The sequence below is a fragment of the Streptomyces ureilyticus genome, from assembly GCF_011045025.1.
In the GTDB taxonomy this organism is placed as follows: Bacteria; Actinomycetota; Actinomycetes; order Streptomycetales; family Streptomycetaceae; genus Streptomyces; species Streptomyces ureilyticus.
Genome location: NZ_JAAKZX010000053.1, coordinates 1 through 49,745, shown reverse-complemented (window position 1 = coordinate 49,745; position 49,745 = coordinate 1). Strand labels below are relative to the sequence as shown.

The window sequence follows — 49,745 nt, the reverse complement described above, 5'->3', positions numbered from 1 at the left end:
GGACCGGGTGGTGTCGGTGCCAGGGGTGGCGTCGGTGGCGGAGGCGGGCAGAGCGCCCGCGCCGGCCCAGGTGCCGAGTAGGAGGAGTGTGGCCAGGCCGGTACGCATGGCTATGGTGCGTCTCAAGGCAGTAGCCCTTCGTTGTTCCAGCAAGGTGGGGGTGGAACAGCAGAACGGTGAGAGCGCTCTCGGTGCGTGCCGGGGCAGAGCCTAACCGGTGATCATGGGCAGGTCCATACCAATGACGTGGCGGGTGAACGAGCGGGCGTACGGGGCGAGTTGGCGCACTTGCCAGTCGGTCGCGCCGGTCTTCGGTGGGCCGGATTCCGGACCGGTCTTCGGTGGGCCGGACCGGCATCCTGGCTCAGGAGGCGCTCGCCCGGTGATCTCCCGTGAGCGCGGACGCCTCGTCCAGCGGGAAGCGGCAGGCCGCCGTATGGCCCGGTGCCGCGAGCTCCGGCGCCGGGACGGCTTCGGCGCATACGTCCTCCGCGCGCCAGCACCGGGTCCTGAAGCGGCAGCCCGACGGTGGGTCGGCCGGTGACGGGATCTCGCCGCTGAGCAGGATGCGTTGCCTCTTCGCCCTGCCGCCGGCCGCCAGGGACGGGGCCGCGGACAGCAGCGCCGCGGTGTACGGGTGGCGCGGCTGCTCGAAGACTTCCTCCGCCGGGCCGGATTCCACGATCTTCCCCAGGTACATCACGGCAACGCGGTCGGCGACGTGCCGCACCACCGACAGGTCGTGCGAGATGAACACGTACGACAGCCCCAGCTCGTCCCGCAGATCGCCCAGGAGATTGAGCACCTGCGCCTGTACCGACAGGTCCAGCGCGGAGACGGGCTCGTCGCAGACGATGACCTCGGGCTCCAGGGCCAGGGCGCGGGCGATCCCGATCCGCTGCCGTTGCCCTCCGGAGAACTCCTGTGGGTAGCGGCGCGCGTCGGACGCCCGCAGCCCGACCATCTCCAGCAGCTCACCGACCCGCGCCGCGCGCTTCGCGGCGGGCACGAGGTCGCGGTGGGTGCGCCAGGGCTCGCCGATCAGATCCGCCGCGCACAGGCGGGGGTTGAGCGAGCCGAACGGGTCCTGGAAGACCATCTGCACCTTGCGGCGCCAGGCGAGCAGCTTCGCACCCGACAACGTAAACGGGTCCACGCCCTCGAACCGTACGGTGCCCTCGTCGGGACGTTCCAGCATCAGCAGAATCCTGGCCAGCGTGGACTTGCCGCAGCCGGACTCGCCGACGAGGCCGAGGGTTTCGCCGCGCCCGAGGCTGAGGTCCACCCCGTCGACCGCGCGCAGTCTGGTGCTGCCCTTCGCGGTGCGCGGCACGGCGAAGCTCTTGGCCAGGCCGATGGCTTCCAGCAGGGTCCCGGACTCAGTTGTCCCCGACTCAGGTATCCCGGACTCGGGTATCCCAGACTCAGGCATCGGCCAGCTCCTTCCCGAAGTGGCAGGCGGCAGCTCGGTCGGCTCCGGTACCGGCCAGCGTCGGCCGATGGGTGGCGCACACGTCGCGGGCCATCGGGCAGCGCGTACGGAAGGCGCAGCCGGAGGGCACGGCGCGTGGGTCGGGCGGGCCGCCGGGAATGGAGCTCAGCCGGGAGCCCTTGTGCTGCTCGGCCGGCACCGACTCCAACAGGCCCCGGGTGTACGGGTGGTTGGGCTTGGCGAACACCTCGGACACCGGCCCCGTCTCCACCACCGTACCCGCGTACATGACGGCCACCCGGTCCGCGTGCCCGGCGACGAGCCCGAGGTCGTGAGTGATGAGGACCAGCGCCATCTGCTGTTCGCTCCGCAACTCCCGGAGGAGGTCCATGATCTGGGCCTGTACGGTGACGTCCAGCGCCGTCGTGGGCTCGTCGGCGAGCAGCACCTTCGGCCGCAGCGCGACCGCCATCGCGATCAGCAGTCGCTGGCGCATACCTCCGGAGAACTGGTGCGGATACGCGTCCACGCGTGACCGCGCCTCGGGGATGCCCACGCGTTCCATCAGCTCAACAGCCTTGGCCCGCGCGGCGCGCCGCGACATCCGCTCGTGGATACGGAACGGCTCCGCGAGCTGCGCGCCGACCGTGTGTACAGGGTTGAGCGCGCTCAGCGCGTCCTGGAAGACGATGGCGAGACCGGGCCCGGCCAGCCGACGCCGCGCCCGCGGGCCCAGCGTGAGCTGGTCCTCACCCTCCAACCGCGCCTGCCCACCCACGACTTCGGCAGCAGGATCGAGCAGGCCCGCGACAGCGTGCGCGGTCATGCTCTTGCCGCATCCGGACTCGCCCAGCAGGGCCAGTGTTTCGCCGGAGCGCACGTCGAAGCTGACGCCGTGAACGACGGGGAGGGGACCGGCGGGGGTGCGAATGTCGACCGACAGGTCGTCAACGGCCAGGGTGGCTGGGCGCGTTGAGGGCGGCACGGAGGTGGTGGGTTCGGCCCTGGTCACTTCGGGGCTGGGTGCCGGTTCGGCCGTCGTCCCCGGAGTGGCGGTCGCCGTACCGCGGAGCGCGCTCGTACCCCCGGTCGACGGACGACGGCGCCCCGGACGCCGACCGCCGCGCCGCAGCCCTTGCCGCCAGCGCTGCCCCGGGTCGGTCGAGAGCCGGGCCCAGGCGGCGAGGACGGTTGCCGACACCGTCGTGATGACGATGGCCAGGCCGGGGAAGACCGCGATCCACCAGGAGCTCTGCAACTCCTGGCGGCCCTGAGCCACCATCAGACCCCAGCTCACGTCCGGCGGCTGGATGCCGATCCCCAGAAAACTCAGCGAGGACTCGGTCAGCATCACGAAGCAGAAGTCGAGGGCGGCGACGGTGAGCAGCGTGGGCAGCACGGAAGGAGCGACATGGCGCCGGATGGTGGCCCAGCCGCTGGTGCCGAAGGTGCGGGCCGCGTCGATGAACAGCCGGCTGCGCAGTTCGGCGGCCTCGGCGCGTGCGGTCCGCAGGTATACGGGGATCCGGGCGACGGCCAGGACGAGAACGATGTTCGCGGCGCTCGGCGAGAACACGTACAGCACGACCACGGCCAGCAGCAGCGAGGGGAAGCTGAGGATCACATCGGCGATCCGCAGGGACACGTTCTCGCGCCAACCCCCGTGAAAGCCCGCCCACATGCCCCACACCGAGCCGACGACGAGGGAAACCAGGACGGCGGGTACGGCCACGGACAAGGTCGTCCCGGCGGCGGCGATCAGCCGCGCGGCGACAGGGCGGCCGAGAGAGTCGCTGCCGAGTACGTACGCCCAGCCGTCGTCGAGGCTGAAAGGCGGTCGGCCGGGGTCGCGCAGGTTCTGACGCGTCGCCAGGTCGCCGATGAGGAGCGGGCCCAGTACGGCGCACAGTGCGACCAGCAGCAGGACTATGGCCGCCGCGAAGGCGAACCGGTCCTGGAGCAGCAGAGCGGGCCATTTTCCCCGTAACCCTGCCCGGTCGGTCCCGGAACCCGGGCCGCTCTCCACACCCTTGTCCGCACTGTCGTCGGTACCTTTGTCCGCGTCCTGCCGGAGCACGTCGTCCTTCGGGAGCATGTCACCTCCTTGACTCACGCCGCCGCCTGCTGCCGGACCCGCGGGTCGAGGAGCGCGTGACAGATGTCCACCAGGATGTTGAGCGCGAAGATCACCAGAGCGGTGAGCAGTACCGCGGCTTGCAGGACCGCGAAGTCACGCTGAAGCACCGAGTCGATCATGAGCTTGCCGATGCCGGGCCAGCCGAAGATCGTCTCGACGACGACGGCCCCGTTGACCAGTCCGACAGCGAGGTCACCCGCGACGGTGAGCGCCGGTGCCGCCGCGTTGCGCAGGGCGTGCCCGAAGACCACCCTCGACTCACTCGCCCCCTTGCTGCGCGCCACCTTGACGTACGGGGCGGACAGAGCGGAGACCATGGCGCCGCGTACCACCTGCACCAGCACCCCGAACGGGCGGATCAGCAGCGTCACCACGGGCAGCACCCACGCCGCCGCGCCGCTCGTGCCGGAGGTGGGCAGCCAGCCGAGTGTCACCGCGAACACCAGGACGCCCATGATGGCGAACCAGAAGTCGGGAACGCTTGCGGCCGTGGAGGACAGGAAACTCGCGAACCGGTCGGTCGCCGAGTTGGGGCGGTACGCCGCCATGCTGCCGATCAGCACGGCGCCCAGGATGGCGAGCAGCATCGTCCAGCCGGCCAGCTGAAGCGTGGCGGGGAAGGCCCGCAGCACCGCCTCACCCGCCGGTTGAGCGGTGCGCAGCGATTCACCGAAGTCCAGGTGGACGACCTGGCCGAGGTAGTCACCGAACTGGGCGAGCAGCGGGTCGTCGAGACCGTTGCGGGCGGCGAACTCGGCCCGCATCTCGGGTGTCGCGCTGAGCGGCAGGTACAGATTGGCGGGGTCCCCGGTGAGGCGAGCGAGGAAGAACACCCCGAGAACCACGACCAGCAGGGGGATCACGCTGGAGACCGCGCGACGGCGCAGCATGGTGAACATCGGCCCGCTCCTCCCTCAGTCCGTACGGTGCATGTCGGCGAGCCGCATCTCGTCATTCGTGGCCGAGTCGGGCTCGTAACGGACGTTCGGGGAAAGGGCCATGATGCCGGTCATGTTGGCCATGACGGCGTCCCGTACGACCTCGTCGTTCTGGTACGCGAAGGTGTCCGCGAACGCCTTCTGCCGCGCCTCGCCCCCGGCGAGCTGGGCCTGGTCGATCAACGCGTCCAGTTCAGGAGTGCCGTAACTGCTCTGCGCGCCCTTGCTGCCGTAGATCTGCCCCATCGTGAACGCGGCGTCCCCCGCCTGGTTGCCGTGTTGCGCCTGGAGGAGGGTGGGGCCGATGCCCTTGGGGAAGGGCCGCAACAGGTACTCCAGCCAGGCGTTGACGTCGAGCATCTTGATCTCGACCTTCAGCCCGGCCTTGAGCAGGCCGTCCTGTACGACCTCCATCGCCTCTGCCGCCTTGGGGTAGATGGCGTTGCGGCCGATGATCGTGATGGTCCGGTTCGTCGGGACTCCGTCGGCGCGGGCCTCGGCCACGAGTTTCTTCGCGCGCTCCGGGTCGTACGGCCAGGGCCGTACGCGCGGGTTGTGTCCCGTGACGCCCTTCGCGACGAGCTGGCCGCTCGGCCGGCCCGCGAAGACCGCCGTGACCAGGCCCTCGCGGTCGATGGCGTAGTTGATGGCGCGGCGGATCCGGAGGTCGTCGAGCGGTGGCTTGTCGGCGTCCATCCGCAGGAACGAGACCTCGTTGGTGGCGAACTCCACCGCCCGGTCGCCCGCCCCGTCCTCGGGAGCGAGCCCGATCGCGACATCCGCCTCGTCATTGGTGACCATGGCCGCGCGTACGCTGCCCTCCGCCCGCCATACGTACTTCGCCGCGGCGTACTCGGGGGCCTTGCCCCAGTAGCCGGGGTAGCGCTTCAGGCGAAGGAAGCGGCCCTGGCTCCATTCGTCGACCCGGTACGGGCCCGTGCCCACCGGCTCGCGCACCCTGGCACTGGGGTTGGTGGTCGTCGGCACGATCTCGACGAAGGACAGGCGCAGCGGGAGGATCGGGTCCGGCTTCGCCGTCTTGACCTCAAGCGTCGTGTCATTGACGGGAGTTGCGGTGACCTCGCTGTCGGTGAAGATGTAGCCGTCGACATTGCAGTCGATGTCCGAGTCTGTGGCGCGCTTGATCGAGAACGCCGCCGCCTCCGCCGTGAACGGTGTGCCGTCATGGAAGGTGACGCCCTCGCGGAGCGTGAAGGTCCACGAAGTGGGCGACGTACGGGTCCACTTGGTGGCCAGCGCCTGTTCCAGCCGCCCCGTGGACGGCTCGCGCTCGGTGAGCGCCTCCGTGATGTTGGCCCGCGTCACCCGGCCCGTCGCGGTGAGCGAGGCATCGCAGGGCTCGAGGGTCGGCGGCTCCTCGGACAGGACGACGCGCAAGATGTCCGGGCCCTCACCGATGGGGTCGGCACCCGCCACCGAACACCCGGAGACGACGAGCAGCACGCATACGGACATGAACGCACCCGTCACCCGCCCCCGTCGAGGACGGACCGTCGAGCGGGTTCGTAATAAGCCTGGACCGGTCACTGATCCTCCGTGCTGTTCGAGCTGCGTCCACAAGAAGAAACTTCGTTTAGATATGTGGACGCGAGCATTATGAGATCGCCCATGCTGAACGCGTCAAGATGCGTGCAGCAAACGAACCTGGGCCGGGGGCTGTCGGCCCGCCCGGCCGCCCCTGTCGTGAATGGCCGGAGATCGCCCTAGTCGGCCGGGATGCAGCCCCATATGATGCGCGATGGCTCGCGGCCTTCACATTTCCTTCACGAGGTCGCGAGTGTGCCTCCGTATTTGGCATGCGCATGACTGGCATGCCATCGCGGGCGCATGCGTACGCCCTCGCTCCATCCGACGCACCTGGTCAGCGACAGTCTCCGCGCAGGCGGACACCGCACCCCCCAACCCGGCGGCGCCGGCACCTGCCCGCACCGCCCGGACCACCGAAGCACCGGATTGGAAGAAAATGACTGGTGGACTGCTTCTGAGCGGCGCGGTCACCGCGCTGTTCGCCTCGGCGCTCCCCGCGCCGCAGGGCTCCTCCGCGATCGCCGACCCGCCCCCGGACAAGATCGTGATCGAGGTCGCCACGGTCAACGGGTCGGGTTGCCCCCAGGGGACGGCCGCCGTCGCCGTCTCGCAGGACAACACCGCCTTCACGGTGACGTACAGCGACTACCTCGCCCAGGTGGGCGGCGGCGCCAGTCCCACCGCGTTCCGCAAGAACTGCCAGCTCAACCTCATCGTCCACGTACCGCAGGGCTTCACCTATGCGGTCGCGAGCGCCGACTACAGAGGCTTCGCCTCGCTCCAGCCGGGCGCGAGCAGCACCCAGAAGGCCTCGTACTACTTCCAGGGATCGCCGAACACGGAGTCCAGAACCCATCCCTTCAGAGGCCCCTACAACGACAACTGGCAGGCGACCGACACCACCGACTGGGCCCAACTGGTCTGGGCGCCCTGCGGTGTTCAGCGCAACTTCAACATCAACACGGAACTGCGGGTCAACGCGGGAACCTCCGCGCCCGGCAGCACGAGCTTCATGACCATGGACTCCACCGACGGTGACATCAGCACCATCTATCACCTGGCCTGGAAGGAGTGTCCCGGGAGGTAACGCCGGAACACGGCGCCCCTGACCCGTTGTTCGCTGCTGACCGGGGTCCACTCCGGTCAGCAGTGAACGCCCCTTCCGTACGGGCCAGTCGGCCGTGGAGTCCGCAGGGCCCCGTAACAGGTGCGCCACTTCCGGACACGTTGATCGAATGCTGACCGTATGTCGACTCGAACATGGCAGGCTCTACGTGTCCGTGGACTGGCGGACGCGTCCCGCAGCCGACCGAAGGGGCGCACCATGACACTGACCACCCTGAACTCGGACCATGAGCGCCGACCTGTTGACAACGTTGCCTTCAGTGGTGCGACCGACATCACCAAGGCACTCCGATACCTCCTCGCCCGCTGAGTGAACAGCAGCATGACCTACGTCATCGTTTCTCTCGACCGATCCCGCAGCGGACCTCTTCTGCGCGCCCTGCGCGGGGCACGATTACTCCCTCCGCTCGTCCACCCGTGGGGATCGCACCGCGCCTACGAAGAGCTGCTGACCGAACCGCGGTCGCTCGCGATCCTCGACGTACCGGACGAGCGGTGGAGACCCGGCCTGGAACATCGCGTCGGACTGCTGCGCCGACTGGCGCCCGTCATAGCGCTCGTGCCCGAAGGCACCGATGCCGCCGACCTCCTCGACGCGGGAGCCGACAATGTCCTGACCCGGAACATGCCGATCCAGGAACTGGCCGTACGACTGGCGACAGAACGGCGCTCGCTGGCCTCGGCGACGCCCGTACCCCACGCGCAGGTTTCCCCGCCGGCCTCGATGCTTCCCCACCACGGCTCGCAGAGACTGCTCCTGCGTCTGCTGCTCACCGATCGACAGCCGTGGTGCTGCCACGACCTGAGCCGATTGCTCGGCACCGCCGAACAACCCCTGAACCGTGCGGCCCTGCGTGCCCGGCTCGACAGGCTGAGTTCCTGCCTGGAGCCGCTGGGACTGGCCCTGACCAGGTCCGGGGCCTGGAAGCGGCTCTTCTACACGGTGGTGCCTTTGGCGGGGAACCGGGCCATAACTGGGTCATGACGGTTCGTCAGCGCCGCCCGTGCCTAGCCGTGGCGACGGTGCTCCGCCTGGTGGCGGGTGGCGTGGAGGGAGCCGAGGAGGTCCAGGGCCTGGGCACTGGGGCTGCCTGGTTCGGCGTGGTAGATGACGAGTTGTTGGCCTGGAGCATCGCGTACGTCGAACGCCTGGTACGTGAGGGTGAGTTGGCCGACGTCCGGGTGGAGGAAATGCTTGGCGTCCTGGGTCTTGCCGCGCACGGTGTGGGCGTTCCACAGGCGGGTGAAGTCCGCGCTGTGCTCGGTGAGGGTGCGGACGAGTTCGCGTAGCCGGGGGTTGTCCGGGTCGAGTCCTGCTGCCTGGCGCAGATTGGCCACGGTGGCCTGGGCTGTCGCGTTCCAGTCCGGGTAGAAGGTGCGATGCGCGGGATCGAGGAACGCCATCCGGGCCAGGTTGTCCGCCGGCTCGAAGGGGGAGTACAGGGCGTCGGTCAGGGCGTTCGCGGCGATGATGTCCAGCGTCGGGTTGATCACGAACGCCGGAGTGTTCGGGTATCCGTCCATCAGCTGGCGCAGCGCCGGACCGACCCTGTCGGGGGCGTGGACGGACGGCTGGTCGCTCGAGATGGTCCCGGCCAGCCGGAACAGGTGGGCGCGAGCGTCCGTATCGAGGCGCAGTGCGCGGCTGAGGGCGTCCAGCACTTGGGGGGAGGGGTGGCGTTCGCGGCCCTGTTCCAGGCGGGTGTAGTAGTCGGCGTTCACCCCGGCGAGGACGGCGACCTCCTCACGGCGTAGTCCGGTGACGCGCCGGACCCCGTAGCTCGCCATGCCGACGTCCTCCGGCTGCAGGCCCGCCCGCCGCGCGCGAAGGAAGTCTCCCAAGTGGTTGTCAGCCATGGCCTCAGGCTAGGCGGCGGATCGGCGTGCTGCCTGGGTGTGCCGCACCCAGGCAGCACTCGTCCTGGTTGATGGTCGCCGACCTGCCCAGACTCGGTGGCGCAGGACAGAACCGCACCGACGGACGAGAGGAGTTCGCCATGGCCAGGACCGCTGACGACGACAGCGTCGACGTGGTCGGGATGTGGGTGACCGCGGACGGTCACATACGCCAGGAGCTGCGCCCCGACGGCCGCTACGACGAAGCCCGCGGCGACCGGCGCAGCGCGTACACCGGCCGGTACACGGTGACCGGCAGCCACCTGGACTACGTCGACGACACCGGGTTCACGGCGACGGGCGACATCCGCGGCGGCGTGCTCTATCACGAGCACCTCGTGCTTTTCCGGCAGGAGAAGCAGGCTTGACTTCCTCCCCCTCGTGAACGAGGGGGATTCCTACGGCTCGCGCCGTGGGGTTTTCTGCTTCATCGCCGACTGCCCGCCCGGAGTTCTCCGTTGAGGTCTTACACCGGCTCCACAGACAGACACCGCCAGCCCGGCGGCCAGAAGGTTGTTCGCCGCGTTCACGTCCCGGTCATGGGCCGTGCCGCAACTGCCGCACGTCCAGGTACGGACGCCCAGCGGCATCGCCTCAGCGAGGCTGCCGCAGGCGGAGCACAGCTTGGAGGAGGGGAAGAAGCGGTCCACCGCGATGACTTCCCGCCCGTACCAGTCGGCCTTGTACTCCAGCATGCTCCGGAACTGGGCCCACGCGGCATCACTGATGGAGCGGGCCAGGCTCCTGTTCTTGACCATGGTGCGTACGGTCAGGTCCTCGATCACGAGCGCTTGGTTTTCACGCACGAGTCGAGTGGTCAGCTTGTGCAGCACATCGCGCCTGCGGTCGGCGATCCGGGCGTGGATCTTGGCGACCTTCTGGCGGGCCTTGCGCCGGTTGGCGCCCTCGCCCTTGGCCTTGCGGGACAGCTCCCGCTGGGCCTTGGCCAGGCGCTCGCGGTCGCGGCGCTCGTGCCGGGGGTTGGCGATCTTCTCTCCGGTGGAGAGGGTCAGCAGGTGGTCCAGGCCGACATCGATACCCACGGCCGTATCGGTGGCCGCGAGCGGCTTCACGCGCGGGTCCTCGCACAGCAGGGAGACGAACCAGCGTCCGGCGCTGTCCCGGCTGACGGTCACTGTGGTCGGCACCGCCCCCTCGGGCAGGGGGCGCGACCAGACGATGTCCAGCGGGTCGGCCATCTTCGCCAGTGTCAGCCGGCCGTCGCGGAACCGGAAGGCGGAGGAGGTGTACTCCGCGCTCGCGCGGGAGGTCTTCTTCGCCTTGAAGCGGGGGTACTTGGCGCGTTTGGCGAAGAAGTTCGTGAAGGCGTTCTGCAGGTGTCGCAGTGCCTGCTGCAGCGGGACGGAGGAGACCTCGTTGAGGTAGGCCAGTTCCTCGGTCTTCTTCCATGCCGTCAGCAGGGCCGAGGTCTGGTTGTAGTTGACCCGTTCCTGCCTGGCCCAGGCCTCGGTGCGGGCGGCGAGGGCCATGTTGTAGACCTTGCGCACGCATCCGAAGGTGCGCGACAGCTCGGCTGCCTGCGCATCGGTCGGATAGAAGCGGTACTTGAAGGCCCGCTTCACGTGAGTGGGCATGTCTCACAAACTAGCACAACATCTTGTGACTACCTGCTGGTGACTGGTGACTGGTGACTGGTGACTGGTGACGGACGCCGACCCGCCCAGGAGGGCGATACGGTTCTTCCCTGCCCTGCTCCGCAGGAGTCCGTTTCCTCCCCGGCCCGAAGGCGGGGTATCCACGGAGGATTCCAGATGAATGACGGGCGCTCTCGTGATCTACTGCCGATCATGCCGCTGCTGATGCTCGACCTCGACAACACTCTGGTCGACCGTGATGCGGCCTTCCGTCTCGCTGTCCAGGTATTCCTGGCCGATCACGACCTGCCTGATTCCGATCTCACGTGGGTGATGACCCTCGACGCCGGCGGCTATACCGCCCGACAGGACGTCGCGGCGGCCATGGCCGACCGATACGGGACTTTGGTACCCGGCGCCGCCATCCGCGCCCTGCTCGACAACGGCGCCGCGGACCGCGTCGTGCTGACGAAGTCCTCACGCGAGGCCCTGGGGATGGCGCTGGCCGACGGCTGGACCTGTGTCATCGTCACAAACGGCCGTACCAGGCAGCAAGAAGCGAAGATCCGCAACACCGGACTCGACCAACTCGTCCACGGCTGGGCCGTCTCCGAGGAAGTCGGGTACAAAAAACCCGGGCCGGAGATCTTCAGAGCGGCGGCGGCCGGCGTCGAAGGATCCCTCGTCGGCGCTTGGATGATCGGAGATTCACCGCACGCCGACATCGCGGGCGCGAACCTGCTCGGTCTGCGCAGCGTGTGGGTGTCGGGCGGCCGACCGTGGACCCAGGACTCGTACCGGCCCACCCATGTCGCTGAAGACGTCGCCTCCGCGATCAACTGCGTCATCAATGCACCGAGATAATCTCCCCACTTCTATTCAACTTTGACTAGAGTGGTGGGTATGGCTGAGAAGACCATTCCGATCCTGCCGTGCCGGACCATCCAGCCCGTTCTCGACTTCTACACCGCCCTCGGATTCGAGGTGACCTTCCAGCAGACGAGCCCCAATCCGTACGCGGTCGTCGAGCGCGGCGGCATCGAGCTGCAGTTCTTCGGCCTGAAGCGGTACGAGCCGACCGAGTCGTACAGCACGTGCTACGTACTGACCGATGACGTCGACGGGCTGCACGAGTCCTTCCGGACCGGACTCAAGGCGGCGTACGGGAAGATCCCGACCCGCGGGCTGCCGCGCATCGGGGCGCTGAAGGACATGTCGTACGGCATGCGGCAGTTCCTCATGACCGACCCGGGCGGCAACTGCATCCGGATCGGGCAGCCGACAAGTGAGGACCAGCACCACCGGCCCGCGCCCAAGGAGACCTTCGCGCGGGCCCTGCATCACGCGTCACTCCTCGCGGACTCGAAGGAGGATCCGGCTGCCGCCGCGAAGGTCATCGACCGGGTGTTGGGTCTCGAGGACGAGCGCCCCACGCCCGTGCAGCGGTTGCGCCTCCTCGTACTGCGTGTGGATGTCGCCGGGCGCCTGAGTGACGGAGAGACTGCGGCATCCGCACTCGCCGAGGCCGACGCGGTCGTGGCCCAAATAGGCGCGCAGGAGCGGGAGTCGGTCCAGGACGACCTCGATCGCCTCGCCGAGCTGCGGACCTAGGAATCGCCTGCACGGTGTACTCCGCTGCCCAACTGGTCGGCCAGGCACGCCAGGTACAAAGCCATGGTCGTCCGGTGCTCACGCAGCGGACGACCGGTGATCTGCTCGATCTTGTTCATGCGGTAGACAACGGTGTTGCGGTGGATGTGCAGGGCCGCCGAGGCCCGTACGAGGTTGAAGCCGCTCTCGCACCAGGCGGTGATCGTGTCGCGGAGTACCGGCCAGTCCGGCTGGGTGCGCAGGTCCGCGGCGGTGAGGGCCAGCAGGCGGTTGCGGGCGGGCTGGCCCACTGCGGCCAGGACCTGGTGGACGCGGAGGTCGGTGATCAGGTGGACGGGGGAGTCTCCCGCCACTCGGGCACCGAGGCGGAGCGCGTCGCAGGCGTCCTGGTACGAGTCGTGCAAGTCGCCGACCGACGAGGCGGGTTCGCCGATTCCGGCGCGGGCGGCGAGGCCGTCCTGGGCGGCGATGACGTCGGTGACCCGGCGGCAGTCGCCGACCAGCGACGTCAGCGGACGGCGGGCCGGCAGCCGGTGCAGTACGCCGATCCAGCCGGGCGCCGTGGTGGCGACGATGTCCTGGGGGTCGGCGAAGACCTCGCGCACCGTGCGGAGCAGTTCCGAGCGGATCAGCGCCATGTCCCGCGTCGGCGCCCCCTGGCGGCGGGCGCCCGCATCGGGCACGGTCACCTCGAACGCCACCGCCACCCGCCGAAGCCGCAGGTCGAAACCCAGCTCGGCGGCCCGGAACAGCAGGAACTCGCCTTCCACGACATGAGGGTCGTACGAGGCGATGTCGGCGAGCAGTTTCTCGGCCGCCCGCTCGGCGAGCAGCCGGGAGCGCAGCATCACCGACTCCCGCAGCAGAATCTCCGTCTGGCGTTTCACCAGGAGTCCGAAGCGGCGTACCTGGGCGGGCGTACCCGTGATCCCGACCGTGCCCACCGCCTGCCCGTCCGTGACCAGCGGCAGGGTGACTCCGGGGCGTACTCCCCGCAGTTGGAGAGCCTGCGAGGCGTTGTGCGTGGCGGGCTCCTTCGTACGGATCACCTCGACGGACGCCTCGTGAAAGCTGCCGACCCGGCTTCGGTCGCCGCTGCCGATGACCGTGCCCTCCGCGTCGGTGATCAGCACGTTGAAGCCGATGACCGCGGAGGTGTCCCCGGCGATCTCCTGCGCGAGTGACGGGCTCAGCATCAAGGCTCCTCCCGCCGCGGGGCCGCTGCCCGGATTGGACGCACCGTACAGTGCATCGAGCGATTTCGGCCATAAGTTCAGACGAAGTGACCGGTGACGTACCGCGAGCCGGTCCATAGCGTATGGGCCCTGTCACACCCCCCGCCGGGGCACAGCGAGGTGAACGGCGGACCCTTCAGTGCCAAATGGGAAGGCCATGCCGATGACCCGTGTGCGCTCACTCGTCGCCGCTTTGTCCGCGACACTCCTGCTTTCGGCCACCGCAGCCTGCGGCTCGGACAGCGACGACGAACCGGCCAACGTGTCCGCGAAGACCGCCGCGCTCGGCACCCTCACGCCGGGCGTGCTCAAGGTGGCCGTCCAGCCGTACGCCCCCTACACCAGCGTCCAGGGCGACAAGATCGTCGGGCTGGACGGCGACATCCTCAACTACGCGGCGGACAAGCTGGGCTTGAAGGTCGAGCCCGAGGTGACGGACTTCGCCGGCATGCTCGCCGGAGTGCAGTCCCGCCGGGTGGACATCACCATCGGCGGCGTCGCCTGGTCCGAAGAGCGGCAGAAGCAGGGGCTGTTCACCGATCCGCCGTACTACTCGCCCCCGGCGATGGCCGTCAGAAACGGCAAGACGTACAAGACGGTCGACGACCTGAAAGGCCTGGAACTGGGCACCGTCGAGGGCTATGTCTGGGTCAAGTCGATCCAGGCCGTGCCCGACGCCAAGCTGCACGCCTACCCCGACGCCAACGGCGTCTTCGACGACCTCGGCGCGGGCCGCGTCGACGTCGGCTTCCTCGACCCGCTGATCATCATCGCGGCGCAGAAGGAACGGCCGGAGCTGAAGATCGAGACCCAGTACATGACGCCGCCGACCGCCGAGCAGGTGAAGGCGAAGCCCGCGTACGAGTACTTCCAGCCGTACCAGACCGGCTTCTACCTCCCCAAGAAGGCCACCAAGCTGGAACAGGCGATCTCCGAGCAGATCGACGCCATGTACGAGAACGGCGAGATGGAGAAGCTCGTCGAGAAGTACGGCGGCGACCCGGAGCAGTTCCTCACGCCCGACGCCGCTGTCGCCCCCGCGCGCCAAGGTGTGGACCGGCCCGACGACTGGACGCCCCCGTCCATCGCGAAGTGAGGGGCTGACATGTCCGGTCTCTTCCAAGTCCCTTGGTCCGACTACCAGTCCGACCTCGTCGACGCACTCTGGCGCACCATCTCCTACACCGTTGTGAGCTTCGTCGGCGCCGTACTGCTCGGCCTGGCGGTGGCTCTGCTCAGGCTGAGCAAGGTGTGGGCCGCGCGCGCCGTCGCCGCCGTCTACACCGAGGTCTTCAAGAACATCCCGCTCCTGGCCATCATCTTCCTGGCCTACTTCGGACTGGCCTCGGCCGGGCTCAAGCTGGACGTGTTCACGGCCGGCTGCGTCAGCCTCATCGTCTTCTACGCCGCCTACCTGTCCGAGATCTTCCGCTCCGCGATCAGCGGGGTGCACGCCGGACAGACGGAGGCGGGGGAGGCGCTGGGGATCGGCAGGGCAGGCATCTTCGGCCAGGTGATCCTGCCGCAGGCCGTCCGGCAGGCACTGCCCGGCACCAACACCTTCCTCGTCGACCTGCTGAAGTCCACCTCGCTGCTGGTCACCATCTCCGCCGCCGAACTGATGTCAGAGGGGCGGCTGATCACCTCGTCCACCTTCCGCGCGCTGGAGGTGTACCTGGTCATCTCGGCCATCTACTTCGCCCTCTGCTACCCGCTCTCCCAGCTCCTCCTGCTGCTGGAGCGGAAGGTACGCGCGGGCGTCCCCCTGTCCCCGTGGCGGCGGCGCCGGATGCGGGCCGCCCGCGCACTGCTCGCGGCCGACCTCTCGGCCGGCACCGACCGCAAGGCCGACCGGAAGGAGGCGACGGTATGACCGAGCCCGTCACCACAGCGAAGACCGTCGCACCGGCCGCCACCACCGAGGCCGTCGTACGAATCCAGGGCCTCAGCAAGTCCTTCGACGGCCGTCTCGTCCTCGACAACGTGAACCTGGAGGTCGACCGCGGCCGGATCGTCAGCGTCATCGGACAGAGCGGCGGCGGCAAGACGACCCTGATGCGCTGCGTCAACCTCCTCGAAAGGCCGGACGGCGGCACGGTCGAGGTCGCCGGTGAAGTGGTGCACAACGGCGGCAAGATGGTCTGCCGCGACCTGCCCCGGCTGCGTCGTACGGTCGGCATGGTCTTCCAGCGGTTCAACCTGTTCCCTCATCTCACCGCCGTGGAGAACGTCGTCCTGGCGCAGCGCAAGGCGGGCGTCCCCGAACAGGAGGCGCTGGAGCGGGCCGTCACGCTGCTGCGCCGGGTCGGGGTGGCCCACCGCGGCCTCGCCCAGCCCGAGCAGCTCTCCGGCGGTGAGCAGCAGCGCGTCGCCATCGCGCGGGCCCTCGCCCTCAAGCCGGAGGTACTGCTCTTCGACGAACCCACGTCCTCCCTGGACCCCGAGGCCACCCGCGAGGTGCTCAGCGTGATGCGGGAACTCGCCGCGGACGGCATGACGATGCTGCTGGTCACCCATGAACTGCCGTTCGCCCGCGAGGTGTCCGACCACGTCGTCTTCGTCGACGGCGGCCGGATCGTGGAGGAGGGCAGGCCCGAGGACGTCATCGACAACCCGGCCCGCGCCCGGACCCGGGAGTTCCTCGCCTCGTACGGACCCACGTCATGACCGGTGCACCCGGCACGGCGGGCCCGCTCGGCGACAGCCCCGTCGTGGTCGTCGGGGGCGGCGTGGTCGGACTGTGCACGGCGTACTACCTGGCCGCGGCCGGTCTTCCGGTGGAGGTCGTCGAGCGGCGGGGACTGGGCTCCGGGGCCTCCCGGGGCAACGCGGGATGGGTCTGCCTCAGCCACTCCACACCCGTCCCGGCGCCCGGAGTGGTGCGCTACGCCCTGCGTTCGCTGGGACAGCCCGACTCGCCGCTCTATCTGCGGCCCCTGCCGGATCCGGCGTTCGTACGGTGGCTGTGGCGGTTCTGGCGCAGCAGCACACCGGCCGCCTTCCGGCGCGGTTACGCGGCGATCGCCGAGCTGAACCGAGACACCTTCGACCTCTTCGACGGTCTGCGCGAGAACGGCGTCGCCACGACGCTGACCCGGCCCGGCATGGTGCACGCCTTCCTGTCGCCGACCGAGGCCCGCCACCATCTCGCGGTCCAGCGGCAGATGGCGGACGGCCGCTACCCGATGCCCGACGACGTCACCACCGGACCCGAGGCACATCTGCTGGACGACGCGCTGTCGCCCGGGGTGCGCGCCGCGTACCTCGTCGAGGGGGAAGGCGTGGTCGATCCGGAGGCGTTCGCCCAGGGGCTGGGGGAGGCGCTGGCCGACGCGGGGGTCAAGGTCCACGAGAACGCGGAGGCCACCGGGTTCCGGTCGACCGCGGGGCGCATCGCCGCGCTGCGGACCACGCAGGGCGAGATTCCCTGTGCGGCCGTCGTCGTCGCGGCCGGGATGCGCTCGCCGCACCTGCTGCGCTCACTGGGACAGCCGCTGCCGCTCCAGGCGGGCAAGGGCTACAGCTTCTCGGTGGAGCTGGACCGGGCGCCCCGGCACACGCTGTACTTCGGCGAGCGCAGGGCCGTCGCCTCACCGATCGGCGGCACCACGCGGATCGGCGGCACGATGGAGCTGAGCGGCAACAACAACCGGCTCGACTGGCGCCGTATCGTCGCCGTCGCCCTCGCCAGCCGGCACTACCTGGGCCGCTGGTTCGACGACCCGGACGACCTGGTCGGCCTGATCCGCGACCCCTGGGTCGGCGGGCGGCCGTTCCTCCCCGACGGGCTCCCGGTCATCGACCGCGTCCCCGGCCACCACAACGCCTTCGCGGCCACCGGCCACGGCATGCTCGGCGTCACGCTCGGCCCCGCCACCGGGCGCCGGCTCGCCGAGTACATCCGCACCGGCCGACGGCCCGAGGCCCTCGCGCCCTTCCGCTTCGACCGGCTGAGCCGCTGAGAGGCGTGGCGGCCGGCTCCACGGACGGGCGTGGTCGAGGACGTCGCCCTCCCCCATGAAGGCGACGTCCTCGACCGCTCCCCCGGGTGCCGGAACATGGCCTGCGGTCTGCGCACAGGATGCCGCCTGCCGCCTGCCCGGCGCCTGAGTCGAGGGCTACTCAAGTCACCCTGTATCAGGGATGAGTAGCCCGGCTCTTGTTGTACGTGATGACTTACGAACGGGACGCGAAGACCCTGGAACTGCCCTGGCCGTTCACCGGACGCGAAGCCGAACTGGACTTGATCCGCAGGTCACTGTCCGCCGGACGGCGCGGCATCGTGGTGACGGGCCCCGCGGGCTGCGGCAAGACCCGGCTCGTCACCGAGGCCGTCCGCGACACCGGCTGCGCGAAGGTGACGGGGACGCCGGGGACCCGGCAGCTGCCCTTCGCCGCGTTCGCGCACCTGCTGCCGGAGACGGTCTCCCTGCACCGTGCCGTCCAACTCCTCGCGAACGTCCGCCTGTTGATCGTCGACGACGCGCATCTGCTGGACGACGCGTCGGCCGCGCTGGTCCACCAGCTGGCCGTGCACGGGCGTACGCGTCTGATCGTCGTGGCGGCGGACGGCGAACCGGTCCCCGGCGCGATCTCCCGGCTGTGGACCGGAGAGCTGCTGCCGCGCCTCGCCCTCGCGCCGCTTCCGCGTGAGGACCTGGCACAGCTCGTGACAGCGGGCGCCGGCGCCGCGGCGGAGCCGCTCACCGTGAACCGGCTGCACCGGCTGTGCCAAGGAGATCTGCGACTACTGCGCGCCTTGCTCGGCGCGCTGCGCGAGCGCGGACCGCTGACCCGGGGGCCCGACGCGTGGGCCTGGCGGGGCCCGGTACCGGTGACCGCGACCCTTCGCGAACGGACCGCGCAGGCCCTGGAGAGGACCCACCCGGACGAACGGGCGGTCCTCGAACGGCTCGCCTTCAGCGAACCACTGCCACTCGACGTCGCCGAGCTGGACCTACGGGTCCTCGAACTCCTCGAAGCGCAAGGACTGGTGGCCATAGACGGCCACTCCTCGGTCCGCCTCGCACACCCTCTCCACGGCCCGGTACTCCGCTCCGAGGCCGGACAACTGCGCGCCAGGCGACTGGCCCGTACACCGTCCCGGTGCGGCCCGGCCCTCGATTCGGAGGGCGCCACTCTGGCGCGGCGGATCAAGCAGGCAGACGTACGGGACGTGCCGACGCCGATCGGGGACTGGCTGGCCGGGGAGGGCGCGGGCCCGGACAGCGCGGTCCCCGCCGGGTACGCGGTGGTACGCGCCCGGTACGCACGGCTGCGCGGGGAGCTGCGCGAGGCCGTGGCGTGGGCGCGGGAAGGCATGCGGGCGGTTCCGGACGACCTGGGCTGCCGTGCCGAACTGGCCTTGGCGGAGGCGCAGTTGGGCAACACGACGACGGCGGCCGCGCGCGACATACTGGCGGCGCGTCCAACGTCCGGCCGGGCGGACACCTGGCTGAGGGCCGCCCGAGGTGACATCGCCGGAGCACTGGAGTCCCTCACGGGGGACGACGTCTGCGCCCTCGACGACACCAGCGCCCTCTACGACGCCTACGCCCTGTACGACGCGGTGCGCCTGGGCGAACCCGCCCTGGTCGCGGACCGGTTGGCCCAGCTTCCCGGCGAACCCGCGGCCCTTCTGTCCCCGCACGCGGACGCCCTCGCCCGCGGTGACGGCCCGGCCCTGGACCGAGCCGCCGAACGCCTCGAACAGCGCGGCTTCCTGCTCTTCGCCGCCGAAGCACACGCGCAGGCCGCGTCGGCGCACGACGACCCGCGTGCCGCCCGCATGTCGCGTACGCGCGCCGTCACTCTGGCCCGGCGTTGCCAGGGAGCCCGCACCCCGGCACTGTCCGGCCTGGTCCTGGGCGAGCTCACGGCCCGCCAACGGCAGATCGTCACCCTCGCCGCCGCCGGCTTAAGCAACCGCGAGATAGCGGAGCAGCTGACCCTGTCGATCCGCACGGTCGGCAACCACCTCCACAGCGCCTACACCCGACTCGGCGCGACCGACCGCGGCTCCCTGCCCCGGCTCGTAGACGACCCGGAGGGAGGGGCAATGCCGGACGCACGGTCGGCGTGACGCAGTGCGCTCCGATCCGCAGGCCGAGCGCCCCAACTGCCCGCCCGCGCAAGCCCGCGCGATGTGCTTCAGGCTGCTCCGAACGCCGTGAACGCCCACCCGGTCGCCTGATGCACCGCGTCACCCGGCAGCGCGGCGCGCGCGTCACGCAGAGCCTCGGCCAAGGAGAGGCCGGAGCTCAGGCCCTTGTGCAGGGCCAGCATCAACGGCACCACCGTGGCGTCGTTGACCGGGACACCGCTCGCCACGACGCCCGCCGTGCCCAGCGGAAGCAGGGCCGTGACCAGGCCGAGTACCTCATCGGCGCCAACAGAGGCGAGGCGGGCGGTTTCGCAGCTGGACAGGATGATGCGGTACGGACTGCGGCGGAGGCGTTCGAAGTCGTGCACGATGAGCGGGCCGTCGGCCATCCGCAACGAGGAGAAAAGAGGGCTGTCCGCGCGGAACGTACCGTGCGCGGCGATATGCGCGAGCACAGCGCCGTCGAGCGAGTCCAGCACACGCGGCACCCGCGCCTCGTCACCCTCCAGCACGGTCGTGTCGCCGTAGCGGCCGGCGAGTTCGGGCACCTCCGCACCGCCGGTCGCGAGGCCGGGACCGCGGACCAGCACATGCCCTCCGTCCGGCGGCGGCTCGGTCTCCACGGCCCGCAGCCAACTGCTCGCCGACGGCGAAACACTCACCACACGCTCGCGAAGCGAGGGCAACAGCGCCCAGGGCACACGGTGCAGCCTGGCCGGCGGCACCACAACGAGCGGTCCTGGGCCCAAGTGGGGGACGGCCGCGCCCAGCAGCAGTTCCTCCAGCCGCCGCCCCGCGGCCTCCACCACCGGCAGCCGACCCTCCGCCCCGGGATGGGCAAGCCGCCGCAGCCCGGCCTGCACATGCTCGGCCTCGGCCAGCGCATCCGCGAGCGCCCCGCCCTCAAAACGCCGTACGCGGCCCTCGCCACAGAGCAGTACCTGAACCCGGCCGCCGAGCTCGGCGATCTCCACCAACTGTCCGCCGCCCAGCCGCTCCAGCAGCCTCCCGGGATCGAACCGATGCCCGTCGCCCGGCACTTCACCGCGCATCCGCAGCGTCCGGGACCGTATCTCCCGCTCCAGCCGCCGCTGTTCACGTTCCAGTGTCGGCACCGGACGCCCGTCGACACGGGCCTCCTCCGCCCGGGCGGCGATCTCCCGGAAGGCGGTGAGATTCCGCAGCAGGGCCGGATCGGCGGGCGGGCGCGTGGGCGGAGCCGACAGCACCGTGGCCCGCCAGCGCTCGCTCCACACCAGCAGCCGCCGCGGCCCACCGGAGACCAGGCTGGCCCGCTGCGCCATCGCGGCGAGCTCGGCGCCCTGCGCGCTCGCCCGGGCGCGCAACTCGGAGGCACCGAGCGTCATCCGGTGGTCGTCGAGCACATCGAGCCCACGCCGGCAGGCCTCCAGTACGCCGCGGCTGGAACCGGCGGCCTCGGCCCGCAGCGCCTGCGCGGCCCAGCCCGTCATCCGCGCCAGCGGCGGCCCGCTGCGCCGGCTGCGCGCGGCCACACTCAGATGCCGCTCGGCCTCGGCCCGCCGGCCCAGGCGCAGCGCGATCCGCCCCGCGAGCAGTGACGCCTCGGGCGCGGCCGGCGAGCCGCAGTCCGCCAGCCGCCCGGCCACGGCCGCGGCATCGGCGACCATCCGCCCCGAGGCACGCCCGGCCGCCAACCGCGCCTCGATCAGCACCAGTTGGGCGTGCGTCTCCCACCAGGCGCGCTGCTGGCCCGCGAAGAGGCGTACGGCATCGGCCGCCCGGGCCATCGCGGTGTGCGGATCGTCCGCGAGCCGGGCGGCACGGGCCGCGGCCAGCAGCAGCTCCGCCTTGCGGGTGGTCTGCCCGCCGATACGGTCGAGCACCCGGACCGCCGTGTCGGCCTCCGCCAGCGCCTCGGGCGCGAGCCCGGCCGCCATCAGCACCTCGCAGCGCCGGATGTGGAACACGAACTGCGGGGTGCCGAGCTTCGCGTACCGCTCCTCGGCCTCGTCGAACAGCCGCAGCGCCGCGGGAATGTCGCCAGAGCGGAAAGCGGCCAGCGCCCGGCTCTCCACGACATCGGCCTTGTCGTGCTCCTGGCCGGTGGTGTCCCACAGCCGCTCCGCCGCCGTGAAGTCGGCCTCCGCCCGCTCCACCGCACCCAGCGCCAGATGCACGGTGGCCCGCAGCGTGAGGGCGCGCGCCGTCCAGATCACATCGCCGACCTGGCGCAGCACGGGCGTCGCCCGGCGCACATCGTCCAGCGCCTCACGATGGTGCCCCAGCACCCACCACACATACGCCCGCCGGTACAGGACCCGGGCGCGGGTATGCCCCGTACCCCGCGCCACGCCCCGCTCGAGCGCGGCCAGCCCCTGCCGCGTACGACCGTCATGGACCAGCGCCACCCCGAGCGTGCCGAGGACATCCGCCTCCCGGTCGGCCGAACCCGACCGTGCCGCGAGATCACGTGCCCGCCGCAGATGTCGCAGCGCGACCCGCAGATCACCGAAGTCCCGCTGCCACATACCGATCACGTGATGGGCGACAGAGCCGTGCAACGGCGAGGGATCGCTGTCGAGCACCGCCTCAGCTCTCGCCAGCGCGTCGCCCGGGCGGGCGAACACCATCGGGAGCAGCTCGAAAATCGGGTCGCTTCCACCTGTCACTCAAAGGATGCTAGGGGCGCGGGCAGTGCGGCAGACAGGTGTGACGCCGATTCGGCCGTCGCCGCTGCCGATCGTTCATCACCGCTGCTGTATCAATCACCCATCGCAAGGCTCTGATTGACGACGCGTTGACCAACGGGGAGGGACACGCCATGGCACCACAGCGATTCCAGGAGCAGTTCGACCAGGTCCGGCGCGCGATGCCGGACGTCCCCCTGGTGATGGGGCCGGACGACTCCGCCGAGTTCTTCTACGAGCAGGGGGTCGTCCTGGCCCGTGACGGCGAGGACGCACGGATCGTCGAGGACACCCTGCGGGCACGGTCCGCGGACATCCCGGGCCTGACCGCGGACGCCGTCCGCAGGGCCGGTCCGGAGACGAACCGGTCGGGCATCACCCGTATCCAGGTGGGCGACCCGGCACCAGGCATCCGATCGGGATCGGGCGACCGCGCCGTCGCGGGGGCGTTGCGGGCCATGCGCGAGGCGGAGGGCCGGGCCGAACGCCGCCTGGTGAGCCGCAACCACGTCGTGACGATCGCGGTCAACGCCTGCCCCGGCGATGAACCCGTGCCCGGCCGGCCCACCGTCACCGCCAACCCGGCGCCGGCGGAAATCGCGTACGTCCCGGAGACCGCCGTCGGCGTCCTGGTGATCGACACCGGACTGATGCGCGACTACCGGTCGTACCCCCTCCTGGCGCACACCCAGGGCGACGGGGCGCTCGCCGAGACCGACGAGCAGGGCTTCCTCAAGCAGTACGTCGGCCACGGCACGTTCATCGCGGGCCTCGTCGCGGCGGTCGCGCCCAACACCGACATCACGGTACGGGGGACCCTCGGCGACGTCGGCGCCATCCTGGAGTCCGAGTTCGGCGACAAGCTCTTCGAGGCCGTCGACCAGGACGGCTGGCCCGACCTCATCAGCCTCTCCGCCGGCACGTCGAACGGCAGTACCGACGGCCTGCTCGGCCTGGAGCGCTTCATGGAGGAACTGCGCGACCAGCCCCGTACGCTCCTGGTCGCGGCGGCAGGCAACAACGCCAGCGCCACCCCCTTCTGGCCCGCCGCCTACGCCGACGTCCCCGGCTACGAGGACGTGGTGCTGTCGGTCGGGGCGCTGCGCGGCGACGGCGAGTTCGGCGCCTGCTTCAGCAACCACGGCCCCTGGGTGAAGATCTACGCGCCGGGGGAGCGGCTGACCAGTTCGCTCACCGGCTTCGACGCCCCTGTTCCGTACGTGTACCAGCACTCCACCTTCGACGCCTGTCGGCACGGCTTCGTCTACGCTTGTACGTGCCAACACCCCCAGCACATCGGCGTGTTGAGCGAGGAGCAGCAACCGACGCCCGCCAAGCCGGAGCAGGTCATGTTCGAGGGGCTCGCGCAGTGGAGCGGAACCTCGTTCGCCACCCCGGTGACCGCCGCGATGATCGCCGCCCATATGACGGCCCACAAGGAGAACGACCCCCGGGCCGCCCGGCGGCAACTGCTGTCGGCGAACCGCGACCACGCGGAGGTACGCGGCGCCATGGTGCCCGCGTTGCGCCCGCCGACCTGGAGTCCCGTCCCGGTCGCCACCCCCTCCGCGACGGCATGACCTCCTGCTCGGGCACGGTGCCCTTGTCCCGGATCACGGTCGGAATCTCCCACTCCGCGGCGTACGATGACTTGCCGTATACGAGGGGTGAGGCCGTGGATCGTGATGCTGTCGGTGCGCTCGTCCAGTCCGCCGCCGACGGGGACGCGGCGGCCTGGAAAGCGCTGGTGGACGGGTTGAGCCCGCTGGTGTGGTCCGTCGTACGCGCCCACCGGCTCTCCGACGCCGACGGGCACGAGGTGTACCAGACGGCCTGGTTCCGCTTCGCCCAGCACCTCGGGCGGATCCGCGAACCGCACAAGGCCGGCTCCTGGCTCGCGAGCACCGCGCGGCACGAGTGCCTGAAGGTCATCAAGAGCACCCGGCGGCTGACTCCCACGGACGATGCCCGGGTGCTCGACCGGATCAGTGAGGACCGTACGCCCGAACAGACGCTGATCGAGTCCGAGGAAGCCGCCGCGGAGGCGGAACGCATCCGCCGGATGTGGCAGGAGTTCGAGGAACTGGGCGACCGCTGCCGGGAGTTGCTCCGCGTGCTGATGGCCTCCCCGCCGCCCAGCTACCAGGAGGTGGCCGCCGCGCTGGGCATCGCCGTGGGCAGCATCGGCCCCCTGCGCCAGCGCTGCCTGCGCCGCCTGCGCGCGCGTCTTGTCGCCCGGGGGGTGCTGTGAACGACAACGAGGGCAACGACACCTTCGACGGCTTCGATGAAGCCGCCGCTGACGACGCACTCGAGGATGCGCTGCGCCAGGCCGCCGCCATCCTGGACCCGGTGCCCGCCGAACTGCGGCATATCGCCGTCGAGGCCTACGCCCTGCACGCCCTTCGCGATATGGACGCAGAGCTCGCCGAGTTGACGTTCGACTCGGTCGTCGACGCCGCCCCGGTCCGGGGCGCGGACGTGCCCAGGATGCTGACCTTCAGCACGTCCGCCCTCACCGTCGACGTAGAGGTGACCGTCGAGGGGATGACGGGCCAGCTGCTGCCGCCGCAGCCTGCCCGCATCGAGATCCTGGGCACCGCGCAGCCGGCGGCGGCCACCACGGTGACGGCCGACGAGATGGGCCGCTTCCTCTGCGAAGGGGTCCTCACCGGCCCGTTCGCCCTGCGACTGCGGACCGACGAGGAGGTCGTGGTGACGGAGTGGCTGCGCGTCTGACACCCACCGTCTGACGCCCAGGGCGTACCCAGGTGCTGAAGCCGGTGCCGGACCCCCGTCAGGCGAACCAGCCCTGCTGCGAATCGGGCTGGGAACCCGACTGCGAACCAGACCCCGGACCGGGCTGTGAACCTGGCTGCGAACCAGCCCCCTGGCCGGACTGTGAACCGGGCGGCTGAGGACGGGAGTTGGGAGCCGGAACCGGGGCCGGAGCAGTGGGGGAGCGGGGTGGCCGGCCGGCGGGCGAGGGTTCCGCCTCGGCGATCCAGCCGAGTTCGCTCTGGAGCCGGCGAGCCTCGCTGCGGACCTGGAGCGGAATGTCGCCGCGTTCGGAGATCAGTTGGTCGTAGATCGGTGCGTCGGGCACGAGCGGTGCTTCTCCTCAGGTCAGGTACGTCCACCTCGACCTTAAGGCCGCCCCGTTCCCGCGTCGGACGTGCCCCCGGCTCGGACAGAACCGGAAACCGCGCGACCATGGACGGACACCGACGCGGACAGATGCAGACACAGGCGGACGGAGGATCCTCATGCCGGTCATGGACGAGGCCGAGGCGCGGCGGAGGTTCGGCGAGGCCCGAGTGGCACGACTGGCGACCTCGGACGCCGAGGGGCGACCGCACCTGGTGCCGCTCGTGTTCGCCCTGCGCGGCGACGAGATCGTCACCGCCATCGACTGGAAGCCGAAACGGCCGGGCCGCGTGAAGCGCCTGGACAACATCGCCGTCCACCCGGAGGTCTGCCTGCTGGTGGACGCGTACGACGAGGACTGGGACCAGCTGTGGTGGGTGCGGGTGGACGGCACCGCCCGGGTCGTACCGCCGGACGCATCGGAAACGGACGCGCAGGACGAGTGCAAGGACGCGCAGGACGAGTACGCCGCCGCGATCGAACTGCTGGCGCAGAAATACGCCCAGTATCGTCAACGGCCCCCAGGCGGACCGGTGATCGTCATCTCCGTACGACGCCGGCACGGCTGGCGCGCCCGCTCCGACGCGGAAACCGGCCGATGACATGGCACGGGAGCGTGCTTGGAGCCACATCCTGCGGGTACTGGGACGGTCCAGCGGCGGCTGGGGAGGTCGCCGCCCGTTCATCGGAGGACAGTGATGGCTCAGAAAGTCCGCGAGATCATGACGAGTGCCCCCGTCGCGGTGGGCACGCGCACCGCGGTCAGCGAGGTCGCGCACCGGATGCGTGACGAGGACATCGGCGCGGTGCTGGTCGCCGAGGGGGACGAACTGCGCGGCCTGGTCACCGACCGGGACCTCGTGGTGCGCGTCCTCGCCGAGGACAAGAACCCCGCCGACACGACCGTGCAGTCCGCGTGCAGCCCGGACCTCGTCACCGTCACCCCTGACGACGAGGTGCGCCGCGCCGTCCAGTTGATGCGCGAACACTCCCTGCGCCGGCTTCCCGTCGTCGAGGGCAAGACCCCCGTGGGCATCGTCGCTCTGGGCGACCTCGCCATCGAGCGCGACCCGGAGTCCGCGCTGGGCGACATCAGCGCGGCCGCCCCCAACGAGTGAGGCGACGCCGTCTCCGGGCGGTGGCGCTGCGGTAGAACCGGGGCATGCGCCCACAACCTGGAGAGGTACTGCACTTCTCGGAAGACCCGACGATCACCGTGTTCCGTCCGCACGTCGCCGCCACCGCCCAGCGGCCGGAGGCCTACGTGTGGGCCGTCGACCACGGCCGGGCGCCGGACTACTGGTTTCCCCGGCAGTGTCCGCGGGCCATGGCCTGGACCGTGCCGGGCACCTCGGCGGCCGACCGGGAACGCATCCTCGGTCCGGGCGGCGGCGAGCGCGTGCACGCCATCGAGTACGGCTGGATGGAACGGTTCCTGAGCGTTCGGCTGTTCGCCTACCGGTTCTCCGCCGACGCCTTCCGGCCGTTCGGCGAACCGGTACCGCACGCCGTCGTGGCGAGCGAGCCCGTCGAACCGCTCGGCCCGCCCGAGCCGGTCGGCGACTTGCTCCGGCTCCACCGGGACGCCGGAATCCAGCTGCGCGTACTCGACAACCTCTGGTCGTTCTGGGACGCCGTGACCACCAGCACGCTGGGGTTCAGCGGCATCCGCCTGCGCAACGCGACGGCCAGGGACGTACGTAATCCCCTGCATCCGCCTGCGTAACGTGATGGCCAGAGACGTACGTGACTACTGATTTCGGCGTTTTAGGGTCTGAGTAGTCGACAGTACCGACGCGGACGTAGTCGTCGCGGCCGAGGCGGACGCGGTGGTTGATCCCGAATGACGTAGTCGGAGCAGGAAGCGGCCGCCACGGAGCCCTACGCACCTGGCCTGGCTTTGGCCGCAGGCGGCGTTCGTCTTCGTTGGCAAGTCAGCGTCTTGAGGGAGGCGTGAGTGCCTGTTCCAACAGGGTCTTCGCGGCCGCGCGCGCGTGCTGGCCGTAGTCCGCCTGGTTCAGCACCATGGCACGGCTGGCTGCTCCGTCCGCGAGGGTCACCAGTTGCTCGGCGAGTGCGGCGGGTTCACTGCAGCCCAGTTCCGTCACCAGATCGGTGACCAACTGCACCATCCGGAGCTTCTGTTCGCGGGCGTAGGCGTGGATCGGATTCTTCGGATCGGGGAACTCTGCCGCTGCGTCGATGAAGGGGCACCCTCGCACCGAAGGCGTGTCCGGGGTGGGTTGATCGAACAAGCGAAGAATCCGCTCGCGAGGGCTGAGGTCCTCACGGATCAGCACACCCTCCATGGTGTTCCCCGACGAGGCCAGCGCCTGCAGGTAGGCAATCGCCAGTTCGTCCCTGGAGCGGAAGTGGGCGTAGAGGGTCCGCTTGGACACCGGTGCCGCCTCTGCGACCTGCTCCATGCCGGTCCCAGCGATCCCTTGATCCGCGAACAGTCGGGCGGCGGCTGCCAGGATGCGTTCCCTTGCGCCTCGCCCTCCTCGCCGCGTCGTGTCACCCATCGTGCCCATGAAGGAAGCATACGGTCGCGTTTACTTTACTCGGGGCGCGGGGCTACTATCTCACCTCAAGTAAACGGACACGTTTACATCGATGAGGAGTCCCATGAGTTGGTCCGACCACACCGAGCTGAGCAGCTACGCGGAGAAGCTGATCCGTGCCCGACGTGCGACGCGGGCTTTCCGGCCCGAGCCCGTGCCCAAAGAAACGATGCACACGATGTTCTCGCTGGCTGGAGCGGCGCCGTCCAACTCCAACGCGCAGCCGTGGCGGGTGGAGGTCGTCAGTGGCGCGTCGCGCGACCGTCTGGCGGCGTCCCTTCAGGAGGCCCACGCCGCACGGCGCGTGTCGGTCGACTTCCCGTACAGCGATGACCTTTACTCGCCGGTGCAGCAGGAGCGGCGGGTCGCCTTCGGCGGCCAGCTCTACGGGACACTGGGCATCGGCTTTGACGACCATGCGGCGCGCGCGGCATATGACGCCAAGAGCCTGGGGTTCTACGGTGCACCGCATGTCGCGTTCCTCTTCGTCGCCGAACAGGACAACGCGCGGCTGGCTGCCGACGTCGGCGCCTACATGCAGACGCTACTTCTGGCGATGACCGCGTATGGCGTGGCCAGCTGCCCGCAGGGACTGCTGAGCTTCTACGCCGACGAGGTACGCGCCGAACTCGGCGTCACCACAGGAAAACTGCTCGTCGGGATCTCGTTCGGATACGCCGACGACGCCGCACCGGTAAACCACATCATCACTGAGCGTGCCACGCTGAGGGAGACCACAACATTCCACGGCTGACAGTGAGGAGTGACCTGGGCGTAGCCCGGAGCTCGACGCTTCGGCTGTCCGTGGGTTACTGACTTCGGCGTTTTCAGGGTCGGTCCGGTCTGTCGAGAGTGAGGCCCGTCCCGGCGAGGAATCCGCCGAGGACGCGGTGCCGGTACTGCAGCGTCTTGAGCCGTCTGCGGAGCAGAGTCTCCAGCTCGCCGAGGGTGCGGGCGGCCAGGTTGGCCAGGCTCCTTTTGATATGTGCCCACATGCCCTCGACTGGATTGAGGTCGGGCGCATACCCGGGCAGCAGGACCACTGACAGCCAGTCCCGCTCGGCCACGAGCGTCTGCATCGCCTTGGAGATGTGGGTGCTCAGCCGGTCCCACACCACGATCAGCGGGGCCTTCAGCAGGTGGTGGGCGCCATCCAGCAGACGGATGTAGTCCCTCTCGCCGAGCGAGCGGCGCTCGCCCTTGCGGCCGGTATGCCGGCGCAGCCGGTAGCACAGGCGGGCGGGCAGGCCGGGCCGGTAGCACAGCAGCCCGGCCACCGACAGCCGTCCACGGCCACGGCCGGAAACGCGCACCGTCGGGGTGATGCCGCGCCGGCCCCAGGTGCGGCCCTTGGGCGGACGGCCGGTCACGCCCGCTTCGTCCTCGAAGCAGACGAACGCGCCGGTCGCCGCCCGGAGGGTTTTACCTCCTGCCAGGTCACCTCCCGCCATGCGGTGATGGCGTCCTCGTCACGTTCGGCGGCGGGCCGGGCGGGCATCTGCACGCTGAAGCCCATCCGGTGCAGCAGCCGGGTGACACGGAGACGCTGTAGGAGATGTGGAACTTCCGCCCGATCAGCGTGCGTACCCGAGCGGCGGTCCACACCTGGTCGTCCGTCCAGCCGTGCGAGGCCGGCCCTTCTTCCAGCCAGGCGGCGAGTTCAGCCTGCAGGCGGGGGCCGAGCCGGCAGTCGTAGCCCGGGGGCCCCTTGGAGCACAGCGCTTCCCGCCCGCCGGCCTCCCAGGCGCGGCGCCACTGGTAGACCGACTTCTCGCTCACCCGTAACTCCCGGGCGATGCACGGTACTTTCACGTCCTCATCGAAGAGGTCAGCGGCCCGCAGGCGTACCTCTTCGCGGCGCGTGCGCTGATCGGCGGTCAGCCCGCCCCCGTCTGGATACCGCATACTTCCGGGCTACCAGCCACGACGAACCCTGTCACCAGACCCGGCAAAGCCCCAGACGCTATAACGCCGAAGTCAGTAATCCACCTCGTACGCGACTGATCCGCGACCTGCGTCGCGCGCGCAGTCAGCCCTTCGCCTTCGCGTACTCCTGAGCCATACCACCGGCGAAGTCGTACGCGATCACGGCTTCGTCCCCCACGACCCAGGCGTCATGCCCGGGCGGGACCACGAAGACATCGCCGGGGCCGACCTCGCTCTCGGCGCCGTCGTCCATGCGGACGCGGAGCCGTCCCTGGACGACATAGCCGTTGTGATGGACCTGGCAGCTCTCGGTCCCCGCGATCGGAGCCACGGACTCGGACCAGCGCCAGCCGGGCTCGAAGGTCGCCACGGCGAAGTCCAGCCCGGTGAGGTGGACGGCTTCGAGGTGGCCCCTGGGGAAATCACGCCGCTCATCCGGCTTTTCGACCGTCTTGATCTCGATCATCGTGCTTTCCTCCGCTCTGGCCGCGGCCGGCACTCTCGCGGGCCGTCACTCCATCCTCTGCCTGTCAACCAGGGGCCGCCATTTGAGGGACCGGCGAGCCGGTACCCGCGGATGTCAGTCCTCGGAGACGTTGGCGGTGAGCAGGCGGAGCAACTGCTTGGCCGTGGCGTCCTGTTCGCGGGTCAGGCCCATGGCGTCGCCGATGGCCACGGGCACGGTACGGGCCCGTTCCCGCAGGCGCGCGCCGGTCTCGGTGAGACGAATGGCGACGGAACGCTCGTCCTCCGCGCGGCGCTCGCGGCGGAGCAGGCCGTGCGCCTCCAGGCGCTTGAGGAGGGGGGAGAGGGTGCTGGATTCCAGCTGGAGCGCGGTTCCCAGGTCGCGTACGGACACCGAGTCCTGTTCCCAGAGCACGAGCATGACCAGGTACTGCGGGTAGGTGAGCCCGAGCTCGTCCAGCAGTGGCCGATAGCGTGCCGTGACCGCCCGCGAGGCCGCGTAGAGGGCGAAGCAGAGCTGGTCGTCGAGGAGCAGGGAGCCCTCCTGCCTCGGTTCTGCCCCGGTTGCGGTCATGGTTTCGCTGCCTTCCTCTGGTCGTGTGTCCCGGCATGAGGTTCCTGTGCTCTGCGCGAGGACGCCCACCTTATCTTTCACGTCCTCTCGATTGTATCGACCACTAATAAGTTGCGCACGACTAAATGGCGCGCTACTGTCTCATCGTGCCGCCGCTCCCCAGCGCAGACCGCCCCGGAGTGTGTCCGCGGCATCCGATCCGAGGAGACCGCCATGACTGAGCACGCCGCCCCCCGCCCGGTCCTCGAGCCCGCCGCCCTGTCCTTCGCGGAGGCGACCGCGAACCCGCCGTACCTGTTCGACCTGGGTCCGGCCGACGGCCGCAAGGCCGTCGACGAGGTGCAGTCGGGCGAGGCCGTCAAGCCCGCCGTCGACGAGGAGTGGGTCGTCGTGCCGGGCGGCCCCACCGGCCAGGTCCGCGTACGCATCGTGCGGCCCGCGGGAGCGCAGGGCGTCCTCCCGGTGATCGTGTACATCCACGGCGCCGGCTGGGTCTTCGGCAACGCCCACACCCACGACCGCCTGGTGCGCGAACTCGCCGTCGGTACCGGCGCCGCGGTGGTCTTCCCCGAGTACGACCTCTCGCCCGAGGCCCGCTACCCCGTCGCCGTCGAGCAGAACTACACCGTCGCCCAGTGGATCGTCAGTGACGGCGCCGGCCACTCCCTCGACGCCACCCGCATCGCGGTCGCCGGCGACTCGGTGGGCGGCAACATGGCAGCCGCGCTGACGCTGATGGCCAAGGAGCGCGGCGACGTGCCCCTGGTCCAGCAGGTCCTCTTCTACCCGGTCACCGACGCCGCTTTCGACACCGGCTCCTACCGTCAGTTCGCCGAGGGCTACTTCCTGCGCCGCGACGCCATGCAGTGGTTCTGGGACCAGTACACGACCGACGAGGCTCAGCGCGCCGAGATCACCGCATCACCGCTGCGCGCCGCCACCGCGCAACTCGCCGGTCTGCCCCCGGCGTTGGTCATCACCGCCGAGGCCGACGTGCTGCGCGACGAGGGCGAGGCCTACGCCAACAAGCTCCGCAAGGCCGGCGTCCCGGTCACCGCGGTCCGCTACCAGGGCATCATCCACGACTTCGTGATGCTCAACGCCCTGCGCGAGACCCACGCGGCGGAGGCCGCCATCGCCCAGGCGGTCAGCACCCTGCGTACGGCCCTCGGCACCTCCTGACGCGACACGGCCGGGCCCCGGGAACGGGGCCCGAAGTGTGCGGCGGCGGGTGAAGGTGTTTGGATGAAGCCATGAGCAACGTGTACTTCGACATCACCATCAACGACGAGCCCGCCGGCCGGATCGTCTTCAAGCTGTACGACGACGTGGTCCCCAAGACCGCGCGCAACTTCCGTGAGTTGGCCACGGGCGAGCACGGCTACGGATACGAGGGCTCGGGCTTCCACCGGGTCATCCCCGACTTCATGCTCCAGGGCGGCGACTTCACCCGCGGCGACGGCACCGGCGGCAAGAGCATCTACGGCGAGAAGTTCGCCGACGAGAACTTCCAGCTGAAGCACACCAAGCCCGGACTGCTGTCCATGGCCAACGCCGGTCCGAACTCCAACGGCTCGCAGTTCTTCATCACAACGATCATCACGGACTGGCTGGACGGCAAGCACGTCGTCTTCGGCGAGGTCATCGAGGGCATGGACGTCGTCAAGGCCGTCGAGGCCCAGGGCTCCCGCTCCGGCGCGACCAGGGTGCCGATCAAGATCGCGAAGTCCGGCGTCGTCGCCTAGCCGACGACAGACGGCAGGCGACGGACGACGGACGACAAGCGCCGCGGTGACCTCCGCCGACCCGGCTTCCCGGGTCGGCGGAGGCGTGGTGTGCCGGGACTCAACCGCCTGATGGAACAAGGGACTTGACGCCACAGGCGGGTGCGCGGCGGCGCCTGCTCTCCCGTAGCGTGGCGCCGTATCCACGACTACGGAGGCACGATGGCCCCTTCCCGACGCTCCCCGCTCATACTCGCCGGTCTCCTCGCCACCGCCGGCGTGACGCACTTCGTCGCGCCGAAGCCGTACGACGCGACCATCCCCCGCATGCTGCCGGGGTTCCCCCGGACGTGGACCTACGCCAGCGGCGCCGCCGAACTCGCCCTGGCGGCCGGACTCGCACATCCCCGCACACGACAGGCCGCGGCCCGCGCCACGGCGGCGTTCTTCGTCGGGGTGTTCCCGGCCAATGTGCAGATGGCGCTCGACTGGCGGGACCGCCCCACCACCCTCAGGAACGCGGCCTTCGGCCGCCTGCCCCTCCAGATCCCCCTCGTGCTGTGGGCCCGGGGCGTCGCACGCGACTCCCGACAGGGATAGGCCCGGCCGCCGTAGCGCGGCGCGAGGCCCACCTCCTCGCGCCGCACGGAACTGATCAGCCGTCAGCGGCGCTGCCACAGAGCCGGAGTGCTCGTGGGCTGCCACGCCGTCTGCGCCTGATGCGACTGAAGGCACTCGTAGGTGATGCCGCCGTAGGTCACCGTGCTCCCGACGCGGTAGACCTGGCCCGGGGCCCAGGCACGCGCCGGCTCCTCCGGGGCGCCGCCCGGAGTGCCCGAGCCGCTCGTACTGGTCGTCAGGACGAGTCCGTACGCCTCGAGCAGCGGGTTGATCGGCTGGTAGTAGGTCGTCCCGCCGGTCGTGCAGTCGCCGGAGCCGCCGGAGAGGACGCCCTGCGCCTGGGCGCCGGCGACGTAGGGGCCGCCGGAGTCGCCCGGCTCGGCGCACACCGACGTCTCGGTCACGCCGTCGACGGTGCCCTCGTTGTAGCTGACGCTGGTGTCGTGCTGCTCGATCCTTCCGCAGTGCCAGCCGCTGGTGGAGCCGGACCGGCAGACCGCGGCGCCCACGAGAGCCTGCACCGAGCCGCTGACCTGGACGGTGTTACCTGACCCGGCCTTGACGTTGGGGGTCGCCGTCCAGTCGTTGTTGACCCGCACCCAGGCCATGTCGCGGCCCGGGAACCTGGAGGCGCTGAAGGTTCCCTGGTCGACCCTGTTGTAGCCGGCGGTCCTTTCGCCCGGTCTCCCGCAGTGGCCCGCGGTGGCGAAGCCCTGCTGCTGGCCCGAGGTGACGGAGAATCCGACGGAGCAGCGGGCCTGCTGGTCGAGGTTGTGAAACGCGTCGCCGCCCTGGAGGTCGTACAGCGCATGCGGCTGGTTCGCCGACACCTTGACGCGCACGAGCTTCCGGTCGACCCCGGAAGCCGCGATCAGCGCCTTCCCGGCGGACCGGCGGGTCGCCTGCACCGTCACCTGGTTCGCCCGGATGTTGACGTACCGGACCGGTGTGCCGACGCCGTCGGCACGGTCCGCGGCGGCATCCAACTTCGCCTTGACGGCTCTGAGTTCGTCCAGTCCGTGCTCGGCGAGCGCGGCGTTGGCGCCGCCGGCCTCGATGAGGGGGATGTCCGCGACGTCGGTGGTGGCGACGGTGAGGTTGGCGGAGGTCGCTCCCCGCAGCCAGGCGCCCGCGAAGCTCGCGCCCAGGGCGTTCTGGAGCCGGCCGGCGCGCATGCCGGCCTCCGCCTCGTTCACCAGCCGCGTTCTGGCCTGCGTCTCGGTCAGGCCCAGATCGCGCCGCAGCGCGCGCAGGACCTCGGCCGACGGATTGTGCGCGCCCAGCGTCTCGGCGGCGGAGGTCGCGGTCGTCGGTACGGGGGGATCGGCCGCCACGGCCGCGGGCGGCCCCGTCAGCACGAGTGCGCCGAGCACGGCGAGGGCCGCGCAGCCTTCTCCGGCGGATCGATGGACCATCAGGTTCTCCTCGGGTTCGACGGGTAAAAGATCTCGAATCCGTAGGTTTTGCCGCAATCGGCGCAAAAAATGTGCTAGTGCTCGCTCCTTCAGCCGATCAGGGAACGGGAGTACGGGCCGCACCCGGACCCTCCGGCACCGGATTCACGCGGGCTCGAGTCCCGGACGGCCCGCCTCGGTCACGAAGGACGCGGCCGTCGCGATGGGCGCACCGGGCGTCGTCACGGCGGACACGGTCCGGAAGTCGGCCCTCGCCGCCTCATGTCCGAGCTCGACCCGCACATAGCCGCGCCGCCCGTCGTAGAACTTCAGATGCGGGTTGGCCTTGGTGTATGTGTCCCAGGTGAGGGGCCTTTCCGCGCCGTCCCTGCCGCTGGAGACGGACGTGGTGACGAACTCCGTGCCCAGGGTCCTGGAGGCCGGCTCGTCGAAGACCTCCTTGATGTCGAAGGCGTAGCCCACATGGGCGTCACCCGCGAGGACCATCAGGTTCTGGATCCCGGCCGACTTCGCCCCGGCCAGCACCCGCTCGCGGGAGGCGCGGTAGCCGTCCCAGGTGTCCATGGACACCAGCGCCTCCGGGGTCGGATCGAGCTTGTGCTGCGAGAAGCGCACCTGCTGCGGCAGCACGTTCCACAGGGCGTACGAGGCCCGCCAGCCGTCGATCAGCCAGCGCTCCTGCGCCGCCCCGGTGATGGTGCGCGCCGGGTCGTCCGACTCGGGTCCCGGGACGTGCGGCATATCGCCGTACGCCTGGTCGGAGCGGTACTGCCGGGTGTCGAGCACGTCGAACTGGGCGAGCGTGCCCCACTGGAGCCGGCGGAAGAGCCGGAGGTCGGGCCCCTGCGGCAACTGGGCGCCGCGCAGCGGCTGGTTCTCCCAGTACGCCCGGTAGGCGGCGGCGCGGCGCAGCGGGAACTCCTCGGGCGGATTGCCCTCCTCGTCGACGGCGTCGGCGCAGTTGTTCTCGGTCTCGTGGTCGTCCCAGGTGACGACGAAGGGATGCGCCGCATGCACCGCGCGCAGATCCGGGTCGCTCTTGTAGAGGGCGTACCGCAGCCGGTACTCCTCGAGGGTCCTGGCCTCGCGGTTGAACAGCTCGGGCACCTGGCGGTCGGTGTATTGGCGGGCGCCGCCCGCCGAGTTGACCGCGTACTCGTACAGATAGTCACCGAGATGGAAGACCACGTCGACGTCGTCCTCGGCGAGATGCCGGTGCGCCGTGAAGTAGCCGTCATGGTAGGCCTGGCAGGAGACCGCGGCGAAGGTGAGCGACGGGGCGGCGGCGGCGGTGGCGGCGGGCGCGGTCCGGGTACGGCCCGTCTCGCTGATCCAGCTGCCGGTCCGGAAGCGGTAGTAGTACTCCCGGCCAGGCAAGAGGCCGCCGACCTCGGCGTGCACCGTGTGGTTGTACTCGGGATGGGCCCAGGCGGTGCCGCGCCGGACGCTCTGCAGGAAGAACTCGTCGTCGGCCACCTCCCATTGGACTTCGACCCGCTGCCCGGCCAGTCCGCCGCCCGGCTCGTACGGCGCGGGCGCGAGCCGGGTCCACAGCGGTACGGAGTCGGGCAGCGGGTCTCCGGAGGCGACTCCGAGAGTGAAGGGATCCTCGGAGATCCGCGCCGCATCGAGCTCGGCGGCCCGCCGCGCCCGGGGTGGGCAGATGAGTGGCGAAGGCCAGGACGGCCGCCGCGGCGGTGAGGTTGAGCAGTCAGCGCCGCCCGAAGTACCGGGCGGCGCTGAGCAGTTGGGGGTCGTGCCGGGAAGGCGCGTACCGGAGCGGTGAGCTGTGACGGCCGGGAGGTGTCATCGCCGTATGCTAAACAGACAAAGATCACAATTCCGGCAGGCGTGGGCCCGCAAACCTCTCGTGCCGTCCGGCGTGGAAGCCCCGCGTCCCCGTCGGGCGGCGCGTCACTCGAAGCGCGCGGTGTCGCCCGCTCCCTTGCGTACGATCTCGGCCTCGCCGCCCGAGAAGTCGATGACCGTGGTCGGTTCGGTACCACAGTCCCCGGAGTCGACCACCGCGTCCACGACGTGGTCGAGACGCTCCTTGATCTCCCAGCCCACGGTCATGGGCTCCTCCTCGTCCGGCAGCAGCAAGGTGCTGGAGAGCAGCGGCTCACCCAGCTCGGCGAGCAGGGCCTGGGCGACGGTGTGATCGGGGATGCGGACGCCGACCGTCTTCTTCTTCGGGTGCAGCATCCTGCGCGGCACGTCCTTCGTCGCGGGGAGGATGAAGGTGTAACTGCCGGGCGTGGAGGCCTTGATGGCGCGGAACACGTCCTTGTCGATATGCACGAACTGGCCCAGCTGCGCGAAGTTCTGGCAGACGAGCGTGAAGTGGTGCCGGTCGTCGAGCTGCCGGATGGACCGGATCCGGTCGATGCCGTCACGGCTGCCCAGCTGGCAGCCCAGCGCGAAACAGGAGTCCGTCGGATAGACGACCAGGGCACCTGAGCGGATGCTCTCGGCCACCTGGCCGATGGTGCGCTGCTGGGGATTGTCGGGGTGCACGTCGAAGTACTTGGCCATCTGTCGAGCTTATGCGCTTGAACGGTGAAGCTCGCGCTGGACCGGTGTCCTGCCGGACGCGGTGCGTCCGGTTCGTCCGGCGGGACGGCGGTGCGGGATGTGTCAGCGGAAGTTGACGTCGCTGCACAGGAAGTACGTCTGGTCCATGTGCGAGGCCTGCCAGATCGTGTAGACGACGTGGCGGCCGGTGAGGCCCGAGGTGCTCACGTCGATCGAGTAGTTCTGGCTCGGGCCGTACTCGCCGGTCCGGGCGACCAGTTGGAGGTCGTTCCAGGTCAGCGGCTGGGTGGTCGGGTCGAAGCCCTGGCGGGTGACGTAGACCAGGAAGTAGTCCGCGCCATGGCTGGCCTGGTCGTACAGCTTGACGGTGAAGTCGCTGCCGATGTCCGTGGTCTGCCAGGCGCCCACGGTGTCCAGGGAGTTGTAGCGGCCGCCTTCGGTCCGGCCGCCGCTGCACAGTTGCCCGTCGGGGACGTGCGCCTGGAAGTCGCCGGCGGAGCCGTTGCGGTACAGGCCGTTCCAGTTCCACATGGCGTTCGGATTGTCCTGCCAGGCCTGCCAGCACATCGGGTCTTCCTGCGCCATGTCCGGGTTCTGGAAGTCGTCGCCCCAGCGGTCCCAGCAGCCGTAGTTGCGGGAGGCCGGGTCGATGACGGAGCCGTGGGCGACGGCGGTGCCGCTCCAGGGGATCAGGCAGAGCAGGGCCGCGGTGAGCAGGCTCAGGGTGAGCGTCACCCGAGGCCGGGCCAATTTGATGCGATCATGACAAGTAGACACGGGTCTCCTTCTTTCCGATTCTTTCCGAGGTGGTGTATTCCGGTATGGGAGCGCTCCCGCATCCTCCAGATTCTTCCTTGGGCGCCAGGGCCGCAATGTTCGATTGCGCCACTTCCGCGCCCACTTCCACGCCCCTGATGGCGCGTTCGATGCATTCGACGGGACATCAGTCCGCCCGCGACGCTCCGGCGAGTTCGCCGCGCAGCCGAACCGTCTCGGCGGGGTCCCAGCCCTCGCGCGGTACCGAGGAGAGCAGGAGCCGGGTGTACGGGTCCTTCGGGGCGTCCAGCACACGGGCCGTCGGGCCGGTCTCGACCGTGCGGCCGCGGCGCATCACCAGCGTGTCGTCGGTGATGTGCCGTACGACGGCCAGGTCGTGGCTGACGAACACCAGGGCCACCCCGGTCCCCCGGCGGATATCGGCGAGGAGCCGCAGGATCTGCGCCTGAATCGACACGTCCAGCGCCGCCACCGCCTCGTCCAGAACCAGCACCTGGGGATCCACGGCCAGCGCACGGGCGATGGCCAGCCGCTGACGCTGCCCACCCGACAGCCCGCGTGGCCGGGCATCGGCCTCCCGCTTGCCCAGGCCCACCTGGTCGAGCAGTTCGCCGACCCGCGTCGCGGCGGCCTCACCCTGGTACCGGCCGTGCAGTCGCAATGCGCCGTGCAGGCACTGACGTGCCGTCAGGCGGGGGTCCAGGGAGACATACGGATCCTGGAAGACGATCTGGATCTCGCGGGCGCGGCGCAGACGTGCCGCCCTGCCCCCGCCCGGCCGCCTCAGCCCGGGCAGCTTTCCGCCGCGTTCCCCGGGTGTCCGCTCCCGCCCGTTCACGGCGATCGTTCCCGCGTCCGGCCGTACGAGGCCCACCAGCATCCGGGCCACCGTGGTCTTTCCGGAGCCGGACTCGCCGACGACGCCCAGTGAGCCGCCGGCCGCCACGGAGAACGAGACGTCGTCCACGGCCGCCGTACGGCCGCCGCCCGGGAGCGGATAGCTCTTGCACAGGCCGCGTACGGCGAGTGCGGGTTCGGCCTTGGTCATGCGGTGCTCCTCGCTACGAGTTCCAGACGGCGGCAGGCTGCCGACCCGCCGTCCGCCGGTCCGCTGTCGCCGCCGAACGGGATCGTCACCGGCGTCCAGCTCTCGCACTCCTCCTCGGCGCGCGGGCAGCGCGGAGCGAACGGGCAGCCGGTGAAGGTGTCGGACAGTGACGGTGGGCGGCCGGGGATGGGGCGCAGTTCGCGCTCGTCGCCCAGCGCGGGCGAGCAGTCCAGCAGGCCGCGGGTGTAGGGATGCCGGGGGTCGGCGAACAGGCCGCGGGCGGGCTGGTGTTCCACCACGCGGCCCGCGTACATCACGTACACGCGGTCGCAGTAGGCGGCGGCGAGCGGCAGATCGTGGGTGATGAACAGCGTTCCGAGGCCGCTGCCGGCCTGCCGCCGCTCCTCCTGGATGCCACGCAGCAGGGCCAGCACCTCCGCCTGGGTGGTCGCGTCCAGCGCGCTCGTCGCCTCGTCGGCGAGCAGGAGGCCGGGGTCGGTGGCGAGCGCGGCGGCGATCACGACCCGTTGCAGCATGCCGCCGGACAGCTCGTGCGGGCGCTGCCGCATCCGGCGCTCCGGATCGGGCAGGCCCACGGCGGCCAGCAGCTCCACGGCCTTCGCCGCCGCCTTGCGCTTGGGCAGCCCCAGGACCCGTACGAGCGGTTCGGTGAGGAAGTCGCCTATCCGGCGGACCGGGTTCATCGCCGAGCGGGGGTCCTGGAAGACCATGGAGACCGTACGGGACCGGTGCGCGCGCAGGCGGTCGGGATCCATGGCGAGTACGTCCTCGCCGTCCACTCGTACGGACCCTGAGGCCTGCGCGCCCTCGGGCAGCATGCCCAGCACGGCCCGCGCCGTGGTCGACTTCCCGGAGCCCGACTCGCCGACCAGGCCGACCACTTCGCCCCGGCCGACGGTCAGCGACACCTCGGCGAGCAGGGGCCGGGCGGCGGCCCCGGAGGGCAGCAGCCGGAGGGTGAGATTCTCGATGTCCAGCAGCATGGACGGTTACCTTCCTTGGCCCAGCCGGTCCGAGACCCAGACCCCGACGATGTTGAAGGCCACCACCACGGCGGCGATGGCCGTGCCCGGTACGAGAGCCGGCAGCAGCGCTCCCTGCACCACCGCGTCCTGGCCCTCCTGCACCATCAATCCCCAGTCGATGCTGGGCGATCCGGCGCCGAAGCCCAGATAGCTGAGCGTGGCCAGGCTCATCAGTCCCTCGCCGAACAGCACCACGAGGTAGCCGACGAGCGCACCGGACAGATTGGGCACGAGATGACGTACGCAGATCCGCGCCCCGCCCATGCCCTGGACCCGATAGGCGTCGATGTAGGGCTTGGACCGCTCGGACAGGGCGAGACTGCGGGTGTACCGGGCGATGGTGGGCGCGTACGCGAGCCCCACGGCGACGACCGAGGTGGTGAGACCGTCGCCGAACACCGCGATCACCAGGACGACGAACAGCAGGCCCGGGAAGGCGTACATCACGTCGGTCACGCGCGACAGCAAGGTGTCCACCCAGCCGCCGTACCAGGCCGCGACCGTGCCCATGGTGATGCCGAGCAGCGCGGCCAGCGCGAGCAGCGCCAGGGGAGCGAGCAGGCTCGACCGGGCTCCGTACAGCACCCGGGAGAGTAGATCCTGTCCCGAGGCGTCGGTGCCCAGCAGGTGCTCGGGGCTCGTCCCGGCGAGCGAGGCGGACAGGTCGACGGCGTCGGGCGCGTACGGCGCGAGCAGGGGTGCGAACACGGCCGCCACCACGACCAGAGCGAGGAAGCCGCCTGCCAGCATCACCGGTACCGGCCGCCGGGCCCGTACTTTGACCGGGAGGAGTGCCCCGGCTGTCAGAGTCGTCATGCGGCCTTCCCTGCGAGCGAGACCCTGGGGTCGATCAGCGGATGGACGAGGTCGACCAGCGTCGTGACGACGACATAGCCGATGACCATCAGCAGCAGCACCGCCTGCGTGACGGGGAAGTCGTGCGTGGTGATCGCGCTCACCAGCAGCGAGCCGACGCCGCTGAGGCCGAAGGCGGTCTCGACGACCACCGTCCCGGCGAGCATGCCCGCCATGACGAGACCGCACATGGTGACGATCGGGCCGAGCGCGTTGCGCAGCACATGCCGCACGACGATCTCACGCTCCGTCAGACCGGCGGCGCGGGCGGCCTCCACATGATCGGAGGCGTACGCCTCGGCCATCGCCTGCCGTGTCACCCGGCTGATCACCGCGAGCGCCCCCAGCGCCAGCGCGAAGGCCGGGAGCGTCAGGTGGTGCAGCCGGCCGGCGAATCCCTCGCCCTGGCCGGTCACCGGGAACCAGCCCAGCTGCACCCCGAAGAGCGACACCAGCGCGATCGCGGCGACGAACGAGGGGATGGACGCGGCGAGCGTGGTGCCCCCGACGACGGCCGAGTCCACCCAGCCGCGGCGCAGCGCCGCCAGCACCCCGGAGCCGACGCCCAGGACCACGAAGAACACCGTGGCGTAGGCGACGAGTTCGAGAGTGGTCGGCAGTCGCGCTGCGATCAGGTCCGCCACCTGGTCGCGGTACTGGAACGACCGGCCCAGGTCGCCCTGCGCGCTCTCCCACAGCCACCGCCCGTACTGGACGACGAGCGGCTCGTCGAGGTGGTACTCGGCGCGGACCGCAGCGAGCTTCTCGGGAGTGAGCTCCTGCCTGCTGCCGGAGAGGAGGACGGCGGGGTCGCCCGGTGCCGCGTAGACGGCGGAGAAGATGACGAACGAGGCGGCGAGCAGCGTCGCGAGCAGGCCGGCGATCCGCCGCGGCAGTCCGCGCAGCATGGCGTCAGCCCTTCGTTCCGAGGTCGGCGGCCCAGGGGTAGTACAGGGAGACCATGGACGCGGGCGGACCTGTGTACTTCTCGCCGAGCACCAGCACCGACGGCACCTGCACGAGAGGAATCCACACGGCGGCGTCGGCGAACTTCGACTGCGCCTCGATGACGAGCCTCGCCCGCTCCTTGTCGTCGATCGTCTGCTGGGCCTTCTTGACGAGGGCGTCGTAGCCGGTGTCCGAGTAGCCGAGCCAGTTGTTGGCGTTGCCGGACATGCCGTTGTCGTAGAAGCCCACCGGGTCGGCCTTGGAGATGTACCAGTCGACCGCGATCAGATCGAAGCCCTCCCGCGCCTTCGGGTCGGCGAAGAACTCGTCGTACTGACTCGGCGGCACCGTCTTCACCCGCACCTCGAGACCGATCTTCTGGGCCGCGCCGCGCACCGCGTTGGTGATGACCGTCTGGCTCTCACCGCCGTCACTGGCCACGACGATCGGCTGCGCGGGCGCCCCGGCCTCCTCGACCAGCTTCTTGGCCTCGTCGATGTCGTCGGACGACGGCGACGCCGTGTACGCGGTCGACTTCTCCAGGTCCGTCTGCGCCTTCTGGAACGCGGCCTTCTCGTAGCCCCACGCGCCGGGGCCGACGGGCGTCGCCCAGGGCGTGGCGAGCCCGCTGAACCCGGACTTGGCGATGCCCTCACGGTCCAGCGCCAGCGACAGCGCCTTGCGCAGCCGGGCGTCCTTCAACGCGCCGCCCTCGGTGGGACTCAGCGACCAGGCCGTGGTGCTCTGCCCGTAGTAGGCGCGTACGCCCTTCTTCTCGGCCAGTACGGCGGCCGGACCCGTCGCGGTCAGATACGAGCCGTCGGCGGCGCCGGTGGAGACGGCGTTGACCAGCGCGCTGCCGGTCGCCCAGCGGAAGGCGACGTTCTTCGTCAGCGCCGGGCTGCTGTCGTCCCAGTAATCCTCATACCGCTCGATCGTCATCGACGATCCGGAGTCCCAGCTCTTCAGCCGGTACGGCCCCGTGCAGGCGTCCGCCTGACCAGGGGTGCCGTAGTCGTCGCCCTGCTTCTCCACCGTCTCGCGGTCCATGATGATCCCGGCGTCACCGGCCAGCGCCTTCAAGAACAGGGCGCTCGGCTCCTTGAAGGTGACGGTGACCTCGGATGCGCCGGTCTTGGTGATCTTGTCGACGTCCTCGTACTCGTCCGACTCCGACATCTCCGGCTGCGCGTGCCGCTTCAGGCTCCACACCACGTCGTCGGCCGTCATGGGGGAGCCGTTGTGGAAGGTGACGCCGTCGCGGAGGGTGAGGACGAGCGTCTTGTCGTCGGTGTACTCGGCCTTCGACGCGAGCTGCGGCTCGGTGGTGAGGTCGGGCTGGAGCTGGAAGAGCCGCTCGCAGACGTTGGCCAGCACCGTCCGTCCGCTGGTGGTGCCCTGCCGGTCCAGATCCAGCGAACCGGGCTCCTGCTCCACCAGCCAGTTCACCGAGGCGGCCTCGCCGGACGCCTTGGCGGTGGTGTTGGTGAGCTTGAGCTTGAGCTCGGCGGCGTCGGCGGTCGCGCCGCCCGTCCCGGTGGAGGCGCCGGAGCATCCCGCGGTGAACAGCAGAGCTCCCGCGAGGCCGGCTGTGGTGGTACAGAGCTTGGTTCTCATAGCAGGCTCTTCCTGATGGTTCGAGGGGTGAGGAGGCGTCAGCGCGATGGGGGGCGTTCTGTGTCGCGGGGTTGAGGGTGCGTCAGTTCGGTGCGTGCGGGCCGTCGTAGAGGTTCCAGGGCAGGTACTGGTACTCGTGGTCGCAGGGGGTGCCCGGGGTCACGTAGTAGTCACCGGTGGTCAGGTCCACGCAGGAGGACAGCAGCGTCGTCCACCGCTTGACCTCCGACTGGCGCGGATCGGGGTGGGTGCACAGGCCCTCGGGGTGACCGAGGTGGTCGGACATCGCCTGGCGGATCAGCTTGCGGGAGTCGTCGGGCGCCGTGGCCGTGCGCAGTTGGCGCAGCCCGGCCTCGGCGCGGGGTACGCGGATCAGTGAATCGGAGGACGCGGGGCGGTAGTTGGCGGCGAGCTGGACGGGCACGCCGGCCTGGTAGTGGTTGCCGTGCACGAGCAGGCCGTCGGCCGGATACAGCCAGCCGTGCGCGCCGGGGGTGGTCTCCAGGTCGACGGCGAAGCCTTCGCGGCAGGTCAGCAGGGCGTTGCTGGCGATATGGCCGCGGGTGCGGCACAGCACCTCGACCGCCTCGCTGATCGACTCGCTGTCCAGTACGCGGCGGCGGATCACGGTCTGGGGGAGGCCCACGGCGTCGTCGAAACGGCCGCCGAGACCGTTGGCGTTGAGGGCGATGCCCGCGGAGTTGGCGCCCTGGCGGCCGATCTGTCCTGCCTCGACCTGCATGATCACGGTGGGCCGCGAGGGCTGGACGATCCGCAGCATGACGAGGGTGTCGGCGGTGCCCGCCCGCCAGTCCCAGTTCTGTCCGCAGTAGACGTGCCCGTCGCCGCTGGCCTCGCCCGTGACGGCGAAGGAGGTGCAGCCGTCGGCCGTTCCCTTCTCCTCCACGGTGTCGTCCGTGGAGTCGTCCTGGCCGCGCATCCTGGCGAAGGTCTCGTCGTAGATGATCTCGCCCCGGGCGTTCAGTGCGAGCACGTCCAGGAGGCCGACCCCGGCGCCCTCGGCGATCCCGCTCATCTCCTCGACGAGATCGGGGGCGTACGCGCGCACCGGCTCCAGCCAGCGCTCGGCCCGCGCGGTGACCTGCTCCCAGGTGAGCCCCGACGACTGGCCGAAGGCTTCCTGGTAGTAGGCGAGCGCGGCGCCGAGTCTGCCGCGCACGGCTTCGCCGTACTGACGGCCGCGCTCGACGGGCGTACCGGAGATCTCGACGATCGGGATGGCGCTGGCTGTCATGCCTCTCCTGTGCTCTGCGACTGACGCTCTCGGACTGTCGCTCTGGGACTGTGCTCTGCGACGCGAGTGATCCAGGGCCCGGACCCACAGCGGCCTGTAATGTGCGTTTCAGGATCCGGAGCTTCTGGAATGATGGCACCAGGTTAGTAATGGACGCTACGAGGAAGTCAATAGCTGTAATGAGCGAAACAGAAGACGTAACCGCAGCGACACGACTCCACGCCACGATTCGCGACCTGTGGGGGGAGTTGTCCGCCTCCGAGCGCGTGGTGGCCCAGTACCTGGCGAGTACGCCGCCGGAGCACCTGCTGTTCGCCAGCGCGCAGGAACTGGGCACGGCGAGCGGCACCAGCAACGCCACGGTCGTACGGGCCCTGCAACGCCTCGGCTACACCGGACTGCCCGCGCTCAAGCGGGAACTCGCCGCCGACTTCACCTCCGCGACCGCCCCCGAGGAGCGGCTCAAGCAGCGCATCGCCCATGTCGGCCACGACCTGGAACAGATCAAGGACCGCGTCTTCGACGAGGCCGCGGAGCGGCTCGAACAGTGCCGACGGCTGCTGGAGACGGACGTACTCAAGCAGGCGGTCCAGATCCTGGCCGACGCGCGCGAGGTGGTCGCATACGGCGTCGGCGCCTCCGAACTCGCCGCCCGCCACCTGGTGTTGAAGCTGCGCCGGGCCGGCCGCCGGGCCCGCTTCGTCGGCGCCACCGGCTTCACCATGGCCGACGAGCTGCTGGACCTCGGCCGCGGCGACGCCGTGGTGATCCTCCAGCCCGGCAGACTGCTGCGGGAGTTCACCGTCCTCACCGAGCGGGCACGGGCCGTCGGCGCGAGCGTCTTGCTCGTCACCGACGAACCCACCAGCCCCCTCGCCGACCGCGCCGACGTGGTGATCAGCGCCCCCCACACCCCCACCGGCATCACCGCCGAGTCCCTGACCGGCACTGTCGTCATGGACACCCTCGTCCTGGCCCTCGCCTCACTGGACGAGCACCGGGCCGTCGAGACCTCCCACCAACTCACCGTCCTGCGCGGCCAGTTGCTCGACCCGACCGAGCCACGGCCCCGCAAGAGCTGAAGCCCACCCCGCACCCGAACGCACGCGACCGGAACCGCCCATGCACCAACAACCGCCGCCCCGCTGGCCGGGCGGGGCACGCTGTGCCGTCATGCTCAGCTTCGAGCTGGACGGCCCCACCCTGTGTGACCCGGCGCGGCACGACGAACGTGGAGTCGTTCACCTCGGGCAGCAGACGTACGATCACGTCGCCGATCAGCCTCTGGTCCGGCATGATCGTCTCTTCCCAGAACGAGCGGCGTGCCTCCGCGTAGTTCGCGAAGGTGGAGCGATCGAGGCCCGCCTTGGCGCCGACCAGGACGGGCGGCACCCCGAATCCGGCGCAGATCCGGGTCTCGGAGATGGTGCGCAGATCCGGGAACCTCAGCTGATCCAGGTTGAGTCCGAGGACTTTGACGTCCATAGCAGTCCGGCCCCGGCCGGGACCGCAGCGCCGGTCCCGGCCACCAGCAGCACCCCAGCCGGGGCGCCGGCGATTCCCGCGATCATTGAGGCGACCGCCCGTACGGCGCGGCTTCTCCAACACGCGGGCAGTGCCACCGCGCAGCTGCACAGCGAACTGCCGGACCCGTACGAGCGCCTCGTCGAGGGGAGTCTGCGGCTGCTCCGCGTCCTCCCGCTGTCTGAGGGCCGGTGCCCCACAGCAGGACGCCGAGCGCGAGCAGCGCCCAGCCAGGCCCGGCCAGGTCCAGGGGGCCAGCGGTCAGGCAGGCGACGGCATCGGCACGGTGCATCCGGGCCCTCACTCGGTGCTGGCAACCTCTGCGCCGCAGGAGCGGGCTGGGGCCTGTATCGAGAGTGGCTGGTTGTGACTCTGTGGCCTGTGTTTCTATGCCGGAGTGGACATCGAGAGCTCCGGGGTGCCGGACGAGAGGCCGAGCCGCTGGGTCCGGCAGAGGGCTGATGGCGATGTTGAGGAGTGCGTGCGGGTCCTCGCGGAGGTCCATGCGCGCGACGGCTATCCGGTGAACTGGCCGGATCAGCCCGGCGAGTGGCTGTCACGCGGTCCCCTGCTGGGCTCCTGGGTTGCCGAACTCGAAGGCGGCCTGGTGGGGCATGTCAGTTTGTCGCAAGGCGGCGAAGGCGATCTGGCCCCGATGTTGTGGAGCGAGCGGAACGGGGCGACGCGGGGTATGACCGCCGTGGTCAGCAGGCTGTTCGTTGCCCCGCAGGCGAGGGGACATCGGATCGGTGCGCTGCTGATCGGCCAAGCAGTGGGGGAAGCGCGGCGTCGTGGCCTGCATCCGGTGCTCGACGTCGTCGCATCCGATACCGCGGCGGCAGCCTTGTATGAGCGGCTGGGCTGGGAGCTGATGGCCACGGTCGAGCAGCAGTGGAGTCCGCACCAGACGGTGGCCATCCGCTGTTACGCAGCGCCATCGTGACGTGGTCAGTCATAGCCACTAGAGATGATTGATGCGCTTTCCGGTCTGCTGAGCCTTACTCGCGGTCGGCGCAGAGGCCGGCGGTCAGCGCCGCACAGGCCCACTCCTCCCAGGCGTCGGGGGACCAGCCGCGGTCGCGGACGAAGACCAGGTACAGCTCGGGGCTGAGCAGACCGTACAGCAGGTCGGCAGCGCGGGTGACGTCGACGTCGGCGCGGGCGTCGGGTTTGGAGGTCAGCGCCTTGGCGGCGGCGTACTGGACGGTGTAGCGCGGGTCCGGGCCGGTGGGCCACTGCGCGGCGATCTCCGGGTCGGTGGCCGCGGCGGCCGCGATCAGCGGCATGATCGGGGCGACCCGGCCGAGGATCTCGCGCACGCCCCGCACGTGGGTGCGCAGTTGTCCGGCCGCGGTGGGCTCGGCGCACGCGCTGCGGAACCAGTCTCGGTCCATCGTGGCGACCGGTTCGGCGTCGCCGGCGATGGACGTGTCGACGACGTCCTTGAACAGCGCGCGCTTGTTGCGGAACACGAAGTACACGGTCTGGACGGCCACGCCCGCGCGGTCCGCGACCTCCTGAAGGCTCGTCGCCCCATACCCCTGCGCGACGAACAGGTCCCGCGCCGCCGCGACGACCTTCTCGCGGGTGCGCCGCGAGCGCTCGGCCCGCTTGTCGGGGCGCTTGTCGGATCCCTTGACCGCAGCCATACCGGGAGTCTATCTCTAGAGTCAGCCACTAGAGTCGAACTCTAAATTCTTGAGGGGTAGCGATGCGCGAGACGCGGACGACTGCGGAACTCGACCAAGAGGCGGCCGTACGCCGCTCGTTGGAGGACTACTACCGGGACGGCAAGCCGCCGTGGGACAGCGGCATCACACCGCCCGAGCTGGTGGACCTGGTGGAGGGGCCCGGCGCGCTGACGCCCGGTCACGTCCTCGAACTCGGCTGCGGCACCGGGACCAACGCGGTGTACCTGGCCCGGCACGGCTGGCGGGTGGCGGCCGTCGACCTGATCGACCGCGCGGTCCGGCAGGCCCGGAAGAAGGCCGACGCGGCGGGGGTGGACGTCACGGTGCTGTGCGGGGACGCCACCCGGCTCGACGAGGTGGGCGTGCCCGGCCCGTACGACCTGTTCTTCGACCTGAGCTGCTACTGCGGCATTCCGCCGCACCGCCGCGACGCCTACGCCGCCGGCCTCACGACGCGCGCCGCCCCGGGAGCGCAGCTGCTGATGTTCGGGTACGGCCCCGAGGCGTTCGACGACCCGATCTCCGGCGTTACCGCGGACGAACTCCGCGCCAGGTTCGCCGGGTGGCAGCTGACCGACGTGACGCCCGGCACGAATCCGGTCCCGACCTTCTGGTTCACGCTGCACCGCACCGCCACCGCAGTGTGAGGGTCGTCGTGGACACCGACCTGGACACTCTCCTCATCGCACTGTACGTGGAGTTGACGGACCGGATCCTGCCCGCACGGCAGATCCGGCCGCAGCCCGGACCCGGACGCCCGGCAGAGGTGACCGACGCCGAGTTGGTCTGCCTGGTCGTCGCCCAGGTGCTGTTGCGGTTCAACAACGAGCGGCATTGGCTGCGCGCCGCCCCCGCCCTGGTCGGGCACCTCTTCCCCCACCTGCTGTCACAGAGCGAGTACAACCGCCGACTGCGGGCGGCCGGGGAGCTGATGGAGGCAGCCCTGCGGAGGCTGGCCGCGCGCACCCCGTCCACGGCGGAGCTGCTACGGCTGATGGACGGCACCCCCGTGCCGTGCGGCGCATCCCGCCAGACCGCGCACCGCTCGGATCTGGCCGGATGGGCCGGCTACGGCTTCGACAAGTCCCACCACCGCTTCTACTGGGGTGCCGAGCTGATGCTGCTATGCGCCCCGGACGGGGCGGTGACCGGGTTCGGGCTGGTCAACCCCAAGCTCGTCAAGGAGCGCGAGGCAGCGCTGCTGATGTTCGCCGAGCCCAAGAACCGCCCCTGGCCGGGCACCTTGGACGTATGCGACAAGGGCTTCGCCGGGGCGGACTTCGCGGCGGAACTCGCCGAATGGGGGATCACCATCGTCCGGCCTGCCCGCAAGGACGAGCCGGACGATCTCAGCTTCCCAGATGATTGATGTGCTATTGCGTGCTGGTCAGCGGCTTGACGTGGTCGTAGGCGATGAGGCTGCGCTTCCGGGCTGCTCCCGTGGTCCAGTTATGCCAGATCGCCGCGTTGAGGGCGAGGAGTCGCTGGACCACGCGGGCCCACAAGCCCGACAGCACGCGCGCGCCGTGGTCGGCGAGGCCGAGCTGGCCCTTGAGAGTCCAGTTGACCGACTCGATCCGCTGCCGCAGCCAGAACGGCTAAGGGCTGTCCCGTAAGTGCTGGTCACGGGTGAGATGATCTTGTCGTGTCTGGTGTGATCACGGCGTCGGAGCCGTCCTGGATAGCCCCGTTCACCGGGCTGAGCCCTCGTCAGTTCGGCAAGC

Annotated in this window: 46 protein-coding genes and 5 pseudogenes; 25 read left to right on the top strand and 26 right to left on the bottom strand. The window is 70.2% G+C overall.

Going from position 1 to position 49,745, the window contains the following annotated elements; translation table 11 throughout:
- Window positions 1-364: 364 nt before the first annotated feature.
- Genes G6048_RS18800 through G6048_RS18780 form a run of 4 tightly spaced genes read right to left on the bottom strand, consistent with a single transcriptional unit; the run spans window position 365 to window position 5,983 of the window.
- Complete coding sequence (locus G6048_RS18800; RefSeq protein ID WP_165340712.1) at window positions 365-1,432, bottom strand: ABC transporter ATP-binding protein; 1,068 nt, start codon at window positions 1,430-1,432, stop codon at window positions 365-367.
- Window positions 1,425-3,527 (bottom strand): dipeptide/oligopeptide/nickel ABC transporter permease/ATP-binding protein, encoded by a 2,103-nt coding sequence (locus G6048_RS49640; protein WP_235990020.1) that lies wholly within the window; start codon window positions 3,525-3,527, stop codon window positions 1,425-1,427. Before G6048_RS49640 ends, G6048_RS18800 begins: the two co-directional genes overlap by 8 nt.
- Before the next feature lie 14 nt (window positions 3,528-3,541).
- The gene (locus G6048_RS18785; protein ID WP_165340711.1) at window positions 3,542-4,468 is read right to left on the bottom strand and encodes an ABC transporter permease; all 927 of its coding nucleotides are present in this window, start codon (window positions 4,466-4,468) and stop codon (window positions 3,542-3,544) included.
- A 15-nt stretch (window positions 4,469-4,483) separates the two neighbouring features.
- Window positions 4,484-5,983: an ABC transporter substrate-binding protein gene (locus G6048_RS18780; RefSeq protein ID WP_165340710.1), complete on the bottom strand. Its 1,500-nt coding sequence runs from the start codon at window positions 5,981-5,983 to the stop codon at window positions 4,484-4,486.
- A 508-nt stretch (window positions 5,984-6,491) separates the two neighbouring features.
- Between G6048_RS18780 and G6048_RS18775 the strand changes: the two genes are divergently transcribed.
- Together G6048_RS18775 and G6048_RS18770 are read left to right on the top strand one after the other, a co-directional pair.
- On the top strand, window positions 6,492-7,142 hold the full coding sequence (locus tag G6048_RS18775; RefSeq protein ID WP_165340709.1) for a DUF4360 domain-containing protein: 651 nt from the start codon (window positions 6,492-6,494) through the stop codon (window positions 7,140-7,142).
- Between the two features lie 360 nt (window positions 7,143-7,502).
- Window positions 7,503-8,165, top strand: a complete 663-nt coding sequence (locus G6048_RS18770) for a response regulator transcription factor (RefSeq protein ID WP_165340708.1) — start codon at window positions 7,503-7,505, stop codon at window positions 8,163-8,165.
- Window positions 8,166-8,188: 23 nt separating this feature from the next.
- On the opposite strand, the gene G6048_RS18765 is transcribed toward G6048_RS18770, so the two are convergent.
- On the bottom strand, window positions 8,189-9,037 hold the full coding sequence (locus G6048_RS18765; RefSeq protein WP_165340707.1) for a helix-turn-helix transcriptional regulator: 849 nt from the start codon (window positions 9,035-9,037) through the stop codon (window positions 8,189-8,191).
- A gap of 140 nt (window positions 9,038-9,177) precedes the next feature.
- On the opposite strand from G6048_RS18765, the gene G6048_RS18760 reads away from it, so the two are divergent.
- Window positions 9,178-9,444 (top strand): Atu4866 domain-containing protein, encoded by a 267-nt coding sequence (locus G6048_RS18760; RefSeq protein ID WP_165340706.1) that lies wholly within the window; start codon window positions 9,178-9,180, stop codon window positions 9,442-9,444.
- Window positions 9,445-9,474: 30 nt separating this feature from the next.
- Here the strand turns inward: G6048_RS18760 and G6048_RS18755 are convergent, their stop codons facing one another.
- On the bottom strand, window positions 9,475-10,671 hold the full coding sequence (locus tag G6048_RS18755; RefSeq protein WP_165340705.1) for an RNA-guided endonuclease InsQ/TnpB family protein: 1,197 nt from the start codon (window positions 10,669-10,671) through the stop codon (window positions 9,475-9,477).
- Window positions 10,672-10,848: 177 nt separating this feature from the next.
- Between G6048_RS18755 and G6048_RS18750 the strand changes: the two genes are divergently transcribed.
- Both G6048_RS18750 and G6048_RS18745 read left to right on the top strand, forming a co-directional pair.
- Window positions 10,849-11,535, top strand: a complete 687-nt coding sequence (locus G6048_RS18750) for an HAD family hydrolase (protein WP_235990019.1) — start codon at window positions 10,849-10,851, stop codon at window positions 11,533-11,535.
- A gap of 39 nt (window positions 11,536-11,574) precedes the next feature.
- Window positions 11,575-12,282 (top strand): bleomycin resistance protein, encoded by a 708-nt coding sequence (locus G6048_RS18745; protein WP_165340704.1) that lies wholly within the window; start codon window positions 11,575-11,577, stop codon window positions 12,280-12,282.
- Here G6048_RS18745 and G6048_RS18740 read toward each other — a convergent pair.
- Window positions 12,279-13,478: a CdaR family transcriptional regulator gene (locus G6048_RS18740; protein WP_165340703.1), complete on the bottom strand. Its 1,200-nt coding sequence runs from the start codon at window positions 13,476-13,478 to the stop codon at window positions 12,279-12,281. The two genes, G6048_RS18745 and G6048_RS18740, sit on opposite strands and share 4 nt — an antisense overlap.
- A 196-nt stretch (window positions 13,479-13,674) precedes the next feature.
- Between G6048_RS18740 and G6048_RS18735 the strand changes: the two genes are divergently transcribed.
- The 5 genes from G6048_RS18735 (at window position 13,675) to G6048_RS18715 (ending at window position 19,599) form a co-directional block, all read left to right on the top strand.
- On the top strand, window positions 13,675-14,613 hold the full coding sequence (locus G6048_RS18735; protein WP_235990017.1) for a substrate-binding periplasmic protein: 939 nt from the start codon (window positions 13,675-13,677) through the stop codon (window positions 14,611-14,613).
- 9 nt (window positions 14,614-14,622) lie between these two features.
- Window positions 14,623-15,390, top strand: a complete 768-nt coding sequence (locus tag G6048_RS18730; RefSeq protein WP_165340702.1) for an amino acid ABC transporter permease — start codon at window positions 14,623-14,625, stop codon at window positions 15,388-15,390.
- A complete protein-coding gene (locus tag G6048_RS18725) occupies window positions 15,387-16,184 on the top strand; it encodes an amino acid ABC transporter ATP-binding protein (protein ID WP_165340701.1) in 798 nt (265 codons plus the stop codon). The genes G6048_RS18730 and G6048_RS18725 overlap by 4 nt, the downstream gene beginning before the upstream one ends.
- Complete coding sequence (locus tag G6048_RS18720) at window positions 16,181-17,479, top strand: NAD(P)/FAD-dependent oxidoreductase (protein WP_206341761.1); 1,299 nt, start codon at window positions 16,181-16,183, stop codon at window positions 17,477-17,479. Before G6048_RS18725 ends, G6048_RS18720 begins: the two co-directional genes overlap by 4 nt.
- A gap of 209 nt (window positions 17,480-17,688) precedes the next feature.
- Window positions 17,689-19,599: a LuxR family transcriptional regulator AbsR2 gene (locus tag G6048_RS18715; protein WP_165340700.1), complete on the top strand. Its 1,911-nt coding sequence runs from the start codon at window positions 17,689-17,691 to the stop codon at window positions 19,597-19,599.
- A gap of 68 nt (window positions 19,600-19,667) precedes the next feature.
- Here the strand turns inward: G6048_RS18715 and G6048_RS18710 are convergent, their stop codons facing one another.
- Window positions 19,668-22,271, bottom strand: coding sequence for a CHAT domain-containing protein (locus tag G6048_RS18710; RefSeq protein ID WP_165340699.1), 2,604 nt, complete (start codon window positions 22,269-22,271; stop codon window positions 19,668-19,670).
- Window positions 22,272-22,423: 152 nt separating this feature from the next.
- On the opposite strand from G6048_RS18710, the gene G6048_RS18705 reads away from it, so the two are divergent.
- From G6048_RS18705 to G6048_RS18695, 3 genes are all read left to right on the top strand, one after another.
- Window positions 22,424-23,869 carry a S8/S53 family peptidase gene (locus tag G6048_RS18705; RefSeq protein WP_165340698.1) on the top strand — a complete coding sequence of 482 codons (1,446 nt, stop codon included), beginning with the start codon at window positions 22,424-22,426 and terminating at the stop codon, window positions 23,867-23,869.
- A 95-nt stretch (window positions 23,870-23,964) separates the two neighbouring features.
- On the top strand, window positions 23,965-24,540 hold the full coding sequence (locus G6048_RS18700; RefSeq protein ID WP_165340697.1) for an RNA polymerase sigma factor: 576 nt from the start codon (window positions 23,965-23,967) through the stop codon (window positions 24,538-24,540).
- Window positions 24,537-25,028, top strand: a complete 492-nt coding sequence (locus tag G6048_RS18695) for a hypothetical protein (protein ID WP_165340696.1) — start codon at window positions 24,537-24,539, stop codon at window positions 25,026-25,028. The genes G6048_RS18700 and G6048_RS18695 overlap by 4 nt, the downstream gene beginning before the upstream one ends.
- A 58-nt stretch (window positions 25,029-25,086) precedes the next feature.
- Here G6048_RS18695 and G6048_RS18690 read toward each other — a convergent pair whose 3' ends face one another.
- The gene (locus G6048_RS18690) at window positions 25,087-25,395 is read right to left on the bottom strand and encodes a hypothetical protein (RefSeq protein WP_206341759.1); all 309 of its coding nucleotides are present in this window, start codon (window positions 25,393-25,395) and stop codon (window positions 25,087-25,089) included.
- 160 nt (window positions 25,396-25,555) lie between these two features.
- Here G6048_RS18690 and G6048_RS18685 point away from each other — a divergent pair, with 160 nt between their 5' ends.
- The 3 genes from G6048_RS18685 (at window position 25,556) to G6048_RS18675 (ending at window position 27,162) form a co-directional block, all read left to right on the top strand.
- A complete protein-coding gene (locus tag G6048_RS18685; RefSeq protein ID WP_165340695.1) occupies window positions 25,556-26,038 on the top strand; it encodes a TIGR03668 family PPOX class F420-dependent oxidoreductase in 483 nt (160 codons plus the stop codon).
- Window positions 26,039-26,134: 96 nt separating this feature from the next.
- Window positions 26,135-26,554, top strand: coding sequence for a CBS domain-containing protein (locus G6048_RS18680; RefSeq protein ID WP_165340694.1), 420 nt, complete (start codon window positions 26,135-26,137; stop codon window positions 26,552-26,554).
- Window positions 26,555-26,598: 44 nt separating this feature from the next.
- A complete protein-coding gene (locus G6048_RS18675; RefSeq protein ID WP_165340693.1) occupies window positions 26,599-27,162 on the top strand; it encodes a DUF6886 family protein in 564 nt (187 codons plus the stop codon).
- A 208-nt stretch (window positions 27,163-27,370) separates the two neighbouring features.
- Here the strand turns inward: G6048_RS18675 and G6048_RS18670 are convergent, their stop codons facing one another.
- Window positions 27,371-27,970, bottom strand: a complete 600-nt coding sequence (locus G6048_RS18670; RefSeq protein ID WP_165340692.1) for a TetR/AcrR family transcriptional regulator — start codon at window positions 27,968-27,970, stop codon at window positions 27,371-27,373.
- Between the two features lie 94 nt (window positions 27,971-28,064).
- Between G6048_RS18670 and G6048_RS18665 the strand changes: the two genes are divergently transcribed.
- On the top strand, window positions 28,065-28,754 hold the full coding sequence (locus G6048_RS18665) for a nitroreductase (RefSeq protein ID WP_165340691.1): 690 nt from the start codon (window positions 28,065-28,067) through the stop codon (window positions 28,752-28,754).
- A gap of 73 nt (window positions 28,755-28,827) precedes the next feature.
- Here G6048_RS18665 and G6048_RS52225 read toward each other — a convergent pair.
- The 3 genes and pseudogenes from G6048_RS52225 to G6048_RS18645 all read right to left on the bottom strand — a co-directional run bounded on the left by G6048_RS52225 (window position 28,828) and on the right by G6048_RS18645 (window position 30,965).
- Window positions 28,828-29,905, bottom strand: a pseudogene (locus G6048_RS52225) (IS630 family transposase).
- Between the two features lie 124 nt (window positions 29,906-30,029).
- The gene (locus G6048_RS18650) at window positions 30,030-30,392 is read right to left on the bottom strand and encodes a cupin domain-containing protein (RefSeq protein ID WP_165340689.1); all 363 of its coding nucleotides are present in this window, start codon (window positions 30,390-30,392) and stop codon (window positions 30,030-30,032) included.
- Between the two features lie 114 nt (window positions 30,393-30,506).
- Window positions 30,507-30,965 carry a MarR family winged helix-turn-helix transcriptional regulator gene (locus tag G6048_RS18645; protein WP_206341758.1) on the bottom strand — a complete coding sequence of 153 codons (459 nt, stop codon included), beginning with the start codon at window positions 30,963-30,965 and terminating at the stop codon, window positions 30,507-30,509.
- Between the two features lie 213 nt (window positions 30,966-31,178).
- On the opposite strand from G6048_RS18645, the gene G6048_RS18640 reads away from it, so the two are divergent.
- The 3 genes from G6048_RS18640 (at window position 31,179) to G6048_RS18630 (ending at window position 33,289) form a co-directional block, all read left to right on the top strand.
- Window positions 31,179-32,147 (top strand): alpha/beta hydrolase, encoded by a 969-nt coding sequence (locus G6048_RS18640; protein WP_165340688.1) that lies wholly within the window; start codon window positions 31,179-31,181, stop codon window positions 32,145-32,147.
- Window positions 32,148-32,218: 71 nt separating this feature from the next.
- Window positions 32,219-32,710 (top strand): peptidylprolyl isomerase, encoded by a 492-nt coding sequence (locus G6048_RS18635; RefSeq protein WP_165340687.1) that lies wholly within the window; start codon window positions 32,219-32,221, stop codon window positions 32,708-32,710.
- 201 nt (window positions 32,711-32,911) lie between these two features.
- The gene (locus tag G6048_RS18630; protein WP_165340686.1) at window positions 32,912-33,289 is read left to right on the top strand and encodes a DoxX family protein; all 378 of its coding nucleotides are present in this window, start codon (window positions 32,912-32,914) and stop codon (window positions 33,287-33,289) included.
- A gap of 62 nt (window positions 33,290-33,351) precedes the next feature.
- On the opposite strand, the gene G6048_RS18625 is transcribed toward G6048_RS18630, so the two are convergent.
- The 10 genes and pseudogenes from G6048_RS18625 to G6048_RS18580 form a co-directional block, all read right to left on the bottom strand.
- Window positions 33,352-34,725, bottom strand: a complete 1,374-nt coding sequence (locus tag G6048_RS18625) for a trypsin-like serine protease (RefSeq protein ID WP_165340685.1) — start codon at window positions 34,723-34,725, stop codon at window positions 33,352-33,354.
- Between the two features lie 144 nt (window positions 34,726-34,869).
- A pseudogene (locus G6048_RS18620) lies at window positions 34,870-36,436 on the bottom strand (alkaline phosphatase D family protein).
- A gap of 203 nt (window positions 36,437-36,639) precedes the next feature.
- The gene (locus tag G6048_RS18615; protein ID WP_033319247.1) at window positions 36,640-37,260 is read right to left on the bottom strand and encodes an L-threonylcarbamoyladenylate synthase; all 621 of its coding nucleotides are present in this window, start codon (window positions 37,258-37,260) and stop codon (window positions 36,640-36,642) included.
- A gap of 102 nt (window positions 37,261-37,362) precedes the next feature.
- Complete coding sequence (locus G6048_RS18610; protein WP_165340684.1) at window positions 37,363-38,037, bottom strand: lytic polysaccharide monooxygenase auxiliary activity family 9 protein; 675 nt, start codon at window positions 38,035-38,037, stop codon at window positions 37,363-37,365.
- A gap of 166 nt (window positions 38,038-38,203) precedes the next feature.
- Window positions 38,204-39,085 (bottom strand): ABC transporter ATP-binding protein, encoded by an 882-nt coding sequence (locus G6048_RS18605; RefSeq protein ID WP_165340683.1) that lies wholly within the window; start codon window positions 39,083-39,085, stop codon window positions 38,204-38,206.
- Window positions 39,082-40,089, bottom strand: a complete 1,008-nt coding sequence (locus G6048_RS18600) for an ABC transporter ATP-binding protein (protein ID WP_165340682.1) — start codon at window positions 40,087-40,089, stop codon at window positions 39,082-39,084. The genes G6048_RS18605 and G6048_RS18600 overlap by 4 nt, the downstream gene beginning before the upstream one ends.
- A 6-nt stretch (window positions 40,090-40,095) precedes the next feature.
- On the bottom strand, window positions 40,096-40,947 hold the full coding sequence (locus G6048_RS18595) for an ABC transporter permease (protein WP_165340681.1): 852 nt from the start codon (window positions 40,945-40,947) through the stop codon (window positions 40,096-40,098).
- Window positions 40,944-41,894 carry an ABC transporter permease gene (locus tag G6048_RS18590; RefSeq protein ID WP_165340680.1) on the bottom strand — a complete coding sequence of 317 codons (951 nt, stop codon included), beginning with the start codon at window positions 41,892-41,894 and terminating at the stop codon, window positions 40,944-40,946. The genes G6048_RS18595 and G6048_RS18590 overlap by 4 nt, the downstream gene beginning before the upstream one ends.
- A 4-nt stretch (window positions 41,895-41,898) precedes the next feature.
- Window positions 41,899-43,551, bottom strand: coding sequence for an ABC transporter substrate-binding protein (locus G6048_RS18585; RefSeq protein ID WP_165340679.1), 1,653 nt, complete (start codon window positions 43,549-43,551; stop codon window positions 41,899-41,901).
- Between the two features lie 82 nt (window positions 43,552-43,633).
- The gene (locus tag G6048_RS18580; protein WP_165340678.1) at window positions 43,634-44,806 is read right to left on the bottom strand and encodes a C45 family autoproteolytic acyltransferase/hydolase; all 1,173 of its coding nucleotides are present in this window, start codon (window positions 44,804-44,806) and stop codon (window positions 43,634-43,636) included.
- A gap of 179 nt (window positions 44,807-44,985) precedes the next feature.
- Here G6048_RS18580 and G6048_RS18575 point away from each other — a divergent pair, with 179 nt between their 5' ends.
- Window positions 44,986-45,888 carry a MurR/RpiR family transcriptional regulator gene (locus G6048_RS18575; protein WP_165340677.1) on the top strand — a complete coding sequence of 301 codons (903 nt, stop codon included), beginning with the start codon at window positions 44,986-44,988 and terminating at the stop codon, window positions 45,886-45,888.
- Here G6048_RS18575 and G6048_RS48715 read toward each other — a convergent pair.
- A complete protein-coding gene (locus tag G6048_RS48715) occupies window positions 45,830-46,291 on the bottom strand; it encodes a phage portal protein (RefSeq protein WP_206341757.1) in 462 nt (153 codons plus the stop codon). The two genes, G6048_RS18575 and G6048_RS48715, sit on opposite strands and share 59 nt — an antisense overlap.
- Before the next feature lie 520 nt (window positions 46,292-46,811).
- Between G6048_RS48715 and G6048_RS18565 the strand changes: the two genes are divergently transcribed.
- Window positions 46,812-47,273: a GNAT family N-acetyltransferase gene (locus G6048_RS18565; protein ID WP_165340713.1), complete on the top strand. Its 462-nt coding sequence runs from the start codon at window positions 46,812-46,814 to the stop codon at window positions 47,271-47,273.
- Between the two features lie 55 nt (window positions 47,274-47,328).
- Here the strand turns inward: G6048_RS18565 and G6048_RS18560 are convergent, their stop codons facing one another.
- On the bottom strand, window positions 47,329-47,979 hold the full coding sequence (locus G6048_RS18560) for a TetR/AcrR family transcriptional regulator (protein WP_165340676.1): 651 nt from the start codon (window positions 47,977-47,979) through the stop codon (window positions 47,329-47,331).
- A gap of 62 nt (window positions 47,980-48,041) precedes the next feature.
- Between G6048_RS18560 and G6048_RS18555 the strand changes: the two genes are divergently transcribed.
- On the top strand, window positions 48,042-48,668 hold the full coding sequence (locus tag G6048_RS18555; protein WP_165340675.1) for a class I SAM-dependent methyltransferase: 627 nt from the start codon (window positions 48,042-48,044) through the stop codon (window positions 48,666-48,668).
- Window positions 48,669-48,676: 8 nt separating this feature from the next.
- Window positions 48,677-49,381: pseudogene (locus tag G6048_RS18550) on the top strand (IS982 family transposase); the annotation flags it as partial.
- A 13-nt stretch (window positions 49,382-49,394) separates the two neighbouring features.
- On the opposite strand, the pseudogene G6048_RS48710 reads toward G6048_RS18550, so the two are convergent.
- Window positions 49,395-49,610 (bottom strand): annotated as a pseudogene (locus tag G6048_RS48710) (hypothetical protein); the annotation flags it as partial.
- 56 nt (window positions 49,611-49,666) lie between these two features.
- Here G6048_RS48710 and G6048_RS18540 point away from each other — a divergent pair.
- Window positions 49,667-49,745: pseudogene (locus tag G6048_RS18540) on the top strand (IS5/IS1182 family transposase); the annotation flags it as partial.

Excerpts from the sequence above, each read along its gene's own strand:
- G6048_RS18720 (WP_206341761.1), top strand. The coding sequence starts at position 16,181 with ATGACCGGTGCACCCGGCACGGCGGGCCCGCTCGGCGACAGCCCCGTC.
- G6048_RS18640 (WP_165340688.1), top strand. The coding sequence starts at position 31,179 with ATGACTGAGCACGCCGCCCCCCGCCCGGTCCTCGAGCCCGCCGCCCTG.
- G6048_RS18680 (WP_165340694.1), top strand. The coding sequence starts at position 26,135 with ATGGCTCAGAAAGTCCGCGAGATCATGACGAGTGCCCCCGTCGCGGTG.
- G6048_RS18770 (WP_165340708.1), top strand. The coding sequence starts at position 7,503 with ATGACCTACGTCATCGTTTCTCTCGACCGATCCCGCAGCGGACCTCTT.
- G6048_RS18645 (WP_206341758.1), bottom strand. The coding sequence starts at position 30,965 with ATGACCGCAACCGGGGCAGAACCGAGGCAGGAGGGCTCCCTGCTCCTC.
- G6048_RS48715 (WP_206341757.1), bottom strand. The coding sequence starts at position 46,291 with ATGGACGTCAAAGTCCTCGGACTCAACCTGGATCAGCTGAGGTTCCCG.
- G6048_RS18760 (WP_165340706.1), top strand. The coding sequence starts at position 9,178 with ATGGCCAGGACCGCTGACGACGACAGCGTCGACGTGGTCGGGATGTGG.
- G6048_RS18725 (WP_165340701.1), top strand. The coding sequence starts at position 15,387 with ATGACCGAGCCCGTCACCACAGCGAAGACCGTCGCACCGGCCGCCACC.
- G6048_RS18675 (WP_165340693.1), top strand. The coding sequence starts at position 26,599 with ATGCGCCCACAACCTGGAGAGGTACTGCACTTCTCGGAAGACCCGACG.
- G6048_RS18575 (WP_165340677.1), top strand. The coding sequence starts at position 44,986 with ATGAGCGAAACAGAAGACGTAACCGCAGCGACACGACTCCACGCCACG.
- G6048_RS18585 (WP_165340679.1), bottom strand. The coding sequence starts at position 43,551 with ATGAGAACCAAGCTCTGTACCACCACAGCCGGCCTCGCGGGAGCTCTG.
- G6048_RS18600 (WP_165340682.1), bottom strand. The coding sequence starts at position 40,089 with ATGCTGCTGGACATCGAGAATCTCACCCTCCGGCTGCTGCCCTCCGGG.
- G6048_RS18555 (WP_165340675.1), top strand. The coding sequence starts at position 48,042 with ATGCGCGAGACGCGGACGACTGCGGAACTCGACCAAGAGGCGGCCGTA.
- G6048_RS18670 (WP_165340692.1), bottom strand. The coding sequence starts at position 27,970 with ATGGGCACGATGGGTGACACGACGCGGCGAGGAGGGCGAGGCGCAAGG.
- G6048_RS18635 (WP_165340687.1), top strand. The coding sequence starts at position 32,219 with ATGAGCAACGTGTACTTCGACATCACCATCAACGACGAGCCCGCCGGC.
- G6048_RS18740 (WP_165340703.1), bottom strand. The coding sequence starts at position 13,478 with ATGCTGAGCCCGTCACTCGCGCAGGAGATCGCCGGGGACACCTCCGCG.
- G6048_RS18755 (WP_165340705.1), bottom strand. The coding sequence starts at position 10,671 with ATGCCCACTCACGTGAAGCGGGCCTTCAAGTACCGCTTCTATCCGACC.
- G6048_RS18625 (WP_165340685.1), bottom strand. The coding sequence starts at position 34,725 with ATGGTCCATCGATCCGCCGGAGAAGGCTGCGCGGCCCTCGCCGTGCTC.
- G6048_RS18705 (WP_165340698.1), top strand. The coding sequence starts at position 22,424 with ATGGCACCACAGCGATTCCAGGAGCAGTTCGACCAGGTCCGGCGCGCG.
- G6048_RS18750 (WP_235990019.1), top strand. The coding sequence starts at position 10,849 with ATGAATGACGGGCGCTCTCGTGATCTACTGCCGATCATGCCGCTGCTG.
- G6048_RS18780 (WP_165340710.1), bottom strand. The coding sequence starts at position 5,983 with ATGTCCGTATGCGTGCTGCTCGTCGTCTCCGGGTGTTCGGTGGCGGGT.
- G6048_RS18715 (WP_165340700.1), top strand. The coding sequence starts at position 17,689 with ATGACTTACGAACGGGACGCGAAGACCCTGGAACTGCCCTGGCCGTTC.
- G6048_RS18605 (WP_165340683.1), bottom strand. The coding sequence starts at position 39,085 with ATGACCAAGGCCGAACCCGCACTCGCCGTACGCGGCCTGTGCAAGAGC.
- G6048_RS18735 (WP_235990017.1), top strand. The coding sequence starts at position 13,675 with ATGCCGATGACCCGTGTGCGCTCACTCGTCGCCGCTTTGTCCGCGACA.
- G6048_RS18775 (WP_165340709.1), top strand. The coding sequence starts at position 6,492 with ATGACTGGTGGACTGCTTCTGAGCGGCGCGGTCACCGCGCTGTTCGCC.
- G6048_RS18650 (WP_165340689.1), bottom strand. The coding sequence starts at position 30,392 with ATGATCGAGATCAAGACGGTCGAAAAGCCGGATGAGCGGCGTGATTTC.
- G6048_RS18590 (WP_165340680.1), bottom strand. The coding sequence starts at position 41,894 with ATGCTGCGCGGACTGCCGCGGCGGATCGCCGGCCTGCTCGCGACGCTG.
- G6048_RS18595 (WP_165340681.1), bottom strand. The coding sequence starts at position 40,947 with ATGACGACTCTGACAGCCGGGGCACTCCTCCCGGTCAAAGTACGGGCC.
- G6048_RS18685 (WP_165340695.1), top strand. The coding sequence starts at position 25,556 with ATGCCGGTCATGGACGAGGCCGAGGCGCGGCGGAGGTTCGGCGAGGCC.
- G6048_RS18615 (WP_033319247.1), bottom strand. The coding sequence starts at position 37,260 with ATGGCCAAGTACTTCGACGTGCACCCCGACAATCCCCAGCAGCGCACC.
- G6048_RS18785 (WP_165340711.1), bottom strand. The coding sequence starts at position 4,468 with ATGTTCACCATGCTGCGCCGTCGCGCGGTCTCCAGCGTGATCCCCCTG.
- G6048_RS18800 (WP_165340712.1), bottom strand. The coding sequence starts at position 1,432 with ATGCCTGAGTCTGGGATACCCGAGTCCGGGATACCTGAGTCGGGGACA.
- G6048_RS18765 (WP_165340707.1), bottom strand. The coding sequence starts at position 9,037 with ATGGCTGACAACCACTTGGGAGACTTCCTTCGCGCGCGGCGGGCGGGC.
- G6048_RS18630 (WP_165340686.1), top strand. The coding sequence starts at position 32,912 with ATGGCCCCTTCCCGACGCTCCCCGCTCATACTCGCCGGTCTCCTCGCC.
- G6048_RS49640 (WP_235990020.1), bottom strand. The coding sequence starts at position 3,527 with ATGCTCCCGAAGGACGACGTGCTCCGGCAGGACGCGGACAAAGGTACC.
- G6048_RS18580 (WP_165340678.1), bottom strand. The coding sequence starts at position 44,806 with ATGACAGCCAGCGCCATCCCGATCGTCGAGATCTCCGGTACGCCCGTC.
- G6048_RS18745 (WP_165340704.1), top strand. The coding sequence starts at position 11,575 with ATGGCTGAGAAGACCATTCCGATCCTGCCGTGCCGGACCATCCAGCCC.
- G6048_RS18730 (WP_165340702.1), top strand. The coding sequence starts at position 14,623 with ATGTCCGGTCTCTTCCAAGTCCCTTGGTCCGACTACCAGTCCGACCTC.
- G6048_RS18665 (WP_165340691.1), top strand. The coding sequence starts at position 28,065 with ATGAGTTGGTCCGACCACACCGAGCTGAGCAGCTACGCGGAGAAGCTG.
- G6048_RS18560 (WP_165340676.1), bottom strand. The coding sequence starts at position 47,979 with ATGGCTGCGGTCAAGGGATCCGACAAGCGCCCCGACAAGCGGGCCGAG.